The sequence below is a fragment of the Arachidicoccus rhizosphaerae genome, assembly GCF_900107765.1.
GTDB classification, from domain to species: domain Bacteria; phylum Bacteroidota; class Bacteroidia; order Chitinophagales; family Chitinophagaceae; genus Arachidicoccus; species Arachidicoccus rhizosphaerae.
In genome coordinates this window covers 115,343-173,013 of record NZ_FNQY01000006.1, presented here as the reverse complement: position 1 = coordinate 173,013, position 57,671 = coordinate 115,343, and the positions used below count along the sequence as shown (strand labels likewise).

At 40.5% G+C, this 57,671-nt stretch carries 41 protein-coding genes, 1 tRNA gene and 1 pseudogene; 14 read left to right on the top strand and 29 right to left on the bottom strand.

Translation table 11 applies throughout. The features are described 5' to 3' along the window. Nucleotides 1-92: 92 nt before the first annotated feature. The 4 genes from BLU80_RS07125 to BLU80_RS07110 all read left to right on the top strand — a co-directional run bounded on the left by BLU80_RS07125 (nucleotide 93) and on the right by BLU80_RS07110 (nucleotide 6,139). The gene (locus tag BLU80_RS07125; protein ID WP_091395707.1) at nucleotides 93-2,441 is read left to right on the top strand and encodes a TonB-dependent receptor; all 2,349 of its coding nucleotides are present in this window, start codon (nucleotides 93-95) and stop codon (nucleotides 2,439-2,441) included. After that, nucleotides 2,441-3,619, top strand: coding sequence for a PepSY-associated TM helix domain-containing protein (locus tag BLU80_RS07120; protein ID WP_091395704.1), 1,179 nt, complete (start codon nucleotides 2,441-2,443; stop codon nucleotides 3,617-3,619). The genes BLU80_RS07125 and BLU80_RS07120 overlap by 1 nt, the downstream gene beginning before the upstream one ends. A 333-nt stretch (nucleotides 3,620-3,952) precedes the next feature. Beyond that, the gene (locus tag BLU80_RS07115) at nucleotides 3,953-5,293 is read left to right on the top strand and encodes an alpha-L-fucosidase (RefSeq protein ID WP_091395701.1); all 1,341 of its coding nucleotides are present in this window, start codon (nucleotides 3,953-3,955) and stop codon (nucleotides 5,291-5,293) included. Nucleotides 5,294-5,491: 198 nt separating this feature from the next. After that, entirely contained in the window at nucleotides 5,492-6,139 is a 648-nt protein-coding gene (locus BLU80_RS07110) for a polysaccharide deacetylase family protein (RefSeq protein WP_091395698.1), read from the top strand. 28 nt (nucleotides 6,140-6,167) lie between these two features. Here BLU80_RS07110 and BLU80_RS07105 read toward each other — a convergent pair whose 3' ends face one another. The 3 genes from BLU80_RS07105 to BLU80_RS07095 form a co-directional block, all read right to left on the bottom strand. After that, complete coding sequence (locus BLU80_RS07105; protein WP_139188103.1) at nucleotides 6,168-8,726, bottom strand: TonB-dependent receptor; 2,559 nt, start codon at nucleotides 8,724-8,726, stop codon at nucleotides 6,168-6,170. A 211-nt stretch (nucleotides 8,727-8,937) separates the two neighbouring features. Beyond that, nucleotides 8,938-10,263 (bottom strand): MFS transporter, encoded by a 1,326-nt coding sequence (locus tag BLU80_RS07100; protein ID WP_091395691.1) that lies wholly within the window; start codon nucleotides 10,261-10,263, stop codon nucleotides 8,938-8,940. A 24-nt stretch (nucleotides 10,264-10,287) separates the two neighbouring features. Further along, entirely contained in the window at nucleotides 10,288-10,917 is a 630-nt protein-coding gene (locus tag BLU80_RS07095; protein WP_091395688.1) for a deoxynucleoside kinase, read from the bottom strand. Nucleotides 10,918-11,084: 167 nt separating this feature from the next. Here BLU80_RS07095 and BLU80_RS07090 point away from each other — a divergent pair, with 167 nt between their 5' ends. Further along, nucleotides 11,085-11,573 (top strand): DUF983 domain-containing protein, encoded by a 489-nt coding sequence (locus tag BLU80_RS07090; protein ID WP_139188102.1) that lies wholly within the window; start codon nucleotides 11,085-11,087, stop codon nucleotides 11,571-11,573. A gap of 195 nt (nucleotides 11,574-11,768) precedes the next feature. On the opposite strand, the gene BLU80_RS07085 is transcribed toward BLU80_RS07090, so the two are convergent. Next, nucleotides 11,769-13,355 (bottom strand): FMN-binding glutamate synthase family protein, encoded by a 1,587-nt coding sequence (locus tag BLU80_RS07085; protein WP_091395683.1) that lies wholly within the window; start codon nucleotides 13,353-13,355, stop codon nucleotides 11,769-11,771. A 185-nt stretch (nucleotides 13,356-13,540) separates the two neighbouring features. Beyond that, nucleotides 13,541-14,149, bottom strand: coding sequence for an L-threonylcarbamoyladenylate synthase (locus tag BLU80_RS07080; protein ID WP_091395680.1), 609 nt, complete (start codon nucleotides 14,147-14,149; stop codon nucleotides 13,541-13,543). 82 nt (nucleotides 14,150-14,231) lie between these two features. Here BLU80_RS07080 and BLU80_RS07075 point away from each other — a divergent pair, with 82 nt between their 5' ends. Continuing rightward, a complete protein-coding gene (locus tag BLU80_RS07075; RefSeq protein WP_091395677.1) occupies nucleotides 14,232-15,122 on the top strand; it encodes a cupin-like domain-containing protein in 891 nt (296 codons plus the stop codon). Nucleotides 15,123-15,141: 19 nt separating this feature from the next. Here BLU80_RS07075 and BLU80_RS07070 read toward each other — a convergent pair whose 3' ends face one another. Together BLU80_RS07070 and trmB are read right to left on the bottom strand one after the other, a co-directional pair. Then, nucleotides 15,142-15,534 carry an MGMT family protein gene (locus BLU80_RS07070; RefSeq protein WP_091395674.1) on the bottom strand — a complete coding sequence of 131 codons (393 nt, stop codon included), beginning with the start codon at nucleotides 15,532-15,534 and terminating at the stop codon, nucleotides 15,142-15,144. A gap of 11 nt (nucleotides 15,535-15,545) precedes the next feature. After that, complete coding sequence (trmB, locus tag BLU80_RS07065) at nucleotides 15,546-16,256, bottom strand: tRNA (guanosine(46)-N7)-methyltransferase TrmB (protein WP_091395879.1); 711 nt, start codon at nucleotides 16,254-16,256, stop codon at nucleotides 15,546-15,548. 62 nt (nucleotides 16,257-16,318) lie between these two features. Here trmB and BLU80_RS07060 point away from each other — a divergent pair, with 62 nt between their 5' ends. Then, nucleotides 16,319-17,089, top strand: coding sequence for a TatD family hydrolase (locus BLU80_RS07060; RefSeq protein ID WP_091395671.1), 771 nt, complete (start codon nucleotides 16,319-16,321; stop codon nucleotides 17,087-17,089). Between the two features lie 47 nt (nucleotides 17,090-17,136). After that, nucleotides 17,137-17,223 (top strand) — tRNA-Ser (locus tag BLU80_RS07055). 312 nt (nucleotides 17,224-17,535) lie between these two features. Here the strand turns inward: BLU80_RS07055 and BLU80_RS07050 are convergent. The 11 genes from BLU80_RS07050 to BLU80_RS07005 form a co-directional block, all read right to left on the bottom strand. Beyond that, entirely contained in the window at nucleotides 17,536-17,697 is a 162-nt protein-coding gene (locus BLU80_RS07050; protein WP_139188101.1) for a zinc ribbon domain-containing protein, read from the bottom strand. 565 nt (nucleotides 17,698-18,262) lie between these two features. Further along, complete coding sequence (locus BLU80_RS07045; protein WP_091395666.1) at nucleotides 18,263-20,083, bottom strand: hypothetical protein; 1,821 nt, start codon at nucleotides 20,081-20,083, stop codon at nucleotides 18,263-18,265. Between the two features lie 94 nt (nucleotides 20,084-20,177). Beyond that, a complete protein-coding gene (locus BLU80_RS19845; RefSeq protein ID WP_394331862.1) occupies nucleotides 20,178-20,720 on the bottom strand; it encodes a RagB/SusD family nutrient uptake outer membrane protein in 543 nt (180 codons plus the stop codon). A 37-nt stretch (nucleotides 20,721-20,757) separates the two neighbouring features. Beyond that, nucleotides 20,758-21,720 (bottom strand): RagB/SusD family nutrient uptake outer membrane protein, encoded by a 963-nt coding sequence (locus tag BLU80_RS19840; protein ID WP_244518794.1) that lies wholly within the window; start codon nucleotides 21,718-21,720, stop codon nucleotides 20,758-20,760. A gap of 17 nt (nucleotides 21,721-21,737) precedes the next feature. Further along, entirely contained in the window at nucleotides 21,738-24,860 is a 3,123-nt protein-coding gene (locus BLU80_RS07035) for a SusC/RagA family TonB-linked outer membrane protein (protein WP_091395662.1), read from the bottom strand. A gap of 70 nt (nucleotides 24,861-24,930) precedes the next feature. Further along, on the bottom strand, nucleotides 24,931-26,013 hold the full coding sequence (locus BLU80_RS07030) for a FecR family protein (RefSeq protein WP_091395659.1): 1,083 nt from the start codon (nucleotides 26,011-26,013) through the stop codon (nucleotides 24,931-24,933). 100 nt (nucleotides 26,014-26,113) lie between these two features. Beyond that, nucleotides 26,114-26,713 (bottom strand): RNA polymerase sigma factor, encoded by a 600-nt coding sequence (locus BLU80_RS07025; RefSeq protein ID WP_091395656.1) that lies wholly within the window; start codon nucleotides 26,711-26,713, stop codon nucleotides 26,114-26,116. A gap of 427 nt (nucleotides 26,714-27,140) precedes the next feature. Then, nucleotides 27,141-28,616: a hypothetical protein gene (locus BLU80_RS07020; protein WP_091395653.1), complete on the bottom strand. Its 1,476-nt coding sequence runs from the start codon at nucleotides 28,614-28,616 to the stop codon at nucleotides 27,141-27,143. A 23-nt stretch (nucleotides 28,617-28,639) separates the two neighbouring features. Next, the gene (locus tag BLU80_RS07015) at nucleotides 28,640-30,064 is read right to left on the bottom strand and encodes a DoxX family protein (protein WP_211481785.1); all 1,425 of its coding nucleotides are present in this window, start codon (nucleotides 30,062-30,064) and stop codon (nucleotides 28,640-28,642) included. Between the two features lie 24 nt (nucleotides 30,065-30,088). Next, on the bottom strand, nucleotides 30,089-31,426 hold the full coding sequence (locus BLU80_RS07010) for a RagB/SusD family nutrient uptake outer membrane protein (RefSeq protein WP_170831172.1): 1,338 nt from the start codon (nucleotides 31,424-31,426) through the stop codon (nucleotides 30,089-30,091). Between the two features lie 10 nt (nucleotides 31,427-31,436). Beyond that, entirely contained in the window at nucleotides 31,437-34,625 is a 3,189-nt protein-coding gene (locus BLU80_RS07005) for a SusC/RagA family TonB-linked outer membrane protein (protein ID WP_091395647.1), read from the bottom strand. A 652-nt stretch (nucleotides 34,626-35,277) separates the two neighbouring features. Here BLU80_RS07005 and BLU80_RS07000 point away from each other — a divergent pair. From BLU80_RS07000 to BLU80_RS06990, 3 genes are all read left to right on the top strand, one after another. After that, nucleotides 35,278-36,672 (top strand): YeiH family protein, encoded by a 1,395-nt coding sequence (locus tag BLU80_RS07000; RefSeq protein ID WP_091395644.1) that lies wholly within the window; start codon nucleotides 35,278-35,280, stop codon nucleotides 36,670-36,672. Between the two features lie 251 nt (nucleotides 36,673-36,923). Next, entirely contained in the window at nucleotides 36,924-37,847 is a 924-nt protein-coding gene (locus tag BLU80_RS06995; RefSeq protein WP_091395641.1) for a TIGR01777 family oxidoreductase, read from the top strand. A 3-nt stretch (nucleotides 37,848-37,850) separates the two neighbouring features. Further along, on the top strand, nucleotides 37,851-39,272 hold the full coding sequence (locus tag BLU80_RS06990) for a phytoene desaturase family protein (RefSeq protein WP_091395638.1): 1,422 nt from the start codon (nucleotides 37,851-37,853) through the stop codon (nucleotides 39,270-39,272). A gap of 103 nt (nucleotides 39,273-39,375) precedes the next feature. On the opposite strand, the gene BLU80_RS06985 is transcribed toward BLU80_RS06990, so the two are convergent. From BLU80_RS06985 to BLU80_RS06945, 8 genes are all read right to left on the bottom strand, one after another. After that, complete coding sequence (locus BLU80_RS06985) at nucleotides 39,376-41,094, bottom strand: family 43 glycosylhydrolase (RefSeq protein ID WP_091395635.1); 1,719 nt, start codon at nucleotides 41,092-41,094, stop codon at nucleotides 39,376-39,378. A gap of 200 nt (nucleotides 41,095-41,294) precedes the next feature. After that, entirely contained in the window at nucleotides 41,295-42,239 is a 945-nt protein-coding gene (locus BLU80_RS06980) for a sugar phosphate isomerase/epimerase family protein (protein ID WP_091395631.1), read from the bottom strand. A gap of 268 nt (nucleotides 42,240-42,507) precedes the next feature. After that, entirely contained in the window at nucleotides 42,508-44,115 is a 1,608-nt protein-coding gene (locus BLU80_RS06975; RefSeq protein WP_091395627.1) for a SusD/RagB family nutrient-binding outer membrane lipoprotein, read from the bottom strand. 33 nt (nucleotides 44,116-44,148) lie between these two features. Beyond that, nucleotides 44,149-47,460, bottom strand: a complete 3,312-nt coding sequence (locus BLU80_RS06970; protein ID WP_091395624.1) for a SusC/RagA family TonB-linked outer membrane protein — start codon at nucleotides 47,458-47,460, stop codon at nucleotides 44,149-44,151. Between the two features lie 311 nt (nucleotides 47,461-47,771). After that, nucleotides 47,772-48,974: a FecR family protein gene (locus BLU80_RS06960; RefSeq protein WP_091395617.1), complete on the bottom strand. Its 1,203-nt coding sequence runs from the start codon at nucleotides 48,972-48,974 to the stop codon at nucleotides 47,772-47,774. A 202-nt stretch (nucleotides 48,975-49,176) separates the two neighbouring features. After that, nucleotides 49,177-49,743 (bottom strand): RNA polymerase sigma-70 factor, encoded by a 567-nt coding sequence (locus tag BLU80_RS06955; RefSeq protein ID WP_091395614.1) that lies wholly within the window; start codon nucleotides 49,741-49,743, stop codon nucleotides 49,177-49,179. Between the two features lie 181 nt (nucleotides 49,744-49,924). Further along, nucleotides 49,925-50,752 carry a PI-PLC domain-containing protein gene (locus BLU80_RS06950; protein WP_091395611.1) on the bottom strand — a complete coding sequence of 276 codons (828 nt, stop codon included), beginning with the start codon at nucleotides 50,750-50,752 and terminating at the stop codon, nucleotides 49,925-49,927. A 102-nt stretch (nucleotides 50,753-50,854) separates the two neighbouring features. Then, entirely contained in the window at nucleotides 50,855-51,871 is a 1,017-nt protein-coding gene (locus BLU80_RS06945) for a BT4734/BF3469 family protein (RefSeq protein ID WP_139188100.1), read from the bottom strand. Nucleotides 51,872-52,197: 326 nt separating this feature from the next. Between BLU80_RS06945 and BLU80_RS06940 the strand changes: the two genes are divergently transcribed. Both BLU80_RS06940 and BLU80_RS06935 read left to right on the top strand, forming a co-directional pair. Next, the gene (locus tag BLU80_RS06940; RefSeq protein WP_244518792.1) at nucleotides 52,198-52,710 is read left to right on the top strand and encodes a rhodanese-like domain-containing protein; all 513 of its coding nucleotides are present in this window, start codon (nucleotides 52,198-52,200) and stop codon (nucleotides 52,708-52,710) included. 182 nt (nucleotides 52,711-52,892) lie between these two features. Further along, nucleotides 52,893-54,758 (top strand): acyl-CoA thioesterase, encoded by a 1,866-nt coding sequence (locus BLU80_RS06935; RefSeq protein ID WP_091395606.1) that lies wholly within the window; start codon nucleotides 52,893-52,895, stop codon nucleotides 54,756-54,758. A gap of 10 nt (nucleotides 54,759-54,768) precedes the next feature. Here BLU80_RS06935 and dinB read toward each other — a convergent pair whose 3' ends face one another. Then, nucleotides 54,769-55,896: a DNA polymerase IV gene (gene dinB, locus BLU80_RS06930; RefSeq protein WP_091395868.1), complete on the bottom strand. Its 1,128-nt coding sequence runs from the start codon at nucleotides 55,894-55,896 to the stop codon at nucleotides 54,769-54,771. A gap of 254 nt (nucleotides 55,897-56,150) precedes the next feature. On the opposite strand from dinB, the gene BLU80_RS06925 reads away from it, so the two are divergent. Then, nucleotides 56,151-56,522: a VOC family protein gene (locus BLU80_RS06925; protein WP_211481784.1), complete on the top strand. Its 372-nt coding sequence runs from the start codon at nucleotides 56,151-56,153 to the stop codon at nucleotides 56,520-56,522. Nucleotides 56,523-56,593: 71 nt separating this feature from the next. On the opposite strand, the gene BLU80_RS19705 is transcribed toward BLU80_RS06925, so the two are convergent. Beyond that, nucleotides 56,594-56,944: a DUF1016 domain-containing protein gene (locus BLU80_RS19705; RefSeq protein ID WP_262482920.1), complete on the bottom strand. Its 351-nt coding sequence runs from the start codon at nucleotides 56,942-56,944 to the stop codon at nucleotides 56,594-56,596. Beyond that, nucleotides 56,942-57,187, bottom strand: a pseudogene (locus BLU80_RS19960) (DUF1016 N-terminal domain-containing protein); the annotation flags it as partial. The pseudogene BLU80_RS19960 and the gene BLU80_RS19705, both read right to left, overlap by 3 nt. Nucleotides 57,188-57,671: the final 484 nt, after the last annotated feature.

Here is a 57,671-nt window from a genome sequence, read left to right as displayed (position 1 = left end):
AATAAATTATAGAACTTTTTTCCCGAAATCGTAATACGGATTGTACTGCCCCTTAATACCTTTGCGCTCCATTACATCAAATTTTAAGGGAAATGATTCCACGATTAAACAAATCTTTACAAATTTTCAGCTTGGTTTTAACCGTTCTATTTCTACTCCAACCGGCAGCGGCTCAAGTGCAAAAGCAGGTAATCCTCCACGTTCAGGATTTAAAAAATGCTCCGATATCAGAAGCTTCCGTTTATATCAATAATAAACTATCCGGTTTCACCGATGGCAAGGGCAATTATAAAACACCAAGCCTCACAAAAGATCTTATCAGTCTGAAAGTGAAAGCATTGGGATACAAGGTCTATAGCACCGAGATCCATGCAGACACAGTTAGTCCGATAGTCAGGGTCCGGCTGGAAGAAGCCGATGACAACTTGCAGGACATTATCGTGACTGCTGGAAGACGAGCGGAAAATATCTCAACGGTCCCCTCCTCCGTTACGATCCTTACCCGAAAAGACATTGAGACGCAGGCGCAGATTACCACAAACCTGGCTTCTATACTCGGCAATAGCGTTCCAGGACTTGCACCTTCCAGTAACAAGGCTACTAATGCAGGACAAACGCTGCGCGGCAGATCCGTACTTGTCCTGGTGGACGGCATTCCCCAATCCACCCCCCTTATGAATGGACAACGGGACATCCGCAGCATCGATCCTGCGGTCATAGACCGTATAGAGGTTATTAAAGGCGCAACGTCTATTTATGGCAACGGTTCTGCCGGAGGTATTATCAATTATATTACCAAAAAGGCTGACAATGACACAGGTAGTCTGAATAGCCACACAGTGATACGGGGCACCTTAAACCCTGTCCACCCGGAAGGCACCACGGGCTACCGCGCCTCACAACGATTTTCTGGTAAAATGGGTAAATGGAATTACGTTACGAGTGCCACTATGGAATACACTGGCGTTCAAAGGGATGGAAAAGGTGAAGTGCTGGGCCAGACCGACGCGCTATCCAACAGTTATCAGTATAATTTATTTGCCAAACTGGGTTACCAGATTAGTAAAAGTTCCTCTATAACCGGCTTCTATAATTTTTATTCCAGTACATCTCACGCCAAATATATTACCCAGTCAGGTCTTTATGGCAATACACCGGCTATTGGCATCCCGGGTGAGGATCCCGGAAAGCCGGCCGGCACACCTTTTAACCATAATGCAAGGCTTACTTATACTAAAAACGAATTATTTGGCACAACAACTCTGGATGTTACAGCCTATCTGAACTCATTTCGTTCAATGAACCGGTACGTAGCCAGTGCCACAGCCTGGTATGGCCCCGGACAGACCAAAATCAATTCCAGAAAAAAGGGACTGCGTATCAATCTGAACACCCCATTTGCCATTGACGGCAGGCTTGCAGAACTGACCTACGGACTAGATGCGCTCAGCGACATCACTAACCAGGATCTCGTAGATGGAAGGATATACATTCCTAATATGAAAATGATCAATATTGCCCCTTATGCTCAATTTAAATGGGACATTATACAATCCCTTGTTTTCAAAGCAGGGATGCGTTATGAAAATGCACGTGTCACCATTAAGGATTTCAATACCATTGCAAAAGGTCCGGACGGCGAGGGGAGTATTTTTGTCAACGGGGGCAAAATACCGTATAAGGGTATGACCTATAACGCAGGGCTACGGTATAACAAGTATAAAGCATTTAACCCCTTTGTCAGTTTCTCCCAGGGATTTGCTATTAATGAGCTCGGCAGAATTGTCCGCAGAGCCACCAAAAACGATCTGGACAGCCTGAAGACCGATCCCATCATTACAAACAATTACGAAGCAGGATTTTCCAGCCAGGCAGGTATCTTCACTTTTACGGGCGCCTATTTTATCAGTACTTCAAAACTCGGTGTAGAACTGGTGGATGTAGGAGGCTATTTTGCCCCTCAGCGCTTACCGGAAAACATCAAAGGCTTTGAGGTCTCTATTGATATCAAGCCTTCCGATATTTGGAAATTCGGGGGTTCTTATGCCTATACGGAAGGAAAGTCTAAAAATGACGACGGCAGTAAAAACTACCTGAACGGAGCAAGAATAGCCCCTCCGATTGCTACCGGCTATCTGGACTTCACCCCGGGTGCGTCATGGTCTGTACGCCTGTTCTGGAATCATTCGGGCAACAGAAACCGTTTTGAGAAAAATGCCAAGGGAGCTTATAATTTAAATGAAGGCCCGGTCTCCTCCATCGACTTATTCAACCTTACCGCAGCCTATAAAGTAAATAAGCGACTGCAGGTGGGTCTTGGAATCGAAAACCTGTTGAATAAAACCTATTATACAGTAGTAAGCCAATATTACGCAAATAACGACAACTATTTTCGCGGACCGGGTCTTAATGCTGCACTTAATCTGACTTATGATTTTTAATGGATAAAAAGATAAGAAAAAGAATATTCCAATTACACAAATGGTTGGGCCTGATTGCAGGTCTGATCATTTTTGTTATCTGTATGTCCGGCCTGGTATATAGTTTTTATGAACCGCTAAAGTTGAGGATATACCCGGAGCGTTTTTTGCTGCAAAGTACCCATTCAAATGAGCATCCGCTGCCGTTAAGTCAACTAATGGACTCCGCTCGAACGGTCCTTGATCCCGGGCAACAGATCACCCGGGTAGATCTTTATCCGGCCAAAGGGAGAAGTTGGGTTTTCAGAGCACAGTCCATCGACAGGCAGCAATTAGGCTTCAGCCGGTATTATAAATACTATTGGCGAATTTATCTTGATCCCTTCACGGGCAAGGTAATTTATAAGGAAAATGCCAAAACCGAGTTCTTTCAGGTTATTCTGGATCTCCATCGCAACCTTTTACTAGGGGACACTTACGGGCGTCCGGTGATAGGCACAGCAGTGACGACTTTTATTCTGCTGCTTATTTCCGGGCTATTCTTGTGGTTTCCCAAAAAACTACAAAAAAAGCAACTGAAAGCAAGCCTCTGGCCCTTCAGAAAGGTACATTGGAAAAGGAGATTATACGATATACATAATGTACTGGGTATTTATAGCCTCCTTTTAGGTCTGATCATGTGTATTACCGGATTCGTTTTTGCATTTCCCGCTTTTAAATCGTCCTATACCAGCATATTAAATAGTTTAGGTCATAACCGTCCTTCAGAAACGCCCATACATCAGAAATTAATCCCGCAGCCTTATACAATCCCCCTTGACAACGCCCTTGCATTTTGCCTGGCATCCCATCCCCAGGCAGATATGATGTCCATCCGCATCTCACAAATCCAGCAACACAGGCTTAATATTCAGGTGCGACTGAACAAAGGCAGGACAGGCCATTTCAAGTGGTATTATTTTAATAATCAGGGAACAGCCGTAACCTCGGTCACCAGTTCAGAAAACCTCAAAACAGGTGACAGGATAGCCGCCATGAATTATGACATACATACAGGCGTAATTTGGGGGAACTGGTCCAAAATTATCCAGTGGATCGGCATTATTTTTTTGGCATCTCTACCGGTAACCGGTGTATGGCTTTGGATAAACAAGTTCGTTAAAACTAAAAAACGCAAGAAAGTCGAATTAATGCAATAAGCGCAAAGTAGGTAGCTGATAAGGAAAAATTTGTCAAATATTTAAAAGCCAGTAAATTAGCGAACCCTCTGCAGGTTTACTATTGACTCCTTTTCCTTTAAATCGGGTAAAGGTTAAGTGTACATTCAATTATTCATTTTTGAAAAAATATTCTTTAGCGTTTCCAAAAGATAGTTGCCGGTTGTTTTTCGCGTTTTCATGGCCGTAACCGCCAAAATCCACTTTACAATAGATGCCGCCTGGAAACAAATATATTTCAAAACAAATTATATTTGTGTATTCTTTAATAAAGAATAGTTTTATCCTTATTAGTCAATAAAGATCTAATCCACCATGAAAAAATTTTTGATACTCCTTATAATGATCTCGGGGCTTTTTTGCTCAACAGGATTTGCACAGTTTAAACCCTATACACCGGCTCAGTCCAATCTGGAGGCCAGAAACTGGTTTCAGGACAACAAGTTTGGCATGTTTATCCACTGGGGGCTTTACAGCATCCTGGGTGATGGAGAATGGGTGATGAACCAGCAAAATATCCCCATCAAGGATTATGATAAACTGGAAGGATTTTTTAATCCCGTTGCCTTCAATGCCCATGACTGGGTGGCCAGGGCCAAGGCCGCCGGCATGACTTATATCACTTTAGTGACACGCCATCATGACGGCTTCAGCATGTGGGATACAAAATATTCCGACTTTAATATCATGCATACCCCTTATCACCAAGACATCGTCAAAGAAATTGCCGATGAGTGTCATAAACAGGGGCTTAAAATATTCTTCTATTACTCACTGCTGGACTGGCGCCGCAGTGATTATTCATACTGGACCGGAAGAACCGGAAAAGGAACCGGCAGAACAGAAAAAGGTAACTGGCAGGATTATATTCAGTTTATGAAAAACCAGCTGACCGAACTACTGACTCATTATGGCAAAGTCAGCGGTATCTGGTTTGACGGCTACTGGGATCAGATGCCGGAAGAAAGCAAGGACCGTAAGGATACTACTTTTGTAGACTGGCATATACAGGAGCTGTACACGCTGATCCACCAGTTACAACCAGACTGCCTGGTAGGCAATAACCATCACATGACCCCGATTCCGGGCGAAGACTTTCAGATGTTTGAAAGAGATATTCCAGGGCAGAATGCCCACGGGCTGAGTTTCCAGAAAGTCTCCCCGCTGCCGCTGGAGACCTGTGCCACATTAAATGACTCCTGGGGTTTTACCCTCAAAGACGATCACTATAAAACCCTGGCGGAGTTTGTCCGCCTGCTCTCCGGTGCTGCCTGCAGTAATGCGAATTTGCTGATGAACATCGGCCCCATGCCAAACGGCCTGTTCTCAGAACCTTTCAATCAGGCGCTTGACAGTATGGGCACCTGGATAAAAACCTATGGCCAGAGCATTTATGGCACCAGAGGCGGTTATATAGGACTGCAAAAGTGGGGTGGCATTACCCAAAAAGCAGGCAAAGTATTTTTGCATGTGCTACATACTGAGCCGTCGCCCGTAACGCTGGCAGATTTCCCGCATAAGAAAATCCGCTCGGCCTACCTCTTAAAGGATAAGACACCGGTTAGTGTTCAGTTAAACAATGGCACCCTGAGCTTTCACACACCTCCGGTAAGTGCCGCAGACCCCGATGCGGTTATCGTCCTGGAAGTGGAATAAACCTATACATTCAAGCGTCCCTTAGTTCCGGGGGACTTACACCATCAGCAAGGGCCATCCCGGTAACAGGGCCGAAATGGCCCTTGCTTTTTAATTTACTGTTGCCCTTTAAGGGCTCTTTTTTTCATTTAAGGATTAAGCTTTAATTTTACAGCAGCCTGTTCGTTGTATTTAAAATAACCGACTAAAACAATTTCCTTGTACCTGATAAAGTCCAATTTTCTATTTAAGCTTTTTTATCCCGGCAGACTCTGGAAGCTTCCGGCCGTCTTTGCCGGAGAAAACAAAAAGGTGCTTTACCTGAGTTTTGATGACGGACCGCATCCCGAGGCGACTCCCTTTGCTTTAAAAACACTAAAAGCCTTTAATGCAAAAGCCACTTTTTTCTGTCTGGGTAAAAATGTGCAGCAATATCCGGCGATCTATCAGCAGATACTTTCAGATGGCCATAGTGTGGGCAACCATAGTTTCAACCATCTGAACGGATGGAAATCTTCCACCGAGGATTATATTGATGATATCCGCAAAGCAGCAAAGCTGATTGACTCCCCCTTATTCAGGCCTCCCTATGGCAGAATGCGCAGCAAACAACAAAATGCTCTGCTGGCAGCCATGCCGGAAACGCGTGTTGTGATGTGGGATCTGTTAAGTGGTGATTTTGACATTCATATCACAGCAGAAAAATGTATCCGCAACGTTCAAAAATACAGCCAACCCGGCTCTATTATCGTATTTCATGACAGCACAAAGGCCTGGGAAAGGATGCAGGCAGCCCTGCCGGCTACCTTAGCCTATTTTACACAGAAAGGCTATATCTTTAAAGGCATTCCGATGGACGTTCAATAAAGAGTTGCATCAACTCATGATTTCCCGCTTACCAGTCTACCGCTATTTTAAAATTAACCAGCCTCGGAGTCAGGCGGTTGGGCAACGCATAAGTATCATTATTAAAATCCTTCAGCAGCATATAGCTGATCGTATTATCCCGGTTGATAAGATTAAAGATTTCAAAGCTGGCCCAGATATCTTTTACGCCCTTAAAAGGCGCATGTTTTTTACGCTGTTTGCTGCCATCCAGCAAAAGCGCGCTAAAGCCAATATCCATTCTTAAATAAGCAGGAATCTCAAGCGCATTACGGTAACGGGTGCTCCCCGGGATATTAAAGGGCAGATTCGTCCCGTAAATGGTATTCAGATAAACTTTGACATTCTTATTGGTCGATAAATAATCCTGGAAAAACATACCAAAAGTAATCAGCCGGTCTGAGGGCCGTCTAAGCCAGCCGACACTTTGCGTGGTGGAGTCAGTCGCCACCTTATCTTCACTAGCGGCTGTAATTAATTCTCCCAGCTGATTGTAATAGTTCTGATAGCTGAGTCCGTCAATTTTTTCCCTTGCCTGCATAACACCCAGGCTCAGCCAACTGTCAGCGCCTTTTACAAACTGGGTAAAAAGACGGCTCTCCCATCCAAAGACATAGGCCTTGGCGTTATTTTGACCATAATACTGAATCCGGACATTATCGATATCATAAGGAATCACGTCATAGAGATGTTTATAATACAGCTCTGAAGTGATTCTTGCCGGCCGGTTAAATAATTGCATCTGATAATCCAGGCCGATGACGCCCTGCATACTCTTTTGCGCTTTTATAGCTTTGTTCAGGCTGCCATCCAGGGTCACCATTTCTCTGTAAAAAGCCGGTTGCTGGTACATGCCGGCAGAGGCTTTGAATATCACATCCCTTTTCCAGCCACCCGGTTTAAAGGAAAATCCGGCTCTTGGAGAAATTAACAGCTCCTGATTTAAATCATTGTAATTAGCCCTGACCCCGTACTGGAGGGTATAATCGCTTTTATGCCCCAGACGCAGGTTATCCTGCAGGTAACCGGATATCCGCTGAATGGCAAACTGATCCCGGCTACGCATATACTGACTGAGCTGCAGCTGATCTCCGCCAACCGGAAGGCTATAACCGGCTGAATCACTGTAATTCCACTGATTGATCCGGCTGTCAATTTCCTGTCTTTGCAAGGCGGCCCCCCACTGGATAAAATGTACCCCTTGTTTCAGGCTTCCCTGGTGCTGCAGACTCATTACCTGGATACGGAGATTATTTCTGGCATAGCTCTGATTGACACCGACCCCCAACAGATTATCCGGGTCATCGATTATATTGCCGTTTTCGTCCCGCTCTCCGAACTCATAGGCTCCCGTAATATCCTGCTCCTGCTTTTCCTTATCCTGATAATAACTGGCCATAAATTTAAGCTCCGTATGGTCATTGGGATTTACAACTGCCGTCAGACCGGCAAAGCCGGTACTGTACTTATCCTTTTCACTTCCCTCAAAATCGATATTTACCCCATAATTCGCTACATAGTAGGGAGAGAAGACGCTGGCCGTCAGTTTAGTCTGCTCAGGATAAAATAAAAATTTCGTTTTATTATAATCACCCAACAGCTCCATACGAAACTTAGGGCTGAACCGGTATACAAATAATCCTTGCAGATCAGCGGATGAGGGAATATAATTGCCGGTGGTTGCCTGACTCTTTACCACATTGCGGTTGGTCTTATTGCGTAACCCTATTAAATAGGAGAACTTCTTATTATCAGAAATACCTTTCAGGCTCAGCCCCTGCTCCAGCAGGCTCAGATAGGCAGACCCGCCACCTCGCTCGGGATTCTGATAGGCCACATCCAGAACCGAGCTCAGCTTATCGCCGTATTTGGCCTGAAATCCGCCCGTATAAAACCGTACATTTTCCGTCAGGTCAGCATTGATAAAGCTCAGCCCCTCCTGCTGTCCGGAACTGACCAGAAAGGGCCTGTAAATTTCAAAACCATTTACATAGACCAGGTTCTCATCATAGTTACCGCCTCTGACAGCGTACTGAGAGGTCAGTTCATTATTGCTGCCGACAAAAGTTTTCAGCAGCCCTTCAATGCCGCCCACGGCCGAAGGGTTGACCCTTGCCTGATTTGCATCTACGGCTATCAGCCCCGCCTCTTCCCTTTTTTTGTCGGCAGTAACCGTTACGTCTTCCAAAGAAGACTTCGCCTGTGTAAGCATAACGGTATCCAGGCTTTCGGAAACCTGATCTCTGAAGACGACTTTTTCTATTGTAACATATCCCGGCGCCTTAAACTGAACCCTGACGGGGACCTGTGCCGGAATCTCCAGATCAAAGACGCCCGAAGCATTGCTATGGGTTCCGGTCTGCTGTCCGACGATAGAGATATACGTATTTTCAAGGGGCTCATGTGCCTGACTTACCACCACCCCTTTGTAACTCACCTGTTTGCCTGTCTGGGCGCAGGCGGATCCCCAGATGCCTATCAAACCCGGCAGGATACTGAACATAAAAACAAAAATCACCGAAAGTTGCCGGGATGTCGCCTTGGAGCTTTGGGGGGTCTTTTGAGTCACTGGAGCAGGATAATTTAGTTTCTGTCTATAAATAAAAATACCAAATAATATTGATTCGTAATTAATAACGCTAAGAAGGCCCGGGTATTTTGCCCGGGCCTTCTTAATCTTAAAATTAAGGGTCAAACTTTTATATCTGTTGTATTATAAGCCAATCAGCTTATATTACAGGTTTACATTTATAACCCGGTTAATGGAAAACCCCCATAACCTAAGAATATTTTTTATAATCAAAGCGCCTGAGTTCTTTTGCCCGGGCTGAGATTAGACCGACGACGCCCAGTGTCAGGCATCCGCCGACGATAATCGCCCGGATAGTACCCAGCCAGTGTGCCATCACCCCGCTTTCAAAATCTCCCAGTTCATTGGATGAACTGACAAACATCGTATTCACTGCTGCGACGCGGCCTCTCATTTCATCAGGTGTTACCAACTGCAAAATGGTACCCCTGACCACCACACTTACAGCGTCAAACATGCCTGATGCAATCAGTGCCACAGAGGCCAGATAAATATCCCTGGAGAAACCAAATACAATGATAGAGAGTCCAAATCCCGCACAACACCACAGCAGTTTTTTACCTGGATTGGTATTTAAGGGCAGATAGGCCAGCAATATCAAAGTAAGAATGGAACCTATTCCCGGAGCTGCCCGTAAAAAACCGTATTCCGTTTCCGTCATCCGGTGAATCTCTACAAAGGCCGGCAGTAATGCAACGGCCCCCCCGAATAATACGGTAAACATGTCCAGCGCCTGCGCACCCAGCAGTGCGGGTGTTTTCATTATAAACTTAACGCCCAGCGACAAACTTTGCATCACCGGCTCTTTGGCCTTTTTAAGAATGGGTTTGGCCTTAATGATACACACCGGAATCAATAGCAGTGCTTCCATGGCAAAAATCAAAAACATGGAGCCCGTTACGCCCTCAATGGCCGTTACGCTGCCGGAAGTCCGGACCATATCCACGGGATTGCCGGACATAAGGCCCATAATGGCATTAATAGCACCAAAGGAAAGGGGTCCTACCACGGAACCCACTTTAAAAGCCATGGAGCTCCAGCTGGTCGCATTCGGATAATGTTCTCTGGGTGTAAGCTGTCCTAAAAGGGCAAAGGCCGCAGGACTGATAAAGGCTCTGAGCACTCCGCCAAAAAATATCAGGGCAAAAATGAGGTTCAGCGTCCAGTCCAGACCCAGCCTGTTTAAAGAGAACCCGGTGGAAAGGAAAAACAAACCGCCTCCTAAAAATACATAGCCGATCAGGCAAGTCAGCAGCATTTTCTTTTTTTCATGCAGATCCACAAAATGACCGGAAAACATAGAAAAAACGATGGCGGGAATGACTTCCGCAAGGCCGATTAATCCCATTTTAAGGTTGCTGCCCGTTAAATGGTATACCCAATAGTAAATGGCCGTGGATTGCAGATTAAGTGCAAAATAGATTCCAAAGCGGAAAATAAGAAAACAGATAAATTCCCGGTTTTTAAGTACGGGGTTTTTTTGGAAAAATCCGCCAGACGACGTGTTGTTTGCCATATAATTAGTATTGCTATCAATAATTTAGGGAAGACTAAGTCGGTGTATTCCCTGGGTATAATCCTTTTCGAGTGCCTCCAAAATCACCTGTAAGTGCCTTGGATCTTCCAGAAAATTAGCATTGGAGGCATCCACCATCAGGGTAATGCCACTTCTTTGCTGAATATAACTTAAATAAGACTGCTGAATGGAGTTCAAATATTCATCCGGGATCTGCTGTTCATAACTGCGGTTCCTTTTATGGATATTGGACTGTAGTTTAGCCACCGGGGCCTGCAGGTAAATAAGGATGTCCGGATAAATGAGTTGCTGATGAATAATATCAAATAATCTTTTATATAATTGGTACTCCTGTTCCGCCAGGGTGACTTTGGCAAATAACAGGCACTTAATGAAAAGATAATCAGAGACGGTTACCTGATGGAACATATCAGGTTCCAGTAATGCATTTAACTGCTTGAATCTCTCTGCCATAAAGAAAAGCTCCAGGGGAAAACCATAACGATCGGGATCGGCATAAAATTTAGGTAAAAACGGGTTGTCGGAAAACTCTTCCAATACCAAACGGGCATCTAACTGCTTGGCCAGCAGTGTAGACAAAGTCGTCTTACCCGCTCCGATGTTTCCTTCTATGGTTATCAGTCTGTAGTTCATGTAATCAGTAGGCAAAAGTAAATGTTATTGCGCAAACCTGCCATTATTGTTGCAAAGTGAACAACTAGTCGTTTCTTAAAAAAAGACAAAAATGTCTTTTTTTGACATTAAATCATGTACGGAATCCTTTAATTTGGTAATTTTGCAGAACAAAATCTAAAAGTACTATGGAAGCGGATCATCAACATCCAGCAGGAGAAGACAAAGCGCCCAATTACTTCATCAGTGCGCTTAAGTGTAAATGTCCAAGATGCCGTAGAGGGGATCTGTTTGAGACAAATAATACATACGCTTTAAAGAATAGTAAGTTCATGCGTATGAACGAAAAATGTTCAGTCTGCGGACAGCCCACTGAATTAGAAGTAGGATTTTATTACGGAACCAGCTATGTGGCCTATGCATTAACCGTTGCATTCTCTGTGGCTACTTTTATTGCCTGGAAGGTATTTTTCGGAATTTCTTTCGACATTAATGACAATAATATATTCTGGTGGTTCGGGGTAAATGCCATTTTACTGATTATTTTCCAGCCTTATTTTATGCGTGTTTCCAGAAGTTTCTGGCTGAGTTTTTATGTAAAATACAATAAAAACTGGCGCTTGGAGAAACCGGAACAATACGAAAGGCTGAATAAAGATTTTTCCAACGGCTGGTAAAAAATACATTTTACAAAAGTCGGTCTGGTTGTTATCTGTTTTTGCATTTGCGCATCCGTTAAGATAACATCATAGCAGCAGTTTTCTAATTTTCCTGATATAGATCTAAAAATGGGATAAGACAGGACCGGCACCGGCCGGCTGGTCTTATCCCATTTATTATTTTATAATAGCTTTCGGTCCTGCTGCCATTCACTATACCCAGCTATCCATCTGTGCATTTTTAAAATCAGCTATGTATTTTTCCGGAATCTCTCCTCTGAGCATGGAACCTTTGGGTACCAGCGGATAGATTTCTGCAAAGGAACGCATTTCATTTAAGAAGACCCTTCTGTATATATGAGAGCGTGTCAGTTGCTTATAGTGATCAATCCCGCAGGCTCCTATCAGCTCAACAAAAGTCTTGAGCATACTTTTATGGTAATTAGCCACTCTGTATTTTTTATCATTGACATCCAGGCCAACGACCAAGGCAGGATCCTGAGTGGCCACGCCGGTCGGACATTTGTTGGTATTGCACAGCAAAGCCTGGATACAACCCAGCGCCATCATCATGGCCCTGGCAGAATTACAGGCATCCGCACCCAGTGCGATGGCTCTGACAATATGAAAGCCGGAAAGAATCTTACCGGAGGCAATCAGCTTAATATGATGTCGTATGTCCAGACCCGTCAATACATTGTCAACAAAGGCCAATCCGTCCAAAAGGGGCACACCTACATAATTGGAGAATTCCTGCGGAGCAGCCCCTGTGCCGCCTTCGGCTCCATCCACGGTTATAAAGTCAGGATATATATCCAGTTCAATCATGGCCTTACAAATGGCAATGAATTCACTTTTTCTGCCTATACATAATTTAAATCCGACCGGCTTGCCGCCGGATAAATCTCTTAGCTCCTTTAAAAAGAGCACCATTTCCCGGGGGGTATTAAAGGCGGAGTGGAATGGCGGTGAGGCCACTACAGTACCCGGCTTAATATGGCGGATTTTCGCGATTTCCGGGGTATTTTTTGAGGCCGGCAGAATACCGCCATGTCCAGGTTTTGCTCCCTGAGAGACTTTCAGCTCAATCATTCTGACGCTCTCATAATTGGATTTTTCCTGAAAAAGCTCCCTTGAAAAAGTACCGTCATCATTTCTGCAGCCAAAATAACCCGTTCCTATCTGCCAGATTAAATCGCCGCCATGTTTTAAATGGAAAGGGCTGATGCCTCCTTCCCCGGTGTTATGAGCAAAATTGCCGATCTTGGCTCCGCCATTCAGCGCTTCAATGGCATTGGAGCTAAGTGATCCGTAGCTCATCGCAGAGACATTAAAAATGCTGCCGTCATAAGGCTTTAAGCAGTCTTTATTGCCAAAAGTCACCCGCGGGCTGGTATCCAGTTTATTAAAGTCTTTGGGATTAATAGAATGCATGATCCACTCATATCCTTCCGCATACACATCCAGCTGCGTCCCAAAAGGCATGGTATCGGTCTCCAGTTTTGCTCTTTGATAAATACTGGAACGGTCAATACGGTTAATGGGTTTGCCATCTGTATCAGATTCTACAAAATACTGATAGATTTTGGGACGTATATCTTCCATCCAGTACCTTAAGCGCCCCACCAGGGGGAAGGTTCTCATTATGGAATGTCGCTTTTGCGCCATATCATAATAGCCCTGCAATGTTAATAGTACAAACAGACCAAACAATACCCACCACCAGTGGCTGACAAATAATGAAAGTGCCAAAGCAAGTATAAGGGCTATGGCAGAACCTATCACAAATATTCTACGCATGTTGATTTTGATAATTTTAAAGCGCTAAAGTACACCTTTTTATAGCTCAAGTTGCCAAAAAACAAAAGATTGTTAGTTTTTAACCATGCATTAATAATCTTACTGATAATCCTTTTGCGTATGAGTTACTACCGGGCTTTTAAAGTATAGGCCCGTCACTTAGAAATCCAATTCTGACAATTGTATCAATCCTCCAGATGGCCTGCACCCTGACGCAACACTTCATAGGGCGCTACCGTGCAGTCCACTACCGTCGAAGGGATCATACTACCAATGCCGCTGTCAATGACAATATCTACCAGATCCTGGAAATTTTCATTGATTTGTTCGGGATCTGTATATTCTTCTACCATATCACCCGGCAGCGATGTAGATAAAATAGGGCCGCCCAGTTCTGATAAAAGCGTCTGACAGACGATATTATCAGGAACACGAAGCCCGATGGTATTTTTTTTGGTCTGCAATATTTTAGGTACTTCCTTACTCGCAGGCAATATAAAGGTGAAGGGGCCCGGCAGGTGGCTTTTAAGCATCCTGTATAAAGGGGTAGAGATGGACTTGGTAAATTTGCTTAAATCACTCAGGTCTTTACAGATAAAACTCATTTGATTTTTATTGACTTTTGTCTGTTTAATTCTGGCAATTCTTTCCACCGCTTTATGTTGGTATATATCGCATCCTAACCCGTAAATGGTATCTGTCGGGTATATGACTACCCCACCATCGCGCAGGCATTCTGTCACGATTTTAACATTTCTGGGGTTCGGATTATCTGGATGTAATTCTAAAAACATATCTAAAAATACGGCATTTTTTCAAGTTTAGCAATCATATATTTGATAATAGACTTATTTTTGGCCATTAAACAGATACGAAATGCGGTTAAAGAATATAGACACCGTGGCCAGTATCAGCCCGGAAGATTTTAAAAAGAAATATTACAATACCAGAACCCCTCTGGTCATTAAAGACCTGGCTAAATCCTGGCCCGCTTATCAGAAATGGACCTGGGACTATTTTAAAGAAAAGGTAGGACAAAAAGAAGTAGGCATTTATAATAACGTCAAAAGTGATGCGTATACGCCCATTAATAAGGCAGACGATTATGTAAAGTTCGGGGATTATATAGATATGATCCGCAAGGGGCCGGCCGAGTGGCGTATCTTCTTATTTAATATCTTCAGCCATGCGCCGGAACTCTCTGAGGACTTTAGCTGGCCTACCCACCTAATGAATGGTTTTGTCAAAAGAGCACCCATGCTGTTTACCGGAGGGCAGGGCGCCGTCACACATATGCATTTTGATATAGACCTGAGTCATATTGTGCATACCCAGTTTATTGGCAGAAAGCGGGTGCTGCTTTTCCCTTATGAACAGCAGCATTTACTCTACAGAAAGCCGTTTGAAGTATTGAGTCTGGCCGATTATTCTCATTATTACGATCCGGAGCACAGTAAACTGGATATAAATAAATTCCCGGCACTTCAATATGCAGAAGGTTATGACCTGACACTTGAACACGGCGACACCTTATTTATGCCTGCCGGATACTGGCATCATATGGAATATCTGGACAGTGGATTTGCGATGAGTCTTAGGGCCCTGAATAATGAATTTACCGGCAAATTAAAGGGCGTCTGGAATATCATTGGGATGCGTAATATTGATACGCTGATGAAAAAGATCCGGCCACATCAGTGGTATGACTGGAAAGAAAAGCAAATTTTTGCGCGCTCTGAAAAAGAAATTTTAAATAACGTTAGCTAGAATAGTTTACTGGTTTTGTTTATAATGCCAGCTCAATGGCAGGATCCCAGAATAGTTCCTTAAAGTGAACTACCTGGTGATCTTTTACTTCAATGCCTTCTTTTTCCAGTAAAGCCTGCATTTTCTCAGGGGGAGAGAAATGTGCCCGTCCACTTAACAGACCGACCCTGTTGACGACTCTATGTGCCGGAATATCCTTTCTGGCATGGGCCCCGTTCATGGCCCAGCCAACCATCCTGGCAGAGGACCTGGCTCCCAGATAAGCCGCAATTGACCCATAGGAAGTAACACGTCCTTTGGGGATCTGTCGGGCTACATCCCAGACATTTTCAAAAAAGTTATGTTGACTATCCGCATTTTTAGCAATGGGCAGCCCTGACTTGGGCTCCCCTTTATGTTTCTCACGCTTCATAGGGAAAGATTTTACGATTCAGCATCCTGCTCAGAACTAAAAAGCGCCCTGAGTTCTTTATCTTTCTCTAAAGGTAGGTCTTTATCCAGTCTGAAGCACAGATAATGTACTTTTTGGGATTTTGCGATATCCAGCTGCTCATAGTGCGTTTTAATAGACAGAATTTCTGTAGCTACGCCCTTGCCATAGATATCATCATAGTCAGTTATTAAAGTCAGGCCATACAAGGAAATCATGGTCTTTGTGAAACCGTACAGATCGGGACTGTCTGTTTTTAAATGCACCAACCCGTCCTTTGCAAGAAATTGTTGGTAAAGGCGTAAAAATCGGGGATGGGTCAGTCTTTTTTTCATTTTTGAATCCCTTAACTGAGGATCAGGGAAAGTGACCCAGATATTTTTAATTTCTTCTGGGCCAAAATAATTGGCGACCTGTTCAATCTGAGATCGAATAAAAGCAACGTTTTTCAGTCCTTCTTCCAGCGCAGTCTTGGCACCTTTCCAGATCCTGTTGCCTTTGATATCCATGCCTATAAAGTTTCCTTCCTTCAGTAACCTGGCCAGCCCCACGGAATACTCCCCTCTCCCACAACCCAGTTCCAGGGTTATCTGGTGATTATTTCCAAAATAACGTGCCCAGTTACCCGGCATATTCGGGGGATATTCAAATACATTGACAAATGACTTAATCGCTTCAAAGCGCTCTAACTTATGTTTTCCCATGGCCGCAAAGGTAATTAAGCCCTCTAAAATCCTATTAAATAGTTTCACCTTAATTTTGCAGTATGGAACTAATAGATACACATACCCATTTATACTCAGAAGAGTTTAAAGAGGACATAGAAGCAGTCATGCAAAGGGCAGAAAGTGCCAGCGTCAGACAATTTTATTTACCCGCCATTGACAGTACGACTCATGAGGCCATGATTGCGATTGAGAATGCCTATCCCACAAGATGCCATTCCATGATGGGTCTGCACCCCTGCAGTGTCAAGGAGGATTTTCATAAGGAATTGGAAATCATAGAAAAGTGGCTAGAAAAAAGAGAATTTGTAGCTATTGGAGAAATCGGACTTGATTTTTACTGGGACAAAACACATATTAATGAGCAATATGAAGCCTTTAAAATACAAATGGAGTGGGCACTGGACAGAAATCTCCCGATTTCCATCCACGCCAGAGATTCCATTGACGAATGCATTGCAACGGTAAAACCTTTTTCTGATCGGGGGCTTCAAGGGATATTTCATTGTTTTGGAGGTACCACTGAACAGGCTAAGGCCATTATTGATTTAAATTTTTACCTTGGCATTGGCGGCGTTTTCACCTTTAAGAAGGCAAATATGCCAGAAGCACTAAAGGATATCTCATTGAATCACATTGTATTAGAAACAGACTCCCCCTATCTGGCTCCCGTTCCATATAGAGGTAAAAGAAATGAGTCCGCCTATATTTTGCCTATCGCGGAAGCCTTGGCAAAGTCCAAAGACATAGCGCTGGAAACACTGGCAGAAATCACCTCTGCTAACGCCCGAAAGATATTTAAAGCGAAATAATTAGAAATTAATCCAGAAGCCCTTATATTTGCACCCCAAAGCAAAAAGGAGACGTGTCCGAGTGGTTGAAGGAGCACGCCTGGAAAGTGTGTATACGGGAAACTGTATCGCGAGTTCGAATCTCGCCGTCTCCGCTCTTTTGAAAAAATAGATTGATTTTAAACGCTTTTCTCAGGGCATCAGTGAAAATAGTTAACAAATGAGTTAACAGCTCATACAAATTTCACTGACATGTTGCAAGATCAAAATCTCTACACCACCCCCAAGATTTCTCACTCAGAGGGAAAGCAGCCTTCTTATTTTGTGCACTTCCGGTATTGTACGAAACTTCCGGTAGCCCTCTCACGTATCAGCATGATTTCATGCTGATATCTTCAGTAGACATCCGGTTGTTCTTTTATGCTTCATAGACTCACCTAACGGCAACGCCTCCGCATTTTTTTGTTTTAAGTCCGATTATGTACCGTAACCAGACTTTTCTTTTTACCTTCTTTTAATATGTTGATAGCAGCATTCAGGTCCCTGTCATGCTCTCGGTGACATGATGGACAAGTCCAGCTGCGGTCATTAAGCGTAAGCCCTCTTTCTTGTAACTCCAACTGCTGCATAGTTTGCCCACATTGTTAGGTGGATAGGGCAAAGATTGAGTTTTGGAAGGGGGGAAAAAGGACAGGTAAAAGGTAAAAAAACCGCTTTGAACAAGGCGGTCGAAAATAAATAATCATTTCAAAAAATCAATTAAAGCTCAATTGACAACAACTCAGTTCCCAATTTGTGCAATGCTTATTCTATTCTTTTCTTTTGAGTTTCCCTAGGCTTTTTTAGCCCAGACATATAATGATGGATTTGCTTTTCATTAATCCCTGTCATTTTTTGCATTGCGGGTGCTGAAAAAATAGCAAGACTAATAGAAAAATCTAAATGAGCAATTTAAACCCCACCTATAAATAAAAGCGCTGATAAATTTAATTGCATGAATAAATAAGTGGGAGAAATTCCGCCTGCAGTCCTCTATATCAGTTATTAGGCTACCATTTTAAGAAATGCACCTATAACAGTAAATAAGTGACCATTTTTTAGAAATACAGTTCTAGCCTATAATAGAAAAATATTATTGGGCTAGAACTATATCTATTTTAAATACCTAAATTTTGGATTTTATAAATACTGGTTTTATAAATTATTTTTTTTAGTCGCCAATCGAACGGCCTGACTAATATTCACAAGGCTTTCGGCCTTTAGATTGGTATATGGAAGGGATTGATTTGAACCATAAATTAAAATCTTACCGTCTCTGAAAACTGCCGGAATTAATTTACCATCTTGGCCATAATTTCCAGGAATGGGCAAATCACCCACCTTGCCAAAAATAATAGGCTCCTTTTGTCGGTCAATAATCCATTTTCCTTCTGAAGGTCTGAACACAGCCATTTCTGCTCTCCCATCTCCGTCATAATCACCAGGCACGGGGATATCACCAGCCATATGCAAAGTATCTAAAGGAATATTACCCAATGCAGTTTGCCACATTGAATTGGTCGTCCTGAAAAACCCAACATCTATTTTGCCATCGCCATCATAATCTGCCGGAACGGGGATACCATTTTTATTCCCAAATTTAATGGTGTCAACATCCAGGATATACCAGGTCATAGTTGACGGCCTGTAAACCCCAATATCAGCAAAGCCATCTCCGTCATAATCTCCCGGTACGGGAATATCCCCTTTCATTCCATATTTAATGAAGCGTCCATCTTCCATGATAAATACCCCTTTTGAAGGGCTAAAAACAGCAGCTTCAGTTTTACCGTCGCCATTATAATCCGCAGGCACTGGAATATCGCCCGGGCTGCCTAATTCAAGTGTTTGTTTGCCATTAATGCTCCATTTACCCTGGTCAAAGCAAACAATGTCAGTCTTACTATCATTATTAAAGTCCATCTGTCTGGCAACAGTTGTATGGTGCCACCAAGGCAAGCTGAAATGACTGTCTGCATCCATTTCCTTTTCCCCAGTGTAAGGCGAAAAGGTTCTCACCCGAATCAAGTCATCTTTTTTCGAAAAAGTCATCAGGCGCATCAAACCATGTCCTCCTTCAGAACGACTCTGGTAATCAGACAAAAACGTTTTAAGCATATGTCCGGCATAACCGTCTTGACGATACCCCTCTCCATTATCCCCCACGTGACCACATAAAGCAAGAAATACATTGGGAAATCGCTTTAAATGGTCAAAAATGCGTTGTCCTTGTTTGGAAAACTTAGGAAACCCTTTCTCATTGGTACGGACCTTTCTATTAAAGCCTATCAAAGAATGGCTGACTAAAATAGCCTTTCTATCTTTATACCTTTTAAGCAGCGATTCAGCCCAATCATTCATAGGTTCAATATCCTCATCAAAAGAATCATATTCCAGATAAATAACAATCAATGGAATACCGGCCGCAGTAAATAGATCATAATGACTGTCATTGTCCTCTCTATAATGCCCACCATACCATGGTTTACCTTCAAAATGACTGACCCCAAAATAACGATTAAAATAGGTTGTCTTGCCACTTATAGGATACTGGCTTTTCGTCTGGTCATGATTACCAACTGCCAACCCATAAGGGATCCCCTCAGGATATCCGGCCTGCGGTTTTTCAAGACGATACATAGCATCAGCAGCATACTCCCATTCGGTTGGATTTTTTTCGCCGTCATCGGATACATCTCCAAGTTGTATCACATAAGCGATATGTTCCTTTGCTGCATTATTAACGATCCAGTCCGTCTGGGCAAAAAACATTTCTTTTTTACCCTTTATTTTCTCTGAAGTATAATATTGGGTGTCAGGCAGAATCGCTATAGTAAATTCATCGTCCGAGCCTTTTTCTTCATCTTTCGGGTTTTTATGGAATCCGACAAATCCCATAATTATCATAAGTCCAGCGACAAGCACTGTGCATCCTAATATCATGCTTGTTTTTCTAAATAAATTTTTATTCTTCATAGTTTATTGCTTTTAATTGGAAAAGAAATGTCCGGCCTTAATATGTGATTTGAATTAATGCAAATCTTGCTTCTTTATCAAAATGCCAGAATACTCAATAGCCGGGATTCTGGAAAAGAAGGCTATTAAGGTCCAGATCAGTTTGTGGGATTGGAAATAACAGGTTATGATCATCAATATTATACGCACCGGCAGGTGTATATGGAGCATCCGCCTTAATCTTTTTTCCAACAGTATTAATAATATTCACAGCATCACCTTCTCTTAATAAATCCTCCCAACGATGATTTTCAAAAGCCAGTTCCACTCTTCTTTCATGAAAAATTAATTTTCGAAGACTGCTTTGATTAGTTTCCGTAATCGGATCCAGACCAGCACGCGCTCTGACTCTGTTTAGAGGAATTAAGGCTTCACTGGGGCGACCTTGCTCATTAAGAGATTCAGATAAGAGTAATAATGCTTCAGAATACCGGTAAATTGGAAAATCATCACTAGAACCAGAAGTGGCAGGCAATGGTGAATGCATATATTTTTTGATATATGGAATTGCTGTAGCTCCGGCGGCAGGTACAGAGTCTGAAATACTCTTTACCGCTGTATAATTCAGGTAATCACTTCCGTCATAAATACCTTCAATAATACCAATAGAAGCGTCCAGGCGCTTATCCCCTGGCTCAAAAGAGGAAATAAGATCCTTTGTAGGAGTATTCCAGCCTCCTGACCCTGTTGTTGATTACAATACCCGTTAAAAGTTTAGTATTTGTACTTCTTGGGATAAAATGAATGGATAAAGCATTGGGTGTGGAACCTGTCATATCGCCGCCAAGAAATTGAACTTCAAAAATAGATTCCTTACTGTTTTTATTAAGTGGATCAAAAGCATCACCATAATTGCTATTCAAATCATAGCCCATCGCAGGAAGTGTTTTGAGCAATTGCTCAACCTCCGTCCACTTTTTCTGTGTAGCATATACATCAGCTAACAGCATCGTTGCGGCTCCTTTCGTTGCTACTCCGGTTTGCGGAAATTTCGCCGGAGGTGCCAGCTCATCCATCGCATCTTTAGCATCACTGACAATCTGCATATAAACGGAGTCCACCGATGTCCGCGGAATAAATGCATCATTAGCCGTCGTAACAACTTTTAAAAATAAGGGAATCGCTCCGTACAACCGAACTAATTTAAAATAATTTAAGGCACGAAGGAATTTCGCCTGTCCATCAATATTTTTCTTGATTGAATCCGTTATGTTCGAACCCGGCAGACTCTGGATAATAATATTACATCTGGAAATACCTGTATAACTGTGTTGCCACGTAGCATTTACATAACTATTTACAGAAGTATTCAGAAAGTCAGAAATATTTTCTCTGTATACATAGGCAGTGCCGACATTACTGCCTACAGGCTGATAAATAGTATTGTCAGAATGCATTTCAGAGGTGAAATAATCATTAATAAGAACATCCCTCAATGGAGCATAAGCTGCTACCATTGCAGATTCAAATTGTTGTTCTGTCTTATAAAAATTATTAGTTGTATAAGCGTCTACCGGAGTAAGCGCTATAAAGTCTTTCTTGCACGAAAATGCCCCTATTATTGCTATAAATAAAAACACGTTATATATTCGTTTCATTATAATTTGTTTAGAGATTATTTAAATGAAGCTGTTATACCAAAAGCAAAAGTCCTTGGAATCGGGTAAGCATTTTCATCAATGCCAACTCCGGCAGTAGGATCTGAACTACCTACATTAACTTCAGGATTCATACCTGAATATCCCGTAAATATATACGCCTGTTGAACAGATCCGTATATCCTGAGATTATTTAACCAGGTTATATTTCTTAAGGGAAGTGTATAACCAAGGGTTATGTTTTTAAGAGCGAGATAGGAGCCATTCTCAATCCACTGCGTATTAACCTGACGACCCATTGCTGTTGTGCCAGTTTTTGTTCTGGGATAGATACCAGAACCAGGATCATCTTCGGAACGCCAGTAATCTAATGCAGCGGCCAGCGGCACCCTGGAGCCGTCCATATTTGTTTGATATGCCCACTTCGCAGCGTTCAGAATCTTGCCTCCCACAGAATAGGTCATATCCAAACTAAGATCGAAATTTTTGAATGCAAAACTATTTACCATTCCCCCCGTAAACTTAGGTGTTGGGTCTCCTATAAACGTTCTGTCATTTACATCATCTATTACTCCATCCCCATTAATATCTTTAACCTTAATTGTACCTATATCTGACACTCCTTGTGGATTGTTATTAGTAGCCTGGTATTTAGGAGAATTATCCAGATCCTGCTGGTCTTTGTAAAGACCTTCAAACACAAAACCATAAAATTCACCAAGATGATGCCCAACCTGTTGGCGGTAATAATCGGAGGAAACTGTATTGTTCCTTCGGATATAACCAGGATCTACCAGATTGGTAATCAGATTCCTATCAACTGACACAGTTAAGCTGGTATTCCATTTAAGACGACCTGTCGTATTCACTGAGCTGAGACTGAATTCATGACCCCACATTTTTAGAGCACCGACATTTGAGATAATTTGAGAAAAACCCGTAGATGTTGGTAAAGCACGCTGCTGGATGAGACCATCTGTTATTTTATGATAATAATCATAAGTAAAGCTAAGCCGGTTATTCAATAAATTAACATCCAGGCCCAGGTCAAACTGTTTGTTTCGCTCCCAGGCCAATTCGCTATTGCCCAGGTTATTGATGGTCTGCCCTTGTGTAATTTGATTATTGAAATTATAATAAAACGTACCAATAGTAGCCTGAGGGGCATAATAAGCTGAGAAAAAGTTATTTCCCGTCAGACCGTAACTAGCCCTTAATTTCAGAAAATTGATTGGCCGTAAATGTTGCATAAATTTTTCACTACTTACAATCCAACCAACTGAAACTGAAGGAAAATCCCCCCATCTTTTGTTCTCTCCAAATTTAGAAGAGCCATCAGTTCTGGATGCGATAGATAACAGATACTTTCTTTTAAAATCATAGTTGATCCGGCCTAATACAGAAACAAGTGAATATGCAGATCCATTGCTGGCCCCCGTTATATTTGTTGCCTGATTCAGATAAGGTATATCATCGCTTTCGAACCCAAGACCCGTAAGAGTATTGCTATATGTACTGAATTTTTGTGCTGAATAACCAGCCAAGGCTTCTATATGATGATCCTTACCTATATTCTTGTTATAGACTAAGTTTGCTTCTGCAGTCCACGAACCGTTGTCTACCGCAGAACTGGTACCTGTAGTCTGACCTTCTGTACCTGTAACAATACCAGATTGAAAATATTTTCTCGTTTCCGCTCCTTTATCAAATCCCAGGCTGGATTTTATACTCAGACCTTTAATTATTTCAAAATTCAGGTAGCCATTACCGAGAATTCTGGTGGTATAATAATCATCATTGGTAAGGTTATAAGTCGCCAGAGGGTTTATATAACTTACCATTCCTGGAGACGATACGATACGCGTATAGCTTCCATCTTCGTTATAAGGAGAAATTAATGGGCTAGCCTCAAAAAAACGTTCAAAATAGCCATTTACCCCGTCAGTACTTAAGCGGTTATTATGGTCAACTCGGTAACTTGCAGAAATATTGAATCCCATCTTCAAGCGGTTGTTGATAAAGGTGGCATCCTGGTTAAACCTAAATGAAAATAGTTTGGTACCATTATTAATAATGACACCCTGCTGGTCTTGATAACCTGCCATAAGCGTTGAAGAACTATGCTCATGTCCGGATTTCAACGATATATCAATATTGCGCATGGGCGCAACTCTGGTTAACAAATTAAACCAATCGGTACCTGCTCCATATTGATCCGGGTCGTCATAAGCTGCATGATAATCAGCAGAAACTTTGTATCCAGTTTCATACTTTAAACCATCTTCTGCCCTTTGTTTCATAAAAGTCGCAAATTGTTTGGCATTCATCATTTCCGGAAGTCTTTCTCCTGGTATTTTCTGTAATGCATAACTTGTTGAAACATCGAGTCCGCTTTGCCCGTCCTTCGCGTGTTTGGTTGTAATCAAAACGACACCATTTGCAGCTCTTGAACCATATAATGCAGTAGCAGAAGCATCTTTCAAAAAGCTAAATGACTCAATTTCAGCGGGGTTTATATTATTAATGCTTCCTGTGATCGGAACGCCATCAATTACAAACAAAGGTTGGTTGCTCGAATAAAATGAGGCAGCACCACGAACAATAAAGCCAATGCCTCTTCCTGGCTGTCCACTGTATTGATTAATCTGAACCCCGGCGACTTTACCTTGCAATTGCTGAGCAAACTGATTTACAGGCGCGTCCTGTAATGGACCAGCCTTGACCTCAGCTACAGAACCAGTTACCAGTGCTCTTTTTTGAATCCCATATGAAACAATCACATCATCCAATAAATTAGAACCAGGAGTCAAGCGAATTAAAATACTGTTATTGTCCCCTTTTTTTACCTGAAAAGACTTTCTGATAAAATTTTGAAAGCCAATGTTTTTGACCTGAATATCATAACTCGCCTCAGCATCCAAATTTTCTGCTACAAACCGCCCATTTTTATCTGTGATAAGATGGCTGGTATCCTGCTTGCCCGTTTTATTAATAGAAACATCTGCACCTTTCAAGGGAGTATTTGCCTCATCTAGGACAACTCCGCTAATTTTAGTCCTAGACTGTGCATAAGTATTCACCGATATGCAGATACAACTTAGGTAAAAAAGCCATTTAAACACTAATTTTTTCTTTGCCATAATTTACAGTTTGAACAATAGTTTATCTGTTGCCTTATCAGGCAATCACGAAAAACCCTTATATTTTGCTTTATTTTTGAATTACAAAACCACCTTCTTTATTTTCAAAATCTAACCCATTGAGAGAGCAAACGATTCTAAGTATAACCGTCAGGCTATCAGAACGCTTAAATGAACCAGTGAAAGACAGTCCATTAACCAATGCCTTATCATACTCAATTTTTGTATGATAATGTTTACCCAAAGTCAGAAAAACATTCCTTAAATCAGATTTATTAAAAATCAGATCTTCGTCATGGTTCAAATCTGAAGATTTTTCCTTTGGGATTACTTTCTTAATTTCAGACGAAGCTGCCTTCCCTTTCCAATACAAGCTATTAATTAAATCAGCTCTGAATTCATCTCCCGGATTTAAATAAACCGTCGCCATTTTCAGGGACGAGATTGCAGTTGGTGCAATAGCAATCTTGCCTTCAAAAAGACGTATAACAATTCTTTTCTTTCTTGAATCCACTGAAAAAGTGGTACCTAAGGCCGTGGTTTTTACCCCTCCGGCGGTCACTATAAAAGGACGACGAATATCCCTCGCAACTTTAAAAATAGCCTTGCCTTCCAATGTAATCATCCGAGAATTCTTAGCAAAACTATCCAGAAAACTGATTTGGCTACCCGGTGACAAAATAACCATCGAATGGTCTGAAAGTTGCCGTTTTTCATCCTTATCAGTTGTGTTAGAAAGAATAACCCTGTGGGACAATGGTCTTGAATCATTGTTCACCGCTACAAGATGCCTTGTCGATCCTTTAATCCCTGAATATTGATAAAAAATAAAGCCTCCAACAGCTAAAATCAAACATGCGGCTAACGCTCCCACTAAAGAATAAATATGCAAACGATTCTTATCATCCTCGGGGTACTTTGTTTTTTTTACAGTCTGCCCATTTAAAACATTTCGCCAAATCCCATTTTTTTCCTTTTTATTTATAGGTGCTAAAGTCATTTTCAGGAGCTCCCTTTCAAATTCCCTACGCAAATAATTTTCAAGCTCTCCGGATGATTCCGCTTCCTCAATAGCATCCAATAAAGAATGATCATCAGAGGCTTCGGTCTTTTTTGACCAAAAATTCTCAACTTGTTTTAATAATTTATGCATAGTATATATTACTAAATACTCCAAAAAAGGAAAATGGGTATATAATTCTGGATGAATAAATTGTTACGAAAAAACGAGGAAAGTAGAAAGGGCTTATAAATCAGCAATTAAGTAGCAAAAATAAAATGGTGATCCCGACGCCTATACCAGTTCCGCTAAACATCCTGTTGCTATAGACAGCATCTCGAAGAATTCCCTTGGCTTGTTTAAGGTAAAACCTGACAGAAGAAACTGTCAAATTCAGTTCAATGGCAATAGTATCACAATCTTTGTGTTCAAAATAATACAGTTGTATTACTTTACGCTTATGAGCAGGCAATCTTTCAATTGCTTTCTGAAGGAATATTTCCTTTTCAATATATAATTCTTCATCCAAAGGTTCTTCTTCAATAAATAAGGCCCCATCAATTTGAGGTGTATAATCTATCCTTTGGCGTAGTTTCCTTTTTAAATAGGAAACAGATTTATTATAGCTGACTACAAATAACCAGTTACTAATAGGTTGTTCCGGATCAATAGTTTCTCTTTGTTGCCACAAACAGGTAAACACTTCCTGGAGAAGATCTTCTGCTTCAGAAATAGGGTGGACAATTTTTCGGATATTATTATAAATCAAAGGACTATAGATATCATAAATTTTTTTAAAGGCGGATCCACTTCCCCTTACTAACTGCTCAACAAGTTGAATTTCTTCCGTCATTTTAACCAAACATAAAGCTGGTGAGAAAATATATGAGAGCAAAATTAATGGTCATGTTACGACTTCTTATATTATTAAATCATTAATCGAAATTCATAATAGGCTGCGAAATTTGGCTTTTAATAGTTCCACTAGCCAATAATTTAAATAAAAAGAAGATTCACAAATACATAGAGACTTAGGAATAAGTCAAAAAGCGAGCATCATGACTTGAATATACCAAAAGAGCCACCTCTTTATGAGACAGCCTTTTATTGCCACCAAGTTCAACACAAGAAAATATATTAGGTAACCAGGCTTCCCTACACCAACCAGAAAACCAATAGGGAAGACCTGTTACCTTTTCAAATTGAAAGCAATCGAATCATTCATGTCAAGTTTCCACATCATTCACACTAGCATTTTTATCACTTTCAAATTGACAAATTTAAAATTCAGATCGAACACTTTGTCTTCCTTCAGCTAAGGGATAGATCTTCAAGGACTTATCCAAAACCACATAAATAGAATCATTAAATTCATTAATTCCCCAAAGAATAATCCTATTTTTTGATAAAGAATAATTTAATACTTGACGTTCATCTCTAGCATTAACATTCTTATTCTGCAAATACAGAACATGTTTTAAAGTATCCGCATTATAAAAAAAATATCTTCTTTCGCCAGCCATCCCACCAACTTCCCAACGAGTAACACCTAAATCTCTGTTTTTATTGGCTCTAGCAAACCAATCTGCAATCTGTGTATCTGGTTGATTCAATTTCCTATTTTTCTTTCCTTTCACCCTAAGTGGGGAATAACCAATCATCCTGTCAATATAAGCAGACCTATTAGTTCTATAACTTAATGAAGACCACGCTTCAAACGTAGCATCGGACCATCGAATAGAATCATTAGGATTAAATGGAAGAATCTTCCCGTTTAATTTAAATAATGACACATTATAATAACCTTTCGTATCAGACAAGCCAGGCGTACTTGGAATATTATAATTATTCCCATTAAAGAAGCCATATCCCCATAAAAAAACAGAAATCGGCACAAAGATCAAATTGAAAACAAATTTGACCCAAAATCTAATCCATTTCTGTGACTTAGTAAATGTTGGATAAAAATGAAATGGTTTTACATTTTCCTGTTTAACTAACAATTTCCAAATATTTGGCAAATCATAAGAAGTTAAAAATAAACCAATAATAGCAAAATAAGCAGCAGGAACAGCTACCCCCGCATCATAAGCATGATTGGCAATGCAAATATTAAAAGTAACAACTGCAGCTAATGCAGCACCCAAAGTGGCTGTTTTCCTAAAGAGCAGAAGAATTCCAGGAATAAACTCAGCAAATCCTAAAAATACAGTATACCAAAATTCAACACCTACATGTGACCAATATAGCTTTTTCTCAACCATATCTACAAAATGTGTATTCAACATCCCGATGGTTGGCCACACCATTTGCATTGGAAAAATCTTTTTTAAACCCCAGCCAATCATTCCATAAGCAAGTCTATATCTAGCTAACACTCTAATCCAATAATATAGCTTATTATAAGAAAGAGTTTTTCTGTCTAGACCAGTCCAAATACCAGCTGCACCAAAAGCAATTAATAAAGCTAAAATTAAATTAATATAATTTAGTAACCCAAAAACTCCCTCTTCACTTTGAATTGTAATAAATTGAGGAGGCCAAAAAGCGACAATTGACTGAAGATCATTATATGTAATTTGACTTAATTTTAATTTAAATATTCCCGTGTAAAATCCAGAATAAGTGGGAATGCACAAAAGTAAAATATAAACAAAAATGACTCTAAAGGCAAACAATTTTGTTTTAGTCCACGCATTAGCACCTAACTCTTGAACATCTTCATGAAGCTTATTAAATTTCAATGTTAATTCCATAGTATTAAATAATTTTAATTTTATCAATTTTTAACAGGGTGACGTCGACCTTCAAACATTAGAAAGTCTAGTTTCTTTTTTCTGAGCACAATAAAAGCTGAATCAGAATTATCTAAAGAACCATCCAGTGCTAAAGTGGAATCATTAATAAATGTGTAGTGTAACGTGAACTTATCAAACCGTTTAGCACGATTCTTATTTTGCAGGAATAACAATCTTCGAGTCGAATCAATTGTATAATAATAATAATGACGACCGCCATTTCCAGCTAATTCATAATTTCTATCAATATCCTTATCGTAATACCCTTCACCACTTGTTTTATCAACAATTACAGGTCGGTTATCTCGAATTGAAATGGTTGACCATTTTTCAAAAACAACATCAACCCATCTATGAGGATCAGAAAAGGAATAATTTATCGTATCATGATTAAGCACAAAATTGGTCACATCATAATATCCATAAGCACCATGTAACCCTTGTTCTTTAGGCAATTTATAAGACTCAATTGCAAAACTATGTTGAGTCAAAATTCCATACAATAAAATAAAGGCTATAAAACCAAATTTTAAAAAAAGTCTTATTCTAGACAATTTCTTTTCGGAAAAGTCAGGTTTAAAACGATCTGCAATAGTCTCTTTATCATCTTTAATAAAATAATTATATAATCTAGGAATGTCATAAGCAAAAAGAAATACAGATAATAAAACTATGTAGGTGCTAAGCACGTGTTCACCAATATCATAAAAGCCATTGGCTACAGCAACATTTCCCAAGAAACCAATCAACAAACCGGTACCAAAAGTGGCTGTCTTTCTGTTTATCAATAAAATTGCAGCAAAAATTTCAATAAATCCCAAAAATGATTCATACTTAGGACTTATCCCCAATGTTTGAAAATAAATTTTCCAAGCATAAAAGTCACCATAATTAGTCACCAGATTACTTAAGGAAGGAAAAGGCATTTGGATAGGAAAAACCTTTATAAAACCATATACAATTAATAGAGACGCAAGTCTATATCTTAAAATGACTCTTAACCAATAATTTAAAGCAGTATAATTCTTCAAATAATTAGATGAATAATGCCACCAGACTTGAGATAAAATAAAGGCAACTATCGCAGCTACTCCCCAATTTCCAAAACTTCCTATACCCCACTTTGGCAGATAAATAATTGGCAAAAACTGAGTCTGATACCGAACAATTTGAAAAATTGAATAAAAATTAATATGTAACCAATCAATGGAAAATAATAATTTATAAAATCTGAAATCAATAGGAAGAGTCAATAATAATAAAAAAATAAAGAAAAACTGAAAAGCACGTTGTTCCCAACTTTTCCAAATCGGAAAAGAAAAGTCATCTTGAACAACACCGTATAATAGGCTGTTAATTGAACCTATCTTATTACCTTTTTTCAAAAATCTACCATTTAAAGACATAAAAGTCAATTTATCTTAAAAAAATTAATTAGAACTCGAATATCCTGGATTCTGAATCAGGGATTTATCAGCCTGTATTTCAGAAGTAGGAATAGGGAATAAATAACGGAATGCTTCGGAAACATTCAAGACAGATGCAGCTCTTCCTGTTCTAACTAGATTGAACCATCTATATGGCTCTAATGCAAATTCAACTCTGCCCTCTTTTTCTAAATAATCATATATTATACTATTATTAGATACAGCTATATTAGGAAGATCTGCTCTGCTTCGAACCTTATTCAAATCTGAAAAAGCACCAACATAATTACCCAAATGTGCTCTAGCTTCAGCCCTAATTAGAAACAACTCAGCTACTCTTATTAATGGGATAGGATCTGTTCCATTACTAGATGGATATAAATTTCCTAAGATTGTATTCCCTGATTTTGTCAATAAACTTTTCCTTGATCCTCCAACTTCAGGATCATTTAAAAGACTAATAATAGAGTCATTAGGTCTATAATTACCCCCAGATTTCCAACCACTGTACATCCCATTTGGATAATTAAGGCTATAAGAAGCTTCAAAAATTATTTCAGAATTATCCGAAGAAGTATAAAACAAACTGTAGGGATAGACCAACTTATAATTAGAAGAATCACTTATGACAGAGCTAGCATCCTTCTCAGCAGCATCCCAATTATCTAGATAAAGAAAAAGCCTAGATCTGAGTGCAATCGCAGATTTTTTAGTTGCCCTATTTCGATTCAAAACATCTGGCAACAATGAAATCGCGTCATTCAAGTCATTCAAAACCTGATTCAAAACCTCATCTTTAGGGCTTTGTGAAACGCCATACTTATCTGAAACTTCGAGCGTAGGTTTAAGGAATAATTGGACATTTCCAAAAGTTCGGGCCAAATTAAAATAAGCAATTCCTCTTAAAAAATAGGCTTCTCCAAGAATCTGGCTTTTATATTTATCCGAAATATTCTGAAGATCAGGAACCTTGGATAATATAAAATTAGCTTGATTAATAACGGCATATTCATTTGCCCAGATCGTTCCCAAATCATCATTATCTGATGTCAGCGTGTGATATAAAAATTGCAAAGAATACGCCGATGATTGAGTATATAAAATATCATTCCCAGACAGCAAAACATCAAAATAAAAACTAGACAAACCATCAGCTAATGTCCTATAATTACCCCTTAGTGCATTTGAGGCTGAAGCACTATCAGTTATAGCAATTTGATCTGAAACAGCGTTTGTAGGAGTAATGGCTAAAAATTTATTACAAGAACTTGTATAAATGGCTAAAGTAAAAACTATAATAAACCTTAAATAATTACGAATTTTATTTTTTGAATAATACATATATAATAATTTAAAAAGTAACATTTAATCCAAATTGGATACTTCTTGGCTGAGGAGGAGTTCCTTGATCCAATCCTGGTGCATTCCCGTTGTATCCCTGACTTACACTTATCTCTGGATCTGGTCCAGAATATTTTGTCAAAAGCAAAAGATTCGTACCTTGAATATAGAATCTCACTTTATCTAATTTGATTTTAGTAGTTACACTTTCTGGAAATGTATAACCAATGGTGAGTGATTTCAATCTAATAAAGGATCCGTCCTCTAAAAATCTGCTATTTTGTTCAACTAAATAATTATTACCTACACTGGTCACCCTTGGAACATCTGTTATTTGACCTGGAGTCGTCCATCTATTTAATTGATCTTTAGTTATAAATCTATTTGCAAATGTTGGGGCCTGTCCTTGCTTATTCCCTAAAAATCGGTTGTAATTAATTATATCATTTCCATACTGATATGAAACAAACAAATTAAAATCGAATCTTTTATAATTTATATTATTAGTTATTCCTCCAAAAAAATCAGGCATAGCATTCCCCATTATAACCCTATCATCATTTGTCAAAGTCACATTTGGATTATATGTGTCGCTATAAGAAGTTTTTCCATCTGCGGTCTGAAAAACTGCATTTCCTGTCTTTGAATCAACATATAACTGTTTATATAACCAAAAAGAGTACATAGGGTGGCCTTCTGCATCAATTAACCAATCACGACTATAAAATGTAATTGGAGTTTCCAATCTAAGAATCTTATTATAATTGCCAGATATATTGAAATTAGTAGTCCATTCAAAATCCTTGGTTTTGATATTAATAGTTGAAATACCTAATTCATAACCTTTATTACTTATTCTGCCTGCATTTGACAATTGTGATGTATAGCCTGTCGAAGATGGAACTGGTAAATTCAACAGTGCATTATTTGTTAACTTCGAATATAGATCTAAAGTCAAATTAATACGGTCATTATATAACCCCATATCAACGCCCAAATTAAATTGAGCAGTGTTTTCCCATTTCAAATCAGGATTCGCTAATTGCAAAGGAGCAGTACCAGCATAGTCGCCACTAGATGGCGAATTCGGATAACTTGCACTCCCTGTCCACAACCCCTGCGAAGCATAATCATTTATTCCATTCGAATTACCAGTTATCCCATAAGATGCCCTTAATTTTAAGGTAGAGATTCCATCAAAATCATGCAAAAACTCCTCATTTTTAACTACCCAACTTGCTCCAATGGCTGGGAAGTATCCCCATTTGTGATTCCTTCCAAACTTAGAAGAACCATCTGCTCTTGCCGTCGCCTCTAAATAATATTTTCTATCATAATTGTAACTCACCCTTGAAAAAAAGGAAGCTAAAGAGTTTTTTGATTCATCTTGCCCACCTGTAATATTTGAAGCAGACGATATTAATTTATATGCATCACTTGGAAATCCTGTTCCAGCTAAATAATTTGCATCCCATTGATTCTTTTGAAGAGTATTACCAATAAGGAAACTTATATTACCTTTATCTCCTAAAGTGTTATTAAATGACAACGTTTGTTCATTAACCCAAGAAGAATTGTGGATTAAATTATTTTTTGCTTCCCCTTGGGTCGAAGAACCTATTAAAGTTTTGGTATTGTAATATTCAGATTCACGATAATTATTATAATCGATTCCAAACGAACTATGAAACAATAAATTGGGAAGTAGCTGAATATCTAAATAAACATTTCCGATATATCTTAAACTGCTTGTCCATTGCGCAGGGTTATTGACAAGAACTTCAGTATTATCAAAACTTGCCCATCGCAGTGGATTCCCGCTAGAATCACTTACAGGCAAATATGTTGGAGTTTGAAGTGCAGATTGAAAAATTCCAGCCTCAGGGCCATTTCCGTCTCTCAATTGGTTTCTATATGTTCTTGAAAATAAATTATTTAATCCTAATGAAACAGATTCACTTATTTTTGATTTCAGATTCGCTTTTAAACTAATCCTACTAAAATCTGCGGGCTTAATAGTTGCATCTTGTTTATTATAAGACGCTCCTACGTAATAATTAGTTATTTTGGAGCCTCCAAGTACAGCTAAATCATAGCTATGCAAGGAGCCTGTTCTAAAAACTTGATTAAGCCTAATTGGTGTATAACTTTGTTGATCTGATGGATTTCCACGATAAGTATTATTTCCCGGATACCATGATCCATCTGGTGCTCTTTGAAATGGAACATTTTCTTCGGTTTGAGACAATGATGGTTTGTCAATACCCGAATTAATCCATGTCTCATTTACGATAGTAGCATATTCTTCCCCCGTTGCCACATCCCATAACTTACCTTTTTGCACCTTTGCAAATCCCTCCGAGACATTAGCAACAACCTTTGCTTTTCCTTCTCGATTTGAATGCTTCGTCGTAATTATTACTACACCATTAGCGCCTCGTGATCCATAAATTGCGGTTGCCTCTGCATCCTTTAATACTTGAATACTTTCAATATCAGAGGGACTTATGTCGGCTATTGCAGAAGTTTGCTTTTGCCCTAAATTCATTGGGCCGGCTTTTCCGCTAGCAGTAGTAGCATCTGCATTTGCCAATGAGTTACTGTTTATAAATACTCCATCAACTATGTAAAGTGGATCATTACTTGCATTAATAGAGGTCGACCCCCTGACTCTAATTCTTACACCTTCCCCTGGAGTCCCAGATTGAGAATTGATTTGTACCCCAGCCGCCTTTCCTTGCAATTGGGCATCTAAACTTGCTACAGGAATACTCTTAGTTTCATCTGCTTTAACTGTCGCAATAGACCCGACAATCGCAATTTTTTTTTGTGTACCATACCCTACAACAACAATATCATTTAACTGATTAGCAGATTCATTTAATTTGACGACTAAAGGAGATTTTTCTGCAACTACCTCTACCGTATCATAACCTACATATGATATGATCAAGGTATATGGAAGCGTTTGGCCAGTTTTAAAACTGAACTCCCCTTTTTTATCCGAGAGTACACTATGTGTTATACCCTTAATTTGTATTGTTGCTCCTTCAATTGGCAATTTTGTCCGTTGGTCAATTATTTTACCATTCAATATAGAATTGATATGGAGTTGAGGCTCATTTTTATTCTGAGCCTTAATAAAATAAGGGAAAAGAAGTAGGAACGTTAAAAATGTTCCCAACAGAAAATTTTTCATTAATTTTGTTTGTTAACATATAAAAAGGTCACAGTCTCGATTACTCGGGATTGTTTGTTTAGCGACAGCCTTAATTGTTTTCATGCCGGAACTGCGTCAACAGTTCCGGCAATTTTATGAATAGTTTATTGCCCTAACGGGCAAGAGAAGCGCAATACCATATTGAAAGTATTTAGAATTTTGGAATATGGACACAGATAAAAGGTCCGTGTTGGATATTTACAAACTGCTACAACAAGCTACCTTTCCTCCAGCTTGTAATCCTAAAAAATTTAAACTAACAACTCCACCCAACATCTTATTATGATTTCTTGATTGCAAAAATAATTGAAATTATTAGTCTACCAATTTTATAGACTATTATTTTTTTATTTTTTTTAAATTTTTACATACAAAAGTTAGTAAACTACCCTAAAGCATTCATATTAAATTTATTGTAATCTTCATTTCCTAATATTTTTTTGTTCCTCAAAATCAAATAATCCCCTAACAACTCAAGCAAAGAGAATAATTTAAAAACAAGCCGCCTTCTATTAAAATTACTAGTCTACTATTTTGGTAGATTAATAATGGATTAATACATTTGCTTAACAACATCATCGACTCGCTTTATCGTTTCTTGCATTTTTTCAATTTAAATTACTATTATTTTATGGAATCAAGTCATATCCAACCGTTGGGAGGGAGCAACACCTCCCTTTTCAAGGAATTACTATCAAAAGAAGATTGGTGGGCAGTTTGGTTAGGTTTAGGTATTGTTTTTATTGCTTACGCTTTTTACATCGCAGGTTCGAGTATCTCCTGGATTGCTGTGGCTCCTGGTAAATGGAGTACGCCTTCTGATCTTGCAAATCAGCTGTCAGAAAATGGCTTAAGATATATTGCTTTATTTATCGGACTAGCACTACTTTTCACAATAGTCACTTCCTTTATTGGTCAAAAACCAAAGGCATTTTTAAAGTCATTCCTGTTTATTTTCGTATTGTCTTTAATTATTTATATTATAGGTAGTTGGGATCAAGCTAATAAATATAATTTAGAGCCTCCGCTACTAGCATTAGCATTAGGATTATTCATATCAAATATAATAGGTCTCCCAAAATGGCTAGACGCAGGTTTCAGGGTAGAGTTCTATATTAAATTGGGCATAGTATTGTTAGGAGCAACTTTACCGTTTACTTTAATCATTTGGGGAGGGCCAATAGCCATACTGCAAGCTTCAATTGTTTCAATCGTTACCTTTCTAACAATATTCTTTACTGCAAAAAAACTAGGGCTTGACAGAAGACTTGCCGCTGTACTTGGTACAGGAGGCGCAGTTTGCGGAGTTTCCGCTTCAATAGCTGTAGCAGGTGCTGTACGTGCAAAAAAAGAGCACCCTCCAATCGCTATCAGTCTTGTGGTTTTGTGGGCAATTATTATCATTTTTGTCCTCCCGTTTATTGCCAGATTATTGAATTTGCCTACTGGTATTGCAGGAGCATGGATTGGCACATCCGAATTTGCAGATGCCGCGGGTCTAGCAGCTGCACAATCATACGGAGGTCTTGCAGCAACTCATCCGGCAATTACAGGAACAACGGATCAAGCACTTGCCGCATATACTTTAATAAAAGTAATAGGTCGGGATATTTGGATTGGCATTTGGTCTTTTATTTTAGCACTTATATCTGTTACAATTTGGGAAAGAAACGAAACAAATTCCAAAGTTCAAATTGGTCAAATCTGGTGGAGATTCCCAAAATTCGTTCTAGGGTTTTTAATCGCATCTATCCTTACTTCTTTAATAGTACAAGGGAATTCTTTGGCGGAATATAACACTGTGGTTAAACCTGCATTAATAACACCTATCACTTCATTAAGAACATGGGCTTTTACTTTTAGCTTTCTCAGCATTGGATTAACTACAAGGTTTAAAGAATTAGCAAAAGCAGGAATCAAGCCATTCATTGCCTTTACAATTGGGGTTATCGTAAACCTGATTTTAGGCTATATATTATCTGTAGGTGTTTTTGGTCATTACTGGACTAACATTACAACAAATTAATAAGATGAAGATTTTAAAATATATACAGACATCCAAAGCAACTCCTAAAGAACAATGCCGAACATGTAAGTACTTTAATAATCATCCACATTTAGTGGAGTCACAATTTAATGGCATAACAACACTGAGTTCAGGATATGCCTCTGTTAGGCATCAGGATGGGATATGTAGTAAAATAAATCGATATCTCTCAATTTATGATAGTTGTATTCATTATACTTCCAATCAAAATCCAACTAATATAATCAACGATGAGTAATCAAATAATAATAGCAGGAGGATCTGGATTTCTAGGACAAACCATTGTTAAATATCTACAAAAGGAAGGTGAATCACTAACAATACTGACTAGAGGCCCAAGTCGAATAATAAATAAAATAAATTATATACATTGGGATAGCAAAAACTTAGGAGACTGGGCAAGAGTTCTTGAATCAGCAAAAGCAATTATTAACCTCACTGGCAAGTCCGTTAACTGCCGCTACACTCCTAAAAATAAAAAACTGATACTATCTTCAAGAGTTGATGCGACAAACGTTTTAGCAGAGGGAATTCAAAAAACAAAGAATCCACCAAAAGTATGGATAAATGCTAGCTCAATTGCCCTTTTTGGCTATTCAGATAAATTTATAACAAATGAAGCAGAAAACCCCGGTGAAGGTTTTTCTGCTGATGTTTGCAGAAAGTGGGAACAAGAATACTTCAAACACCAGACGCCAAATACTAAAAGAGTTATACTGAGATTAGGTGTTGTTTTACAAAAAGACATAGGTCTGTTACAACCTTTTTCAAAATTAATAAAATTGGGATTTGGTGGAAATATTGGAAGTGGAGAACAGTACTTCTCCTGGATTCATGAGGAAGATTTTATTAATATTCTCAAGTTAGCCATTTACCAGGATAATTTTCAGGGAGCTATTAATTGCACTTCACCTAACCCAATTAAGAATAAGGAATTTATGCAAGCATTACGTAAACTAATCAAACACCCTTATTATTTGAATACGCCACCAATTATGGCAAAAATCGGTCTTTTCCTCAACGGAACACAGCCAGAACTAATATTAAGAGGTAGAAGAGTCAGTTCTGATTATTTACAAAACATTAATTTCAAATTCAAATATCCAGATATTCAATCTGCTCTTTCAAACTTACTACATTCTTCAAAGCAATAAATAATGTCTAATAAAAATTACGATGCAATTGTCATTGGTTCGGGGCCAAATGGCTTGGCAGCTGCTATTACGCTACAAAGGAATGGGCTATCTGTCTTATTAATTGAAGGTAAAAATACTGTCGGAGGAGGAATGAGAACTGCTGAAATTACAGCACCAGGGTATCAACATGATATTTGTTCAGCAGTTCATCCGATGGCTATTAGCTCCCCCTTTTTTAAAACTATACCTTTTGATCAACTTGGAGTACAGTTCATATATCCAGAAATAGATGCGGCTCACCCGTTAGATACTGGCAAGGCTGCAATACTTCATCACTCAATTGATAGAACAGCAGACTCTCTAGGCAGAGATGGCAAAAAATATAAATCCCTTATAAGCCCGCTATTAGAAATTTGGCCAGAAGTCATAGAAGATGCCTTAGGCCCGCTACATTTCCCGAAAAAGCCAATTTCAATGGCGAAATTTGGGAAGCTGGCTATAATGCCGGCAACTTTTCTGGCAAATCGATTTAAAACGGATGAAGCACGAGGACTTTGGGCCGGCATGGCAGCCCACTCTATTCAGCCTTTATCCAATATTGCCTCTTCCGCAATAGGCTTAGTGTTAATGACTGCTTCTCATTTATATGGCTGGCCCATAATAAAAGGTGGGTCGCAAAATATGGCGAATGCATTAGGAGCGTATTTTAAAACAATAGGAGGCAGAATCGAAACTGGAAATTTCATTGAATCAATAGAACAATTACCCACATCTAAAGCAATATTATTAGATCTCACGCCGAAACAATTACTCAATTTAAAAGATCTTCGTTTATCATCTTCATACACACGGCAATTACAGCATTTCCGTTATGGAATGGGGGTCTTTAAAATGGATTGGGCACTCAATGAACCTATCGCTTTTAAAAATCAGGACTGTCAAAAGGCAGGAACAGTTCATCTTGGAAGCACATTTGAAGAAATAGCTACCAGTGAATTAAATACTTCCAGGGGAATCAATCCTACGACACCTTTCGTTTTATTGAGTCAGCCCACCCTGTACGACAAATCACGCGCCCCAGAAGGAAAACATATTGCATGGGCATACTGTCATGTTCCAAACGGATCTACTATTGACCAAACAGAAATAATTGAGAACCAAATAGAAAGATATGCTCCGGGATTCAAAAATACCATAATCCAACGTAATACCATTAACGCACAACAACTGGAGCTTTATAACCCCAATTATGTTGGAGGGGATATTAATGGGGGGATTTTGGACATTCGACAATTATACACTCGTCCAGTACTTAGCCTATCTCCTTATAGAACCTCGGCTAAGGGAGTTTATTTATGCTCATCTTCTACTCCTCCCGGAGGTGGGGTTCATGGCATGTGTGGATATCACGCAGCACTTAGATGTCTGAAGGATCTCTTTTAAATATTCTTGAATTCTTTTATTGAAAATATCATTAAGGATATGAAGGGCCCCATATATTTTTAGTTCAATAAAAAATCCGCCCTAAAGACCTCCTTACATACTCTTACTTACCATCTGTCACCCCTGATTCATTAAAGGCATCTACTTTAAAATAATAAGTTGCAGAGGTATTAAGACCATTAAGTTCCAGTTGATGTTCGCCATACACTATTGCCGAATGAAATAAAATGCCAGGAGCAATTCCATATTTAACCAGGTAGCCCGTTGCACCCTTTGAAGGCGTCCAACTGAGAACAGCACTTCTTAAATCTCCTGTATTTCTCAATACGCTAATATCCTTCACCGGGTCCGGCTTCTTTCCTTTTGTAGTACCAAAAACCCGAAACCCGGAAACAGAAAATTTACCTGCTGGCACACCGATATTTGTTATTTTAAGATAGCGTATATCTTGGGGATAACTCAGTTCAATATAATCATCTACCAGATCTTTTTGGTTGTTGCTTTTATCTGCTAACAATTGCCAGGTTGTACCATCTTTGGAGCCTTCAATCTGATATCTATAAGGTTCCACACGATCTGTATCCTTTAAATTAGCATCCTGATCCGCAAAATTTATCTGAATCGCCTGCACCTTGCTTATATGTCCAAGGTCCATGGAGAGCCACTCTCCCTTTTTACCGCTTGCCGCACTCCACCAGTTGCGGATATCTTCATTCACAGCAAGTTCCGGTCCATGGTCAGGCAATGAAGAGGATGCCATCACCTTCTTATGATAGGAGAGTAACATCCAACCGGTAAATATACTGGTATGTTCAAAATCAATTTTTCCTGTTACCTTTTTTTGAGGATAATCTCCAAAACCCGTTACGCAATGTAATAATCCGGACTTGTCAAAAAATGCAGGAAAAATACCCAGTCTTCTTTCAAACATATGTCGAACAGAAATACTCATGGTAGCAATATGCCAGTAATTTCCATATTTATCTTTAAAGGTAGCGCCGTGTCCGGCTCCTCCGATAAACCCTTTTGGCTTATAGGAAAAAGGACTGTTCTCCATATAGGTAAAAGGCCCTAAAGGCCGATCTGATTCGTAGACTCCATCCGCATACACTTTAAACTGTGTCCCCGGAGAAGCGTATTGTAAATAATACTTACCATTATATTTTGTCATCCATGGCCCTTCGTTCCAGCCATTTACTCTTTCTAAATTGTCCTCTGCAGGAGATTCCCACCCGTGATCTTTTATATTATGCCGGATGAGTACCTGGGGTACACCGATCGTATCCAATAAATGGTGCCGGTTAAGTTCTACCCCCATAATAGGATCCTTATCGGAACATCCATAATAAAAATAGACCCGGCCATCATCATCTAGGAACAAATCAGGATCTGTAACCGACAAGGCAAAATGAGCGTTATAGACCTTCCAGTCATCCAGTCTTGGATCCAGGCTATAATAAATCTGGTGTGTGCCGCCTGATGCGGTATAAAAAACAGTATCTCTAATTGACATGACAGCCGGTGCATAGTCTTTCACCGGCAAGGTAACCGAAGGCCTGTATTGCCAGCTACATAAATCCTCAGAATACCAATACCCTCCTGACTTAGAAGCATACAGATAGTAAAGCCCTTTAAACAAATGTACGACGGGATCTGCGGCTTCCCGGTATCCAAGACCGTTTTCACTAAAGCGGTAGTTCAGTGCGGTCGGATTAATCCAGGTTGTGGGTTGCTTATTTTGGGCAGATACACCTAAACATAGGCACATTATCCCACTCAAAATAGCGGTCTTTACAATCCAGCGTTTCATTGGAGAGGCCATATCAAATGCTACTTTTTAAAGAATTATACGTAGTAAAAAATAAATCTGTTCGGTTAAAAATACAAAATAAATTTAATAATTGCATTCGATTGCACACTTTTTAGAAAAACGCGCTATTGAAGGATGTTGTTATGCTAAACTGTGTCCATTGCTAAACCGGGCACTTTAGCACTTACAATAAAATAGGTATTCCCATTCAATCAACCAAGTGCTTTTCTTGCGTAATCCAGGCACTTTTTCACTTCCAGCACCGCATTGGAACCAGTTGGAATATCATATTCCTGTTCGATGGTTGCAGGGAATTTATACTTTTTAGTACGCATTAAATTCAGGATTTCCTTTATAGGCGTGTCTCCCTCACCCCATGGCATATTCTGTCCGCCGTCAGCTTTGGTTTTGCGGTCTTTAATATGTAAGGAAGTAATCCTGTCATGTCTTTTTTGAATCAGGGCGAGCAGGCTTTCTGCATTATTGCCATGTCCGGAGGCAATATAATGACCGCAATCCAGATTCATGGTATTATACCGGGATTGGCTAAGAGCTGTATCCCAGGCAGTATCTGTTGCCTGCGTATGGGCGTGATATCCGATATACATATTATTCGCTTCACCCAGTTTACCCAGCCTGGCTGACTGTTTAGGATCTTCGGGCAGTTCAACCGTTACTACTTTTGACCCCAGGGCGCGGGCAGCATTCATTGCATAAACGATTTCTTCATCGCTATTATGACTACCTAAGGCGTCCGGTTTAAAGGCATAAATCTGAATGCCCGCTTTATGAAACATCTGGCCTACTTCCTTAAACTTGTCCATGGAAACCGAAGCCCTCCAGGCGGCAACCTGGCTTCTGTCATTTGGTCTGCCGGCAAATTCTTCTACCGCGTCACCCATCAGTTCAATGGCACTGATACCACTGTCAACTACATATTTCAGAATCTGATGGATATCTCCTGGCATATCTCTATATGAATAGGTAATAACGCCAATTTGTACCCCATGAATTTTAGAATCCGGACGTGCCTGGACAAAAACAGAACTGGCAAAGCCATGTTTTCCGGCAATTAATATCGCCACACCTCCCAGTAAAGTCTTTTTTAAAAAATCACGACGGGGCAGCTGACGGGGTTCATTTGTAAGTAAAGCCATAGGTTGAAGTTTTTGATTTTGAATGAAAGCCTAACAAATATAATCTTTATTTATGATTGTTCCATCCAACATTCCTATAAATCGTCAGTTCTACCCTTCTAATTTTATTTACCAGTCAATATGCCGAAAAACGGTTGACTTGATTTAATTGGTATAAATGCGACTCAGGAAATTCAGAAATTTAATCAAAAAAAAATACCGACGGATGAGTCCGCCGGTAATGAGAGGTCAGATCTAATTGCCTCTTTATATAGCTGCAGGGGTGTTTTTAAAAATTAGTGCCTTTTACGTCCCACCAAAGTCTGGTGCCACCATTATCCTCACCACCCAGTAAATTCTTCACTGCATCCGTAACGGCCGTTCCGTTATCCGTAGAGTACTCTATGGATGGATAAGGAATACGGCGAACCTGATCTTCTGTACTGATTTTGCCGCCACTATTATTGTGTACGACCGGGAAGAGTTTAGGATAACCTGTTCTGCGGTATTCTGCCCAGGCTTCCTGGCCATCCGGGAACATGGCAATCCATTTTTGTGTGATAATCCTTTCCAGTTGTACTTCCTTAGAAGCAGCACCATCCCATTTGATGGTGATCGTGCTTAGTGCAGGGCTGTTATTGGCAGCATTCTTAGGATCCTCGTAGGCGGCTTCTTTGGATGTGTTATCACTCAGATAATTGCCAATCTCCACGCCCCACTGATCCATGGAAGTCTGAATACCCGTTTCATAATCTTCCTTTACATCACCCGCGCCTGTCCATCCTCTCAGCGCGGCTTCAGCCTTTAAAAACCAGCACTCGGCAGCCGTCATGATCATCTGTGCAGAAGTCTGGGTGAAATTTTTACCGGTGTTAAGGGACGCATAACCTTCATAGTCTGCCTTGGCGTTAATGGCAATCCCAATTCTGATCCCGATATACTTGCCATCCAGTTTTGCGTCCGTTGCCGGTGTTGCATATTCAGACAGCCTTGGATCATTATATCCATTCAGATAGGTTCCCAGAGCAGCCCCTAAACGGTTGTCTCCCCAGGATTCAGTGATCTGCCAGAGGTCATTATTTCTGCCACCTCCCTGGGAGATAGCCGCATCATCAGCAGGAGTAGACAATAAGCCCTCTGATTGAGCCAGCGCCTTTTCTCCCTGTTCCTTAGCCAATTCAGGGTCAACGACAGAAACACGCATGGCAAGCCTCAACCTAAGAGAATTGGCAAACTTGATCCATTCAGTAAAATCACCTCCATAGATCAAGTCGCCATCTCCTAGTGATGACTCACCCGGATGTGCCGCTACATAGGTGGTCAGGTTAGCAACAGCGGTGTCTATTTGTTTAAAGAAAGTTTCGTAAACGGTTTTCTGATCATCATAAGCCACCGATTTTAATGAAGTGCCGGCCAGTGTATAAGGAATCGGGCCGAACCGGTCCGTCACTCTATCCATCGCTTCCACTTGTATTAATAAAGCCACTCCCCAGAGTTCCGGCAGTTTTTCTCTGGCTCCTGCCTCTGCGATTTTCTTAATTGGTGCCATTACCTGAGTGTACGGGTCTCTGAACCCATTCACGTTCCAGTTGTCAGTCATGGCATAGTTCAGGTTGTAGTTGGCAGAAAAAGGAGTCGGACTCATCATATATCCACTATAAGCATCTGCACTCAGGTTCTGTGCTGTCTGATAATTGCTGTATATGGCCTGTTCTATGGGACCAAATGCAGTAGTCAATATCGACAAGGTCTGCTCATCATTTAATGAAGTGGGATTGGTATTATAAGATTCAAAATCCTTGGTACAGGACCCGAATGCGAATAGAAGACCGGATAAAACCAATAACGATTTAACCGGGTATTTTATCTTGAAAATATTTTTAGTATGTAAATTCATGATCAATTATTTTTTCTTGTTAAGCCAATGACATTAAAAGGTTAGATTCACGCTGATTCCCATATAACGGGTTGCGGGCTGATTGAAAACATCTACTCCGGAAAGTCCGTTGCCGGTTGACATAGTCAGTTCCGGATCAAAAGGCGCCTTTTTGTAGAAGTAGATTAAGTTCCGGCCAATTAAAGAGGCTTTTATACTATGGAAAAAACTGTTTTTATTGTTGATCGGGAAATTATATCCCAAAGAAGCTTCTCTTAAACGGACAACTGTCGCACTGTAAATATAAGCTTCTGAGATACCGGATCTGCTTCCTATGGCTCCGTACCAGGTCTCAGGGTCCACCTTTGAGACCGCGTTGCCAGACCCATCTACCCCATTTACCGCCACATAACCTAAATCCCTGGCATCACCCGTCTGTTTGGATACGCCGTACTGATCCAACAGCATCTGCGTCATGGAAAGCACCTGCCCACCGAAACGACCATCCACCAGCAGGCTTAAAGAGAAGTCCTTATAAGTCAGACTATTGGACCAGCCCAGTTGAAAGGTCGGATTGGGATTACCCAAAAAACCGAATCCATTGCTCTCCGGTCTGTATGGATCACTATCTGTTCCGCTACCGGAGAAAATGATACGGCCCTGATCATCTCTGTTAAAGATTACCCCGGAGATATCTCCATATGAGCCGCCTTTCTGCAAAATAGACTGATAAGAATTGTTGCCGTTTCCGGTTAATATAAACTGATCAATTCCATCTTTGGAATCCAGATCCACAATGGTGTTTTTATTGGTAGATCCGTTAAATCCCGTATTCCAGGTAAAATTCTTATTTCTGATAACATCTCCGTTAATGGTAAACTCAATACCCGTATTCTGGATATTACCTGCATTTACATAACCGGTAGAGATCAACGAAGAAATTGGAGCGTCGATAGGTATGTACTGATTTTTTGTGTTGGTCTTATAATAGGTAACACTCAGATTCAGGCGGTCGTTAAAGAAACGCCAGTCTGTACCAAATTCCAGTGAATTGGTTTTTTCAGGCTTAAGATCCGTGAAGGCGGCCGCCGTATTAAACTGCAGCTGACCGGCCGCATTTTGTGTATTCTGAACCCTTGTCAGGTAAGGAGGAACGGTGTTCCCGACCTGGGCAAAGGTACCTCTGATTTTACCATAATCCACATAGGCTGGCATATGCAGTACCTGAGAGATAATCAGGGACAAACCAACTGAGGGGTAGAAATAGGAAAAGTTTGGCGTGTATGAAAGGTTGGAAGACCAGTCATTTCTGCCCGTAAGCGTTAAGAAAGCCCAGTTATCATAAGATAAATTGGCATTGGCAAAAATGGACTGCAGCTGACTGTGACTGGGCACGGTCTGCATGGTCTTAGCCAGCGTTTTGGTCGTAGTTCCCGCCTGGCTTTCAATGATGTTGCTGGTCGTAAAGAAATCCTGCGTGGACAACTCTCCCGCTATGCTGAGTCCATCCAGCTTCTGGTCCGTAATACTTGCTCCGACAATACCCCCTATTTTAAATTTAGCGGCGTCATTGGGATCGTTGATCGTTAAAATTACGTCACCGTATTTCTGGGTGAAGGTCTGATTACTCAGATTCATATACCCGTTTCCGTTAGCATCAAACACCTTACTGGTACCGGAATAACGGTCATTTTCAAAACGGTCTGTTGTACGGTCCACATTACCTCTTAACTGAATATTCATCCATTTGGTAAAGTCGTACTTAACATTGCCGCTTAAGATGATACGGTTTCTGTTGGCTACGCTTATATCCTTATTTAGGATCCACCATGGATTTTGAATAATATCTTCTATATCAGGCCAGTTTTGTCTGTCCTGTCCGGTTGCGTCTGCATTCAGATATCCTGTCTTATAAGGGGTGATATCCACACCTCTTGGGAACAGATATAATCCTGTTAACGGGTTCAGGTATAAACCTAGAGCGGGGCTATTATTGATTTTTTGATTGACAAACATAAAATTACCATCCACGGTCAGTTTGTCATTTAAAAAATGCCCTGTTTCTCTTAAATTGAAATTGTTGCGGGAAAGCTTATTTCCGGGCTCCGTACCCTTTGCACTTGTATTGGCATAAGAGATATAGGTCTGTGCTTTATCAGAACCGGCGGAGAAACTGACGGAATTGGTCCAGTTGGTGCCATTCTGGTAAAATAAATCCAGATTATCTGTGCCGCCCCCGGAGATCTTATCTCCCCAACTCTGAAACCCGGTTCCGCCTGTAGGGCCATAACTATTTTGAAACTCAGGTTTATAGGCAATATGATCAATAGCGTAGCTGCTGTTTACCTGTATAACCGCATGGCCCGCTTTCCCTTTTTTGGTTGTAATCAGAATAACGCCGTTCTGAGCCTGGCTACCATATAGTGCGGCTGCGGAAGCACCTTCCAACACAGAGATGCTTTCAATATCTTCCGGATTCAGGTTAGAAATACCATCGCCACCGTCTGGGCCGCCGCCAAAAGTCCCGTTTTGCTGTCCGTTGGCATTCGCGGAGTTGGTGATGGGTACCCCATCAATTACATATAAAGGCTGATTGTTCCCATTGGCAGAACGACTACCTCGTAAAATCACTTTAGCGGAACCTCCAACACCGGATGCACTGGGAGAAATGGTAAGACCCGCAACCTTCCCGTTTAAGGAGTTCATCATATTATCGGTTTTCACCGTATTGAGCTGATCGCTGCTCACACTCTGTACATTATAAGATAATGATTTCTGGGTTTGCTTTACCCCGAGCGCCGTTACGACCAGGTCCTGCAAGCCGGAACCCTGGAGTGGCTGCAAGGCGATATCCAGAACCGTCTTACCTTCTACAGCAACTTCCTGGGTCTGATAACCTACATAACTCACGACCAGAACGGCATTATCGGGAACCTCCAGGCTAAAAACACCATTATCATCGCTGATGGCTCCCTTATTGGAACCCTTAATCTGGACACTAACGCCGGACAGCGGCTGACCGGATTCATTTTTTATGGTGCCGGATATTTTTTTGATCTGGGCTTCCTGCATGGTCCGGGAAATAATAATCACCCTGTTATCCAGGATTTTATAATTAAGCCTGGTACCGGCAAAAAGGTTACCAAGCAGATCCTCTAATGGAATATCCTTTTCTTTTAGGTTCACAAGGGTATTTTCAGGCAATTGATTATCACTGTAAAAGAAGCGGCAATTGGCTTTATGCTCAATATCGGACAAAGCCTCTTTAATAGTCGCATTTTTAAATTTGACCGAAATTTTCTGGGAATAAGTTTTAGCCGACACCTGAAGGCAAGTGGCCAATATTAAAAACACGCTGAGCTTCATGTAAAGAATAACTTTTAGATGGGATTTCCCTATAGGATACCCCCTATGAAACGAACATTTTTTCATACTTTCGATAAGTTTTTAATGTTAATTGAAAATGGTGGCCGTCTTTTTAAAGACGCCACAGCCGGCAGTTTCCAGCTGCCAGGTCTGTACGGGGAATGGGTCCAATCATTCCTCGTACTTTTTTACAGATAAAATTTTGGTTGATCAGGGCACGACACCTTGCTGCCACAGTTGCTTTTTCATTTTTTTCAAACAGGTTTACAGGTTAAAAAATGCTCAGGTGCTCTTTTAAGGCTTTTCTTTCGTTAATATATCCGTACTTCGCGGCCCTGAATCTCATATTGGAAAGGCTGAATCATCTGTAATTCCTTAAGTGCCTGGTCCAGACTTTCTTCTTTAAAGATTCCGGTAAATATATAGCGACCCACTTCCGGGTTCGTTATCTTAATCTGTACATCATACCACCTTTCCAGATTGCGGACTAAAGCGGTAAAAGGTTCACCGCTAAAGGCCAGCTGATGCTGCATCCAGGCTGTCTCCATGAGTGTAGAATCACCCTGGGTTTTAATCTGAGGTTTTAAGGTGGTTATATAAACGGCTGCCAGGCCGGCGTTCAGCTTAGCTGCGCCGCCGGAAGCCTTGATTAGCGCCTGAATTGAATCCAGATGCAACGGTTCCTGTCCCGACATCTGCCCTTTTTTAAACTGTCCGTTTTGCAAGGCCCTGGTATTGATAACAATTTTTTCATTGGGCTTTAAGCGGATCATCTGTTCCGGATGATTTTTAGGATAGACTTCTACGGAGCCGTTAATCAGGCTGGTTTCCATATTATCCTCGTCGTCATAGGCTTTGACATTAAAACGCGTACCTAAGTCTTTGATATCCATATACCTGGTATGGATAATAAAAGTCCGGTTCGGGTCGTGCTTAATATCAAAAAATGCCTCTCCTGTGAGGGTGATTTCTTTAATGGGCGCCCCGGCAAAGTATTTATTATAAGAGAGTTCGCTGCCACTGTTCAGCCATACTTTACTGCCATCGGGCAAAGTCACCTGCCTTTGCGCTCCATTGTGGGCAACAATCACGGTATCCCCTTGCTGATTTCCGGTGTCAGGGGCAGACTGAAATTTAAAAACAAGACCTAAGCCTATTAAAATCAGCAATACCGCCGCAGTACCCAGTGCAAAGGATTTCCTTTTATACCATTTAGAAGAAGCCGCTACAAATAACGTATTGCTATCCGGCGTCCGGCTATCAGGTGGCTGCTCATTTTGAGTCTGATCCTCATATCCAAGCCTTTCTTTTTGTTTTTGCCAGAAGGCGGACAGGTCTTCGGAATGATCCATACGAACCTTATCCCAGTAGGATTCCAATTTGGCGTAAGAAGCAAGTGCCTTTTGATTGTCCGGATTGGAACGCAAATCTTCCAATTCCAGTAGCTCTTCATCTGAAAGTGCATCATGCTTTTGTTTGCTAAGCAAGGTCCAGAGTCTAACCGTGTTATCCATCTTTTCTAAAATATAGGTTATAGGAAAGCAGGCCTTCCAACTAATAGACAGTAGTATTTAACAAAACCCCTAAAAGATTATAAAAAAATTTACGGCGGGGTATTAACAAACCTGAAATATATACTTAACTCATTGAATTTAAGTATCCTAATAAGAAAAGTTATCGAAGTATGATATTTGAAAAAAGGCGGTAAGCGCACAGTTAATCCAGCTGCTCATGTAATTTTTTAAAAGCAATGGTCATTTGGTTCTCCACCGTCTTAACGGATATCCCCAACAGCGAAGCCACTTCCTTATATTTGAGCCCGTCTTCCTTAACCAACTGGTAAATCAGTTTACATTTAGCGGGCAAGCCTTCAATGGCCGCCGCTACTTTTTGATTGAGTTCAGCAAACTCAATCAAAGCCTCCGGATCAAGGTCTTTGGATTTTAATTGAGGGGTGCAGTTATCCCAGTCAACCACCTGTTGATCTACATTTTCTGTGAGCCCCAGTTTTTTACTTTTAAGGTAGTTGATGGCCCTGTTTCTGGTACTGGCAAATAAATATAAGCGAAAATCCTCCACTGTACCCAGTTCCCTTCTTTTCTCCCAGATACGGATCAGCACATCAGACACCACTTCTTCGGCCAGCACAATGCTATGAACAATCGATAATGCAAAACGCACCAGATCCGTGAAGACCATATGGAATATAGCTTCATAGGCAGCCAGCCCTTTAGCTCCACCCAATGCATTTTTTTCAAGATCCAATCTTTTTTTATCAATCATTACTGGAAGGTTGCCGAAAATCGGGGGCAAAGTACAAACAAATGTTCTTAAGTAAAAAACATTTCCGTAGTGATCGAGGATAAAAAACCTTATCCCGGTCAGGAAGGCTGAGTATTAAAGCAATAAGTTAGACATATTATCCAATCAACGTCTACACAGATAAAGTGGTCACTACGGTCGGTTAATAGGTTTTATGTAAAAAAACAGCCAGTGCGTCTATTTTATCCGTATTGATATAATCAACGCCAAGCTTTTCCATTGTTTCCCAGGCAGTCTTATTATCCGGCGCATTCCAGAATCTGATTTTTTTCCCGGCGGCATGGGCAGCCTCTACCGTTGATTTCAACTTCCGGTAATCTTCTTTTGAAATCTCCCCTTCACCCTTCCAGGCAGAATAATCAGCAAAATTGTCACTAAGCATGTAGATCCTTTTTTGGGCGTCGGGGCTATAGGATCTGCCGGGGACGCCGTCAAAATAAAACATACCTGTAGCGGCAGCCATTACGGAATCACTGGGAATATTCCCAGTAAAAGTAATCCGCAGGTGTTTGCTTCCTTTAAGGGCTTTATAAGATAAAATAAGCGTTACGGCTTTCTGATATGCCGGGCTGTCCTTTGGATCCTTCAGATCAATTAAAAGTTCCAGATTAGCCTGATGATTTTTATAAGGATAGCCTTTATTCATTTTTAAATTATTAGCCAATGGTGATAAATACATAGCTGCTAATGAGCGGTGTGGGTCAATCTCATTTTTGCCATGTGCCACCAACAGATCTCCATCTACTAAATAAATATCCGCTTCCATAGAACCAAAGCCTGCCTTATAAGCATCGAAAAAAAACCGGGGCTGCTCATAATCATTATGGGAATGTGCATTTTGAACACTATACTGAATTTTTGTTTGCGTACGCTGCGTTGTAGTGGACTGGGCGCTGCTGCAGCCTGTTAAGACTAAAAGGCTCATCAGGCTACTCATTATACATAAACGGAAAAGACCAAAATGACTCATCTTAATAAATTTTATTGCAAACTAAATATCTATATTTTCCCTTACCTCCGAGCAGGGTTATTTTTTTATCATGTTTCTTATATGGCCCATAATAGGGCCCTCTTAGCTGCTTTGCTGTTTAAAGCCGGACTTGGCGGCAAAGAACAACAGAGAACTTAGCTTAATGCGTCCATCTGCATTCTTATAACAATAATGAAACATCTGTTCTGAGCCCTGCCGGTCAAAGCCGGGGCCGTCCATTGCACACAGCATTAAATAATAGGCCAGCCCGACTTTATAAGTAAAGGCTTCTGCTAGTGCATAGGCCACCCTGTACCACTGTTCATAAGACCGCGTTATACTAAGGTTATTTTCCTGCAGATAATCAATGATCTGGCCGACCAGCACCTTCTCTTCCGCTTTATTTTTATATTGCAGTTTTCTTTTATCTTCCTGCAAATCCGGATCCTGTTGAGCGACAGCCCCTTTGTTTTGACCAGAGTGAACATTTGCGGCCGTTTTAAAACTACTCCTTAAATCAATAGCATCCACCACAAAAGGCAAGGTTTGCTGCTTAATCACCAGATCGGCATCACTGGATAAAAAGCAGAGTCTTGTAAGATCACACCCACTTTCATCCAGGCCGAGATTATAATGTTCCCAGAAATAACCGGCCAGCTTCTGGAAGGCTTTTTTGTGGGCAGTGGCAATCTCCTGTTTTTTAACTTCAAATTTATATTCAAGTGCCACCAGTCCTTTAAAGCCCTTCCCCGAGGGACTTAACCAATAGGTAAAAACAAAAGGATCATTTTCTAATACCGCTGCTGTTTGCTCTAACAGACCGGCGTCCAACTTGTCAATATCCAGTACCAAAACATAATTATAGCTGGTAAGATTTTCCGTTTTTCGCTGATGATCAAAACAGCCACAGAAAGTAACTGCCGGCAGTCCGCGCTTATACATGGCAAATGAATCCATGTCCTTCTCCAGCAAAAATTGCCGCACCTGTTCAATCTCAGGTTCCAGCTGACAGCTCTGGATGGTGTTTAATACATCCTCGATTGAGATTTCCTTATCGACGGGCAACCAGATTTTAGGCTGCAGACTCACCTTCAGGTTTAATAAATGTTTTGTTTCCATAGGCTTTTGATAATAAAAGGCAATATTTATAAATAGCGTCTGCCTGTACAAACTTAAGGATTATGTTCCTTAGGAAGGTGATTTATGGTTCTTCTTTCTCTTCACTGGGCAGATCCACGGCAGGCATGCTGAAAGGTTACCGCTTTTACGGTCTGTCAATATAATAAAAATTCACTATACAGCTGTTAAAATTCCCTGATTTAACCAAGGTCTATTTTCAATGTGGTACTTTTACCCTTCGGTTCACGGAGCGCGCTACCAACAATATAGCTGCCTTCTAGTGAGACTGAACAAAATCAAGTACAATTCTAAAATTCAGATCAGAGATGTATATATCCACCGCTAAGTCAGGATGCACTCAGATAGCACTTGGGATGCTACTGCTTCTTATAATGGGATTAAGTTGTCCTACCGGATTATTTGCCCAGCAGTCGTCCCTACAGAAAACTTCAAACGCCGATTCCAAAGCACGAGATCCGTGGAAGGCGCAGGATTTAATGGCCCCTTCAGAGCTGGCACGATTGATTGAATCGGGTTCCAAAAGTGAGCAGCCCATCATCTTAAGTGTGGGTCCGGCGGCTTTAATTAAAGGATCCCGGGATATAGGCCCCGCATCACAAGCAGAAAATCTGGCCCAACTAAAAAAGACGCTGGAGAAATTACCCAAAGACCAGGACATTGTTATTTATTGCGGATGCTGCCCCTTTACGCATTGCCCGAATGTCCGTCCTGCATTTAACTTACTTAAAGAGATGCACTTTACACATGCAAAGTTATTAAATCTGGAACATAATATCCGTACGGACTGGATAGACAAGGGATTTGCGACGCAGCAGTAAGCGGCCAAAACATCCCCTGCTGCTCAATTCAAAATAGCGTACTTTTGCAATGATTAATTGGAAACCACCGTCAAATACTGTGGCCCAAATTAATAAACAACTGATACTCAATAATTTAATATAATTTTTAGTTCAGGTCATCCATATATAAATTTAAAATAATTACCATATGGACATGTTGAATGTCCATCCATACTATGAAATCATCTGCTTCTAAATCCCTTTTTTGGGGAAGCTCTGTAGCACTATCCTGGACCTGGGGACTCGGACTATTCTTTGCGGTACAATTTACTTTTCAGTTTGGCTTAAAAGGGCTACTGTCCTTTGCAATACCCAATGCCATCGGCTTATTTCTGTTTGGAGCCGGAACGGCCCATATAGCCAAAAAGGCTAAACCGGGTCAGTCACTGGAACTGATCTTTCAAAAATGGTCCACCAAGCTGTCTTCCGTATTTTTATTTTATCAGTTTATCGCCTTATCGCTGACCATATTTGCGTTAACCAGATATTTATTCCAGGCACTGGATCTGGCCAACTCCTTATTACTGCTTTTACTGGTCGTTATTGCCCTTTTGGCGATTGCCTTTTTACTGGGTGAGCAGTTCGGGATTACCAAGATAAAATACAGTCACGCATTTTTCTATGGCGTATTGATTATTCTGGGTATTTATATCTGGGTCACCAAAGACACGGTAGCTTCCTTGCCCGGCATGGGTAACGCTCCAAAAAACGACCTGAATTTCCTGGGTTATCTGATTCCGGTATGTGTCGGTTTTTTCACCGGTCCCTGGCTGGATTTACAACAATGGCAAAGAGCCATTGAGATGCACAAAGAGAAAACCTCCATTAGGGCAGGATATCTGGTCGGTTCCCTGTTATTTTTCGCCATTCTACTTTTTCATGGCAGCCTGACCCTCTGGGCCATGGAGCAAGGAGCAGGCATTTATGCCAGAAAGGGCATAGATGGAATATTTTATGCGCAGGACATGATCACCCGGCTGCTGACTTCTCAGGGCACCAATCTGACCGGAGTATTACCACTGGCTTACTTTGCATTTCTGATTATCTGTATTATCACGACGCTTGACAGTGGCTATATCGCCGTAAAATGGCATTTACAGCATCATGTCAAAGAAGGCAAGAATATGCTTTATTCCATTTTGCCCAAGAGCCTGCTGACCTCTCCAATCCCCTTATTTGTAGCAGCTGCCATTACGGCGCTCGTGGCTATTGAAGCGAATTTAGAGTTGGAATATTTTATGGTTTTCTTCGCGACCTATTTTGTGAGCTACGCCATTATATTAATCATCAGATCATTAGGCGACAATCCTTTAGAAATCCATCTGGCGAAGACTAAGATTTTCGCGATCAGCTGTTTATCCCTGGTCATTGCAGGACTGGGATATATACATCTGGAACCCATTCTTTTAATAGCAGGCACCTTGATACCGGTGATTGTCGGTGGCTGGCTGGCGACCAGAAAACCCATTGCTGCCATCCAATCCTCCCACCAACCGCTTCAGGATGGTCAGACGGATAGTTTCGAAGATGTCCGGCAAGCAGACTCGCTGGACACGCCCGTCCATTCCGCTGCCGCCACCCAGCTAGCAGGCTCCGACAATATTGCCAGCGAATATGTCCAGGATAAATGGTATGTCCATGCTTTCAGGGCTACCTATGGTGATACCAACTCCGTGGGTAATGTCTATTTTGGGATGTATGCCATGTGGGTAGGGAAAACCAGAGAGCTGTTTTTTAATTACTGTCTGCCTGATTTTGATCTGAAAAAAACCGCCTTTTTAATTTTGACCCGTTCTTTTGAGCATAAATTTGCGTTGGAGGCCAGGGAGTTTGATATTATCAAAGTAAAAATAAAGGTCAAGAACTTTAACCGCAAATTTGCGACCCTGGAACACCGTATTGTGGATCAGAAAGAAAGATTACTCGGCAAAGGATCTCAGTCCCTGCTTTTTGTTAAGGCAGATACCTATGAGCAGATTGACATCCCTTCAGAAGTGCTGGCGGCCTTTACGCCTTTTACAACCTAGCCAATAGGCCTTAAAATAATTTTAGTTGAATGGGTCCGGCATTGCCGGTCCCATTTTTTTGTGCGTCCTGACCATGGCCTGGTTTTCTAGTGTTTGCTGTTTTCTGCCCGGAATCTGTTGGCGGAATATCTGTTTGCAGAAAATTAGATACGCCTATGCCCAGTAGCCGGACACGCTTATCTGTCAGGTCCGTTTTATCCACAATCATAAGGGTCAGGGATTCTAAAAGCGATAGCGAGTCTATAGCACAGTCAATTGATTTACTGCGGGTGATAATAGTAAAGTCATGGAATTTAAACTTCAAGGTCAGTGTCTTTCCTTTAAGCGCGTGCTTTTCTAATCTTTCCAGCAGCCTTTTAGCCAGCACCATCAGTTCCACGAGCATGTCTTGTTTATCTGTCAGATCCTGCTGATAGGTGTCTTCCACACTGATTGATTTTGTCTCCCGGAACGGCTGCACCGGCCGGTCATCCACTCCCCGGACAATGTGATAGTAGAACACACCGACCTTGCCAAAACGGCGCACCAGCTCGGTCTTCTCAAATTTTTTAAGGTCAGCTCCTGTGTGAATCCCCATGGATTTCATACGGGCTGCTGTTACCTTCCCCACCCCGTAGAACTTCTCCACTTTCAGGGACTCCATAAAGGCTTCAATCTTGGAAGGACCTATAAAAGTAAGGCCGTCCGGCTTTTCCAGGTCTGAAGCAATCTTGGCCACAAATTTACTGACCGATACACCGGCCGAAGCCGTCAGCTTCAGCTCTTCTTTAATGGCTTTTTTAATGGCTCCGGCAATTTCTATAGCAGACCCTATGCCTAACTTATCTTCCGTTACATCCAGATAGGCTTCATCCAAAGACAAGGGCTCAATAATATCTGTATACCGGTGGAAAATCTCATGTAGTTTTCTGGAAACGGCTTTGTAAACATCAAAACGAGGATAAACAAAAATAACCTCAGGACATAAACGCACTGCCGTTTTGGAGGACATCGCGGAATGTATCCCGAACTTCCGGGCTTCATAGGAAGCGGTAGCCACAACACCTCCTCTTCCCTCAGGAGAACCTCCGACAACTAGTGGCTTCCCCCGGAGTTCCGGAAAATCCCGCTGTTCTACGGACGCGTAGAACGCATCCATATCAATATGGATTATTTTACGCTGTTTTCCTGAGAGGTCTGAACTGGACAAGGTAATTAAAATGGATGTTTACACGCACCTTTACTAATAGTTTTATATAACACTCATCAAATGTACTATAAATAAAAGCAATTTTTCCGGAGCAGATGTAGAATTTAAATTTTCCGGCTCCCCTTCGCCTTTTAGGGCTAATTTTATTTAAGAATTTAAGGCTCTCTTTATTGGACGCTGTTAAATCATACAAATCAAGCCAGATGATGCAATTAAATGCTCTTTCTACCAGACCCTTTATCGGCGCCAAAGACTACGCCGTCTCCGCTCGTTTTTATGCAGCCATGGGTTTTACTGTAACTCAGATAGGCCCTACATTATCGGTATGTGTGAATCAAAACGTTGTTTTCTATCTCCAGGATTATTATGATAAAGCCTGGATAGAAAATACCATGCTCTTTATTGAAATTGAAGACCTGGATACTTGTCACCGGCAGATTAAAGCGCTTAACCTGCCCAGACAATTTACAGGGACAAGGCTCAGTGAAATCAAAGAAGAAACCTGGGGCAGGGAATTTTTTTTACATGATCCGGCAGGTATTCTTTGGCATTTCGGTCATTTTATAAACACTTAAGGGTGTCAGGCATTGTACTCCTAGGTGAAAATTTAATTGGCCAGGATGCTCAGGAAGAAACGCCCTTGCTTTCAGTTCTTATGTTGTACCCCACATAACAAATCAATAAGCACAAAGCATTTTAATTTATAATGATAAAAGACTAGGTCGACGTAAAAATGGCGGTTAGATAATGTTATTCTATATTGCCTCCCAATAAAAGCGAAGCCCTTTCCCAGTTCAAGCAAAAATGCTTCAAGATTCGAAATTAACTTTTCTTCTAATTCACCTTCAAGGAATGGATATTTTTCAGGAATGCCAGCAAATTCAAATACATAAGGTTGCTTAATTATACCTGAGGGTTGGTTAATTTCAGCACCTTTGTTAGCAATTGCTAATACCCCTTCCTTATCCTTACTCAAAGCAACTCTATGAAATAACATAGATTTCATCTGACGCCTTAACTCTCTAACACTCCAATTCTCTTTTTCACACTGTTTTGTATAAAATTCAATTTCTAAATTATTGTCGGCTTTTAAAATTTCAAAATAATGGCTCCAACTCAATTAGTGAGACACCGTCTCACTAATTGGGAAAGACAAATAAAATTTACGCATATATGTCAAATTGGATCTACTAAATCCTTTCCCATACACCAATCTTAAATCTGCAGAAAGTCTTTCCAGTAATAAACTTCCTATTCGGATTTAACCTTACCACTTTGTTCAAATTCAACAATATGTTGCCCCTATATGCCAATATGTTTGAACTAAAATATTATTTACTGTATAGCCGGCCTTTGACCGACCTTCAATAAATAAATTCCCAATTTGTTGTTTTAAATGATTATACTCCTTCGGCGAATAAAGCTCCTGTCCATTTTCTTTCATATTTATAAAAATAATAAGTAACTAGCTTGATTAAACTCAATTTGAATTCATTAGACCATTAACCAATAGTAAATAAAATACAAAAACAAAGTTAGTGCAGCTGAACTTATTAAATATTAATATTTGTATTGGCAAAAAGCATAACAAAGATTACAAATAAAACACTTTCAATCCATTTAATTACCAAGATAGTGCTTTTCTTTCCTATTTCCCAATACAGTAAATTCAACTATTATAATTATCAATCAATTACAACAAATGAGGTGTAGTATAGGTGTAA

Coding starts and splice junctions, on each gene's coding strand:
- BLU80_RS19840 (WP_244518794.1), bottom strand. CDS start 21,720: ATGAAACGAATATATAACGTGTTTTTATTTATAGCAATAATAGGGGCA.
- BLU80_RS06970 (WP_091395624.1), bottom strand. CDS start 47,460: ATGAAGCTCAGCGTGTTTTTAATATTGGCCACTTGCCTTCAGGTGTCG.
- BLU80_RS06975 (WP_091395627.1), bottom strand. CDS start 44,115: ATGAATTTACATACTAAAAATATTTTCAAGATAAAATACCCGGTTAAA.
- BLU80_RS06980 (WP_091395631.1), bottom strand. CDS start 42,239: ATGGCTTTACTTACAAATGAACCCCGTCAGCTGCCCCGTCGTGATTTT.
- BLU80_RS06990 (WP_091395638.1), top strand. CDS start 37,851: ATGTCTAATAAAAATTACGATGCAATTGTCATTGGTTCGGGGCCAAAT.
- BLU80_RS07000 (WP_091395644.1), top strand. CDS start 35,278: ATGGAATCAAGTCATATCCAACCGTTGGGAGGGAGCAACACCTCCCTT.
- BLU80_RS07050 (WP_139188101.1), bottom strand. CDS start 17,697: ATGCAGCAGTTGGAGTTACAAGAAAGAGGGCTTACGCTTAATGACCGC.
- BLU80_RS06995 (WP_091395641.1), top strand. CDS start 36,924: ATGAGTAATCAAATAATAATAGCAGGAGGATCTGGATTTCTAGGACAA.
- BLU80_RS06925 (WP_211481784.1), top strand. CDS start 56,151: ATGATGCAATTAAATGCTCTTTCTACCAGACCCTTTATCGGCGCCAAA.
- BLU80_RS07085 (WP_091395683.1), bottom strand. CDS start 13,355: ATGCGTAGAATATTTGTGATAGGTTCTGCCATAGCCCTTATACTTGCT.
- BLU80_RS06960 (WP_091395617.1), bottom strand. CDS start 48,974: ATGGATAACACGGTTAGACTCTGGACCTTGCTTAGCAAACAAAAGCAT.
- BLU80_RS07010 (WP_170831172.1), bottom strand. CDS start 31,426: ATGTATTATTCAAAAAATAAAATTCGTAATTATTTAAGGTTTATTATA.
- BLU80_RS07025 (WP_091395656.1), bottom strand. CDS start 26,713: ATGACGGAAGAAATTCAACTTGTTGAGCAGTTAGTAAGGGGAAGTGGA.
- BLU80_RS07100 (WP_091395691.1), bottom strand. CDS start 10,263: ATGGCAAACAACACGTCGTCTGGCGGATTTTTCCAAAAAAACCCCGTA.
- dinB (WP_091395868.1), bottom strand. CDS start 55,896: ATGGATGCGTTCTACGCGTCCGTAGAACAGCGGGATTTTCCGGAACTC.
- BLU80_RS06945 (WP_139188100.1), bottom strand. CDS start 51,871: ATGGAAACAAAACATTTATTAAACCTGAAGGTGAGTCTGCAGCCTAAA.
- BLU80_RS07035 (WP_091395662.1), bottom strand. CDS start 24,860: ATGGCAAAGAAAAAATTAGTGTTTAAATGGCTTTTTTACCTAAGTTGT.
- BLU80_RS06935 (WP_091395606.1), top strand. CDS start 52,893: ATGTCCATCCATACTATGAAATCATCTGCTTCTAAATCCCTTTTTTGG.
- BLU80_RS07125 (WP_091395707.1), top strand. CDS start 93: ATGATTCCACGATTAAACAAATCTTTACAAATTTTCAGCTTGGTTTTA.
- trmB (WP_091395879.1), bottom strand. CDS start 16,256: ATGGGAAAACATAAGTTAGAGCGCTTTGAAGCGATTAAGTCATTTGTC.
- BLU80_RS07090 (WP_139188102.1), top strand. CDS start 11,085: ATGGAAGCGGATCATCAACATCCAGCAGGAGAAGACAAAGCGCCCAAT.
- BLU80_RS06985 (WP_091395635.1), bottom strand. CDS start 41,094: ATGGCCTCTCCAATGAAACGCTGGATTGTAAAGACCGCTATTTTGAGT.
- BLU80_RS07020 (WP_091395653.1), bottom strand. CDS start 28,616: ATGGAATTAACATTGAAATTTAATAAGCTTCATGAAGATGTTCAAGAG.
- BLU80_RS06940 (WP_244518792.1), top strand. CDS start 52,198: ATGTATATATCCACCGCTAAGTCAGGATGCACTCAGATAGCACTTGGG.
- BLU80_RS07015 (WP_211481785.1), bottom strand. CDS start 30,064: ATGTCTTTAAATGGTAGATTTTTGAAAAAAGGTAATAAGATAGGTTCA.
- BLU80_RS07060 (WP_091395671.1), top strand. CDS start 16,319: ATGGAACTAATAGATACACATACCCATTTATACTCAGAAGAGTTTAAA.
- BLU80_RS07095 (WP_091395688.1), bottom strand. CDS start 10,917: ATGAACTACAGACTGATAACCATAGAAGGAAACATCGGAGCGGGTAAG.
- BLU80_RS07080 (WP_091395680.1), bottom strand. CDS start 14,149: ATGTTTTTAGAATTACATCCAGATAATCCGAACCCCAGAAATGTTAAA.
- BLU80_RS07005 (WP_091395647.1), bottom strand. CDS start 34,625: ATGAAAAATTTTCTGTTGGGAACATTTTTAACGTTCCTACTTCTTTTC.
- BLU80_RS07070 (WP_091395674.1), bottom strand. CDS start 15,534: ATGAAGCGTGAGAAACATAAAGGGGAGCCCAAGTCAGGGCTGCCCATT.
- BLU80_RS07075 (WP_091395677.1), top strand. CDS start 14,232: ATGCGGTTAAAGAATATAGACACCGTGGCCAGTATCAGCCCGGAAGAT.
- BLU80_RS07115 (WP_091395701.1), top strand. CDS start 3,953: ATGAAAAAATTTTTGATACTCCTTATAATGATCTCGGGGCTTTTTTGC.
- BLU80_RS19705 (WP_262482920.1), bottom strand. CDS start 56,944: ATGTTATTTCATAGAGTTGCTTTGAGTAAGGATAAGGAAGGGGTATTA.
- BLU80_RS06955 (WP_091395614.1), bottom strand. CDS start 49,743: ATGATTGATAAAAAAAGATTGGATCTTGAAAAAAATGCATTGGGTGGA.
- BLU80_RS06950 (WP_091395611.1), bottom strand. CDS start 50,752: ATGAGTCATTTTGGTCTTTTCCGTTTATGTATAATGAGTAGCCTGATG.
- BLU80_RS07120 (WP_091395704.1), top strand. CDS start 2,441: ATGGATAAAAAGATAAGAAAAAGAATATTCCAATTACACAAATGGTTG.
- BLU80_RS07045 (WP_091395666.1), bottom strand. CDS start 20,083: ATGAAGAATAAAAATTTATTTAGAAAAACAAGCATGATATTAGGATGC.
- BLU80_RS07030 (WP_091395659.1), bottom strand. CDS start 26,013: ATGCATAAATTATTAAAACAAGTTGAGAATTTTTGGTCAAAAAAGACC.